47 protein-coding genes and 4 pseudogenes (1 of these 51 only partly in view) are annotated in these 57,671 nt (G+C 67.4%); 32 read left to right on the top strand and 19 right to left on the bottom strand.

The features are described 5' to 3' along the window. Positions 1–201: 201 nt before the first annotated feature. The 16 genes from ACIQU6_RS05125 to ACIQU6_RS05050 all read left to right on the top strand — a co-directional run bounded on the left by ACIQU6_RS05125 (position 202) and on the right by ACIQU6_RS05050 (position 19,314). Complete coding sequence (locus tag ACIQU6_RS05125; RefSeq protein ID WP_403480251.1) at positions 202–462, top strand: hypothetical protein; 261 nt, start codon at positions 202–204, stop codon at positions 460–462. A gap of 109 nt (positions 463–571) precedes the next feature. Continuing rightward, the gene (locus ACIQU6_RS05120; RefSeq protein WP_403480250.1) at positions 572–1,972 is read left to right on the top strand and encodes a CoA transferase; all 1,401 of its coding nucleotides are present in this window, start codon (positions 572–574) and stop codon (positions 1,970–1,972) included. 305 nt (positions 1,973–2,277) lie between these two features. Then, positions 2,278–2,574 carry a hypothetical protein gene (locus tag ACIQU6_RS05115; RefSeq protein WP_403480249.1) on the top strand — a complete coding sequence of 99 codons (297 nt, stop codon included), beginning with the start codon at positions 2,278–2,280 and terminating at the stop codon, positions 2,572–2,574. Between the two features lie 628 nt (positions 2,575–3,202). After that, on the top strand, positions 3,203–4,189 hold the full coding sequence (locus ACIQU6_RS05110) for an L-histidine N(alpha)-methyltransferase (protein ID WP_403480248.1): 987 nt from the start codon (positions 3,203–3,205) through the stop codon (positions 4,187–4,189). Positions 4,190–4,295: 106 nt separating this feature from the next. Next, positions 4,296–5,204, top strand: coding sequence for an EamA family transporter (locus ACIQU6_RS05105; protein ID WP_403480247.1), 909 nt, complete (start codon positions 4,296–4,298; stop codon positions 5,202–5,204). 328 nt (positions 5,205–5,532) lie between these two features. Then, entirely contained in the window at positions 5,533–6,687 is a 1,155-nt protein-coding gene (locus ACIQU6_RS05100; RefSeq protein WP_403480246.1) for a sulfotransferase family protein, read from the top strand. Between the two features lie 65 nt (positions 6,688–6,752). Next, entirely contained in the window at positions 6,753–7,937 is a 1,185-nt protein-coding gene (locus ACIQU6_RS05095) for an ABC transporter substrate-binding protein (protein WP_403480245.1), read from the top strand. Next, a complete protein-coding gene (locus tag ACIQU6_RS05090) occupies positions 7,937–9,574 on the top strand; it encodes a thiamine pyrophosphate-dependent enzyme (protein ID WP_403480244.1) in 1,638 nt (545 codons plus the stop codon). Before ACIQU6_RS05095 ends, ACIQU6_RS05090 begins: the two co-directional genes overlap by 1 nt. A 55-nt stretch (positions 9,575–9,629) precedes the next feature. Further along, complete coding sequence (locus ACIQU6_RS05085) at positions 9,630–11,003, top strand: pyridoxal-phosphate dependent enzyme (protein ID WP_403480243.1); 1,374 nt, start codon at positions 9,630–9,632, stop codon at positions 11,001–11,003. Next, positions 11,003–12,157, top strand: a complete 1,155-nt coding sequence (locus tag ACIQU6_RS05080) for a Glu/Leu/Phe/Val dehydrogenase dimerization domain-containing protein (RefSeq protein WP_403480242.1) — start codon at positions 11,003–11,005, stop codon at positions 12,155–12,157. The genes ACIQU6_RS05085 and ACIQU6_RS05080 overlap by 1 nt, the downstream gene beginning before the upstream one ends. Before the next feature lie 16 nt (positions 12,158–12,173). Further along, positions 12,174–13,553 carry an adenylosuccinate lyase family protein gene (locus tag ACIQU6_RS05075; RefSeq protein ID WP_403480241.1) on the top strand — a complete coding sequence of 460 codons (1,380 nt, stop codon included), beginning with the start codon at positions 12,174–12,176 and terminating at the stop codon, positions 13,551–13,553. After that, positions 13,550–14,308, top strand: coding sequence for an SDR family NAD(P)-dependent oxidoreductase (locus ACIQU6_RS05070; protein ID WP_403480240.1), 759 nt, complete (start codon positions 13,550–13,552; stop codon positions 14,306–14,308). The genes ACIQU6_RS05075 and ACIQU6_RS05070 overlap by 4 nt, the downstream gene beginning before the upstream one ends. A 32-nt stretch (positions 14,309–14,340) precedes the next feature. After that, entirely contained in the window at positions 14,341–15,252 is a 912-nt protein-coding gene (gene cysD, locus ACIQU6_RS05065) for a sulfate adenylyltransferase subunit CysD (RefSeq protein ID WP_403480239.1), read from the top strand. Further along, the gene (gene cysC, locus ACIQU6_RS05060; protein WP_403480238.1) at positions 15,252–17,060 is read left to right on the top strand and encodes an adenylyl-sulfate kinase; all 1,809 of its coding nucleotides are present in this window, start codon (positions 15,252–15,254) and stop codon (positions 17,058–17,060) included. Before cysD ends, cysC begins: the two co-directional genes overlap by 1 nt. 254 nt (positions 17,061–17,314) lie before the next feature. Beyond that, positions 17,315–18,670: a cation:proton antiporter gene (locus ACIQU6_RS05055; RefSeq protein WP_403480237.1), complete on the top strand. Its 1,356-nt coding sequence runs from the start codon at positions 17,315–17,317 to the stop codon at positions 18,668–18,670. A gap of 155 nt (positions 18,671–18,825) precedes the next feature. Continuing rightward, entirely contained in the window at positions 18,826–19,314 is a 489-nt protein-coding gene (locus tag ACIQU6_RS05050; RefSeq protein ID WP_403480236.1) for an LURP-one-related/scramblase family protein, read from the top strand. 401 nt (positions 19,315–19,715) lie between these two features. Here the strand turns inward: ACIQU6_RS05050 and ACIQU6_RS05045 are convergent, their stop codons facing one another. Genes ACIQU6_RS05045 through ACIQU6_RS05035 form a run of 3 tightly spaced genes read right to left on the bottom strand, consistent with a single transcriptional unit; the run spans position 19,716 to position 21,641 of the window. Continuing rightward, the gene (locus ACIQU6_RS05045; protein ID WP_403480235.1) at positions 19,716–20,123 is read right to left on the bottom strand and encodes an arsenate reductase ArsC; all 408 of its coding nucleotides are present in this window, start codon (positions 20,121–20,123) and stop codon (positions 19,716–19,718) included. Further along, on the bottom strand, positions 20,116–21,237 hold the full coding sequence (gene arsB, locus ACIQU6_RS05040) for an ACR3 family arsenite efflux transporter (RefSeq protein WP_403480234.1): 1,122 nt from the start codon (positions 21,235–21,237) through the stop codon (positions 20,116–20,118). Before arsB ends, ACIQU6_RS05045 begins: the two co-directional genes overlap by 8 nt. Beyond that, positions 21,234–21,641 carry an ArsR/SmtB family transcription factor gene (locus ACIQU6_RS05035; RefSeq protein ID WP_403480233.1) on the bottom strand — a complete coding sequence of 136 codons (408 nt, stop codon included), beginning with the start codon at positions 21,639–21,641 and terminating at the stop codon, positions 21,234–21,236. Before ACIQU6_RS05035 ends, arsB begins: the two co-directional genes overlap by 4 nt. 81 nt (positions 21,642–21,722) lie before the next feature. Between ACIQU6_RS05035 and ACIQU6_RS05030 the strand changes: the two are divergent. Continuing rightward, a pseudogene (locus ACIQU6_RS05030) lies at positions 21,723–22,154 on the top strand (ArsI/CadI family heavy metal resistance metalloenzyme); the annotation flags it as partial. A gap of 110 nt (positions 22,155–22,264) precedes the next feature. On the opposite strand, the gene ACIQU6_RS05025 reads toward ACIQU6_RS05030, so the two are convergent. The 5 genes from ACIQU6_RS05025 to ACIQU6_RS05005 all read right to left on the bottom strand — a co-directional run bounded on the left by ACIQU6_RS05025 (position 22,265) and on the right by ACIQU6_RS05005 (position 28,209). Next, on the bottom strand, positions 22,265–23,488 hold the full coding sequence (locus tag ACIQU6_RS05025; protein WP_403480232.1) for a beta-ketoacyl-[acyl-carrier-protein] synthase family protein: 1,224 nt from the start codon (positions 23,486–23,488) through the stop codon (positions 22,265–22,267). Further along, complete coding sequence (locus ACIQU6_RS05020) at positions 23,485–23,763, bottom strand: acyl carrier protein (protein ID WP_403480231.1); 279 nt, start codon at positions 23,761–23,763, stop codon at positions 23,485–23,487. The genes ACIQU6_RS05025 and ACIQU6_RS05020 overlap by 4 nt, the downstream gene beginning before the upstream one ends. A gap of 107 nt (positions 23,764–23,870) precedes the next feature. After that, positions 23,871–26,063, bottom strand: coding sequence for an MMPL family transporter (locus tag ACIQU6_RS05015; RefSeq protein WP_403480230.1), 2,193 nt, complete (start codon positions 26,061–26,063; stop codon positions 23,871–23,873). Between the two features lie 68 nt (positions 26,064–26,131). Then, on the bottom strand, positions 26,132–27,262 hold the full coding sequence (locus tag ACIQU6_RS05010; RefSeq protein WP_403480316.1) for a WS/DGAT domain-containing protein: 1,131 nt from the start codon (positions 27,260–27,262) through the stop codon (positions 26,132–26,134). A 344-nt stretch (positions 27,263–27,606) separates the two neighbouring features. Continuing rightward, complete coding sequence (locus tag ACIQU6_RS05005; protein WP_403480229.1) at positions 27,607–28,209, bottom strand: hypothetical protein; 603 nt, start codon at positions 28,207–28,209, stop codon at positions 27,607–27,609. A gap of 277 nt (positions 28,210–28,486) precedes the next feature. On the opposite strand from ACIQU6_RS05005, the gene ACIQU6_RS05000 reads away from it, so the two are divergent. Together ACIQU6_RS05000 and ACIQU6_RS04995 are read left to right on the top strand one after the other, a co-directional pair. Beyond that, entirely contained in the window at positions 28,487–29,917 is a 1,431-nt protein-coding gene (locus ACIQU6_RS05000; RefSeq protein ID WP_403480228.1) for a pyridoxal phosphate-dependent decarboxylase family protein, read from the top strand. Between the two features lie 209 nt (positions 29,918–30,126). Next, positions 30,127–30,345 (top strand): annotated as a pseudogene (locus ACIQU6_RS04995) (IS630 family transposase); the annotation flags it as partial. A 30-nt stretch (positions 30,346–30,375) separates the two neighbouring features. Here ACIQU6_RS04995 and ACIQU6_RS04990 read toward each other — a convergent pair. After that, positions 30,376–31,122 (bottom strand): SDR family oxidoreductase, encoded by a 747-nt coding sequence (locus ACIQU6_RS04990; RefSeq protein WP_403480227.1) that lies wholly within the window; start codon positions 31,120–31,122, stop codon positions 30,376–30,378. Positions 31,123–31,220: 98 nt separating this feature from the next. Here ACIQU6_RS04990 and ACIQU6_RS04985 point away from each other — a divergent pair, with 98 nt between their 5' ends. Beyond that, positions 31,221–32,123 carry a LysR family transcriptional regulator gene (locus ACIQU6_RS04985; protein WP_403480226.1) on the top strand — a complete coding sequence of 301 codons (903 nt, stop codon included), beginning with the start codon at positions 31,221–31,223 and terminating at the stop codon, positions 32,121–32,123. Between the two features lie 26 nt (positions 32,124–32,149). Continuing rightward, a complete protein-coding gene (locus tag ACIQU6_RS04980) occupies positions 32,150–32,395 on the top strand; it encodes a hypothetical protein (RefSeq protein WP_403480225.1) in 246 nt (81 codons plus the stop codon). Positions 32,396–32,740: 345 nt separating this feature from the next. Here ACIQU6_RS04980 and ACIQU6_RS04975 read toward each other — a convergent pair whose 3' ends face one another. Beyond that, positions 32,741–33,154: a PaaI family thioesterase gene (locus ACIQU6_RS04975; protein ID WP_403480224.1), complete on the bottom strand. Its 414-nt coding sequence runs from the start codon at positions 33,152–33,154 to the stop codon at positions 32,741–32,743. A gap of 437 nt (positions 33,155–33,591) precedes the next feature. Next, positions 33,592–33,996, bottom strand: coding sequence for a hypothetical protein (locus tag ACIQU6_RS04970; RefSeq protein WP_403480223.1), 405 nt, complete (start codon positions 33,994–33,996; stop codon positions 33,592–33,594). Between the two features lie 1,246 nt (positions 33,997–35,242). On the opposite strand from ACIQU6_RS04970, the gene ACIQU6_RS04965 reads away from it, so the two are divergent. Together ACIQU6_RS04965 and ACIQU6_RS04960 are read left to right on the top strand one after the other, a co-directional pair. Continuing rightward, entirely contained in the window at positions 35,243–36,358 is a 1,116-nt protein-coding gene (locus ACIQU6_RS04965) for a cytochrome P450 (protein ID WP_403480222.1), read from the top strand. Between the two features lie 20 nt (positions 36,359–36,378). Further along, entirely contained in the window at positions 36,379–37,602 is a 1,224-nt protein-coding gene (locus tag ACIQU6_RS04960; protein WP_403480221.1) for a cytochrome P450, read from the top strand. A gap of 182 nt (positions 37,603–37,784) precedes the next feature. Here ACIQU6_RS04960 and ACIQU6_RS04955 read toward each other — a convergent pair whose 3' ends face one another. Together ACIQU6_RS04955 and ACIQU6_RS04950 are read right to left on the bottom strand one after the other, a co-directional pair. Continuing rightward, positions 37,785–38,498, bottom strand: coding sequence for a GntR family transcriptional regulator (locus ACIQU6_RS04955; protein ID WP_403480220.1), 714 nt, complete (start codon positions 38,496–38,498; stop codon positions 37,785–37,787). A gap of 257 nt (positions 38,499–38,755) precedes the next feature. After that, positions 38,756–39,586 (bottom strand): alpha/beta fold hydrolase, encoded by an 831-nt coding sequence (locus ACIQU6_RS04950; RefSeq protein WP_403480219.1) that lies wholly within the window; start codon positions 39,584–39,586, stop codon positions 38,756–38,758. A gap of 340 nt (positions 39,587–39,926) precedes the next feature. On the opposite strand from ACIQU6_RS04950, the gene ACIQU6_RS04945 reads away from it, so the two are divergent. The 3 genes from ACIQU6_RS04945 (at position 39,927) to ACIQU6_RS04935 (ending at position 44,946) form a co-directional block, all read left to right on the top strand. Further along, positions 39,927–40,955 carry a hypothetical protein gene (locus tag ACIQU6_RS04945; RefSeq protein WP_403480218.1) on the top strand — a complete coding sequence of 343 codons (1,029 nt, stop codon included), beginning with the start codon at positions 39,927–39,929 and terminating at the stop codon, positions 40,953–40,955. Positions 40,956–41,539: 584 nt separating this feature from the next. Then, entirely contained in the window at positions 41,540–43,444 is a 1,905-nt protein-coding gene (locus tag ACIQU6_RS04940; protein WP_403480217.1) for a serine/threonine-protein kinase, read from the top strand. Positions 43,445–43,770: 326 nt separating this feature from the next. Next, positions 43,771–44,946, top strand: a complete 1,176-nt coding sequence (locus ACIQU6_RS04935; RefSeq protein WP_403480216.1) for a methyltransferase domain-containing protein — start codon at positions 43,771–43,773, stop codon at positions 44,944–44,946. Positions 44,947–45,310: 364 nt separating this feature from the next. Here ACIQU6_RS04935 and ACIQU6_RS04930 read toward each other — a convergent pair whose 3' ends face one another. Further along, positions 45,311–46,249, bottom strand: coding sequence for a squalene/phytoene synthase family protein (locus ACIQU6_RS04930; RefSeq protein WP_403480215.1), 939 nt, complete (start codon positions 46,247–46,249; stop codon positions 45,311–45,313). 108 nt (positions 46,250–46,357) lie between these two features. Between ACIQU6_RS04930 and uppS the strand changes: the two genes are divergently transcribed. Further along, a complete protein-coding gene (gene uppS, locus ACIQU6_RS04925; protein WP_403480214.1) occupies positions 46,358–47,254 on the top strand; it encodes a polyprenyl diphosphate synthase in 897 nt (298 codons plus the stop codon). A gap of 764 nt (positions 47,255–48,018) precedes the next feature. On the opposite strand, the gene ACIQU6_RS04920 is transcribed toward uppS, so the two are convergent. Both ACIQU6_RS04920 and ACIQU6_RS04915 read right to left on the bottom strand, forming a co-directional pair. After that, complete coding sequence (locus tag ACIQU6_RS04920; RefSeq protein ID WP_403480213.1) at positions 48,019–48,426, bottom strand: hypothetical protein; 408 nt, start codon at positions 48,424–48,426, stop codon at positions 48,019–48,021. Then, positions 48,395–48,607, bottom strand: coding sequence for a helix-turn-helix transcriptional regulator (locus ACIQU6_RS04915; protein WP_403480212.1), 213 nt, complete (start codon positions 48,605–48,607; stop codon positions 48,395–48,397). The genes ACIQU6_RS04920 and ACIQU6_RS04915 overlap by 32 nt, the downstream gene beginning before the upstream one ends. A gap of 186 nt (positions 48,608–48,793) precedes the next feature. Here ACIQU6_RS04915 and ACIQU6_RS04910 point away from each other — a divergent pair. Continuing rightward, positions 48,794–49,899 (top strand): annotated as a pseudogene (locus ACIQU6_RS04910) (IS701 family transposase); the annotation flags it as partial. Between the two features lie 75 nt (positions 49,900–49,974). On the opposite strand, the gene ACIQU6_RS04905 reads toward ACIQU6_RS04910, so the two are convergent. Continuing rightward, positions 49,975–50,382 carry a RidA family protein gene (locus tag ACIQU6_RS04905; RefSeq protein WP_403480211.1) on the bottom strand — a complete coding sequence of 136 codons (408 nt, stop codon included), beginning with the start codon at positions 50,380–50,382 and terminating at the stop codon, positions 49,975–49,977. Between the two features lie 140 nt (positions 50,383–50,522). On the opposite strand from ACIQU6_RS04905, the pseudogene ACIQU6_RS04900 reads away from it, so the two are divergent. Beyond that, positions 50,523–50,904 (top strand): annotated as a pseudogene (locus ACIQU6_RS04900) (winged helix-turn-helix transcriptional regulator). 164 nt (positions 50,905–51,068) lie between these two features. After that, complete coding sequence (locus ACIQU6_RS04895) at positions 51,069–52,067, top strand: helix-turn-helix domain-containing protein (protein WP_403480210.1); 999 nt, start codon at positions 51,069–51,071, stop codon at positions 52,065–52,067. 392 nt (positions 52,068–52,459) lie between these two features. Here the strand turns inward: ACIQU6_RS04895 and ACIQU6_RS04890 are convergent, their stop codons facing one another. Then, positions 52,460–53,935, bottom strand: a complete 1,476-nt coding sequence (locus ACIQU6_RS04890; RefSeq protein ID WP_403480209.1) for a hypothetical protein — start codon at positions 53,933–53,935, stop codon at positions 52,460–52,462. A gap of 845 nt (positions 53,936–54,780) precedes the next feature. Between ACIQU6_RS04890 and ACIQU6_RS04885 the strand changes: the two genes are divergently transcribed. After that, positions 54,781–55,746, top strand: coding sequence for a hypothetical protein (locus ACIQU6_RS04885; RefSeq protein ID WP_403480208.1), 966 nt, complete (start codon positions 54,781–54,783; stop codon positions 55,744–55,746). A 234-nt stretch (positions 55,747–55,980) separates the two neighbouring features. Here ACIQU6_RS04885 and ACIQU6_RS04880 read toward each other — a convergent pair whose 3' ends face one another. Further along, positions 55,981–57,024 (bottom strand): saccharopine dehydrogenase family protein, encoded by a 1,044-nt coding sequence (locus ACIQU6_RS04880; protein WP_403480207.1) that lies wholly within the window; start codon positions 57,022–57,024, stop codon positions 55,981–55,983. A 101-nt stretch (positions 57,025–57,125) separates the two neighbouring features. Between ACIQU6_RS04880 and ACIQU6_RS04875 the strand changes: the two genes are divergently transcribed. Beyond that, a protein-coding gene (locus tag ACIQU6_RS04875; RefSeq protein ID WP_403480206.1) for a helix-turn-helix domain-containing protein crosses the window boundary here: on the top strand, positions 57,126–57,671 show its 5' portion. Its footprint extends 402 nt past the window's final position; 546 of the gene's 948 nt are visible here — the first part of the coding sequence; the start codon lies at positions 57,126–57,128; its stop codon lies beyond the right edge, outside the window.

Below are 57,671 nucleotides of genomic sequence, written 5' to 3'. Positions count from 1 at the left end.
CCGCTCGCGACGCACCAGCTACGCCGCGCGATCATGAGAGAGCCCTCCCCGCCGTATGACCAAGGAGATCCGTGCCTCCGACATCCGAAACGACTACGACGACCGGAGGACTCCGGCTGCACTACCCGCGGGCTGGGAGCGGCGGGCAAGCCGTGGTGCTGCTGCACGGCAGGCCCGAAACGCCATACTGCTGATCGTCAGATGTCCCTGACGCTCTACGCGGAGAAGCTGCTCGGATACCACCTCCTCGCGGAGGGCGTGGTCCAAGAGGTACTGATCCGCTCCTGGCAACACGCGGCCTTCGCCTCCCTGGAGTCCACGCGGCTGCTGGTTAGCCTGCGTTGCGAGCACCGTGAGGAGTTTGCGCACGCCTACCTCTACGACCGTTCCGACCAGGAGACCGCACAGATCCTCGGCGCACCTTCGGCACTGCCAGGTCCCGGGAGCGCTCTGCGCGGGTGAAACCGCGCACGCAGTGAGCAGCAAAGCGATGGGTCGGGCAGGCCGGGGTACCCGGCCTCGCCGGGATTGAGGGTGGTCTGTGATCGAACTACGGCTCAACAAAAACGAATTGAGTCCCCTGGCCGCGTTGCTGGCCCAGATGGGACTCGGCGACGCCTTCCACGGTGATGCGGCACTGCGCGGAACTGACCCCGTCATCCGCTCCCCGCATCGCCTCGGTGAGGCGTCCGCCACGGCCCAGCTCGCAATCGGTGCTGCCGTGTCCGCAATCTGGGAGCGGCGCACCGGTCAGGTCGGCGACGTGGAGATCGACATCGAGCACGCCCTGCACTACCTGCACCCCACGCACTTCGTCCGCCAGTCGGGCCACGCCATCGACGTGGGCGCCGAACGCGTCGCAGCCAACGGCCTGTTCGCGTGCGCCGACGATCGCTACGTCATGCTGGAGGCAGGGCCTCCCTACGCCAAGCTGCTGGACGGCTACCTGAACTTCTTCGACTGCGGCAACAATCGAGAGGCCCTTGCCCGCGAGGTGGCGCGCTGGCACTCCGAAGAACTGGAGGAGGCTCTCGCGGCGGCGGGCCTGCCGTGCTGCCGAGCCTTCACCAGGGAGCAGTGGCTGGTGCATCCGCAGGGCCGGCTTCTGGAGCGCACCCCTGTCGTGGAGATCGTGAAGATCGCCGACACCGCCCCCGTGCCGTGGCCCCCCAAGGCCGCCTTCCCCCTCGACGGGCTGCGTGTTTTGGACTTCACTCATGTCCTCGCCGGTCCGCGCAGCGCACGGACCCTCGCCGAATACGGCGCCGAGGTGCTCCACATCAGCGCCCCGAAGTACGCGGACACCATGGCCCAGCACCTTGGCGTCGACGTCGGAAAGCACTGCGCGTACCTCGACCTGCGCGAGCCCGGCCAGCTCGTCCGCATGCGGGAACTGGCCGCTGAAGCTGACGTGTTCACCACCACCTGGCGCCCGGGCGTCAACGATCGTTTCGGCCTCACCCCCACCGAGCTCGCGGCCGGGAGTGCGCACGGCATCGTGTACATGAGCGCCAACGCCTACGGCCACCAGGGCCCTTGGGCCCGTCGGCCAGGATTCGACCAGAACGGGCAGGTCGCTTCCGGCTTCGCCGCGCGCGAGGGGGCGCCGGGGCGGCCCCGCTTCTCCCCGGTCTTCTACCTGGCCGACCTGATCACCGGCTACCTGGCCGCCGCGGGCATGATGGCCGCCCTGCTGCGCCGGTCCGTGGAGGGCGGTTCCTACCACGTGCGGCTCTCCCTCACCCGCAGCGCGATGTGGGTACAGGAGCTTGGCCTGATCGACGAACAACTCCTGGCGGGTGCGCCGGAGAGGGACACTCACCCAGCACGGACGGTCACGTTCGACACGGCTTACGGCGCCGTCACCAACCTCGCCCCGCCGTTGGCCTTCTCTAACCTGCCGCTGCCGCGCGCGGAGCGACTCGTCCCCTACGGCGCCGACCCGGCGCTCTGGAAACCCCGAACCAGCTGACGGCACCAACGACGGGGCACCGTCGCCGACTTGCCGATCCTCCCGTCAGCCCTGGGCCGCGGGGCGTACGACAAGCTCGTCGACGTCAGTGGGCCGCTGATCGTGCAGCCGAGGGCCTGGGCGATGGCCGCGGCCTCACCATCGCCCCGCTGGCCACGCGCAGGGAGTTTCAACAGCCTGGTGCCCGCGGGAACACTCCGCGCACCAGGCTCCTCAACCACAAGATTCGACAACTGCTCGCGTCCGCCTCCAGGGATCGCCCTGCGCCAGGAAGAGCGGGGTCGAGATGTGCGAGAATGGACCATATGGCCGAATATCCCGTTCGAATCCCCTTCGACCAACTGCGCACAGCCCTCGACGTGGCCCTGCAACACGCGGAAGCCAGACACGGCAAGACCGCCACGCTGGAACTGGACTACTACTGGGACATCTCGCGCGAGGATCTCTACGACCCAATGAAGGATCCCGAGCCGGGCCTCGGCCAGCTGGTGGACACGTGGGAGTGGACCTCACGCCTCCCCGATGAACCCGACGATGTCATTGGTCACCATCTGGTGTGGCTGGGAGACATCCTGCGAGCTATCGGGCACACCACTCCGTAGGTCCGACGTCGATCGACAAGCACGTTCGGCGTCGCCATCGCAGAGCACTGACGATCCGTCGTGTCGGCAGAGTCCTCCCGAACGCCTCCGCCGACACAGGATAGGAGATTCCAGGGGAACTTCATCGACGTGGAGCCCCGGAGCTGGTTGGCGGTTCGGTCGCCATGGGCGAGCTCAGCGGGCCGAACGGTACCCACCGTGGCTACCTCCACGGCACCGTCAAGACACGCACATCCCGCACGTCCTGACTACGATCGCTTTCAATGTCGAGTGCCCCGGCAAAGCAGAACCTGAGGCTCACTCAGCCACCCACGCCCGCCCCGGCCTTCCAGCAGTGCCTCGACAGCCGCGGGCTACCCGGACTCCGGCAGCGGCGCCGAGCAAATGACCTTCGAATCTCAAGATCCTCGGCAGATTCCTTCGCTGAAGGCACCAAAATCCAAGATCAGCCGTCGTATCGGCACACCGATGCCCTGTTGCCACACGCGTCACCTTGGTGGCACGCTAGCGGCCGAACGACGTGGGGGGAGGCCGGCGGATCAACGACGTCCACGTGTGACGTTCTCACTTGCGCGATCAGCGATGCCATGCCCATTCCTGCAATAAATTGCGTATTGGATGGTATTTGATGAGTACGGTCAATGACCTGATCGATGTGCGGGTAGATGATGCCACGAACGAGGTCCGAGACCTCATATCGGGCCTTTCGGGAGCTCCACGCCTCATCCCGACCGTGTACGGATACGACGAACGCGGCTCCGAGCTTTATGCGCAAATCTGCGACATGAAAACGTACTACCCGTACCACGCCGAATGGGACCTCCTGACGCGCAATGTCAACTCGATTTGCGATCTTGCGAACGTGAGCGAGATCATCGAATTGGGTTGCGGCACGGCCACGAAGTCCGAACTCCTACTGAATCGAATGTCGGCAGAATCTCGGGCATCGCTGAAATATGTGCCGATCGACGTGTCAGAGGAGATGCTGAGAAAGACGTCCGCTCGGCTTGCCGATTCTATTGACGGTCTTGAAATCGACCCGATCGCCGGCGACTACCACAGCGGCCTGAGCGTCGTCGAGCAGCGACCGAAAGCGTCGCGATTATTCCTGTTCATGGGTAGCTCACTGGGAAACATGAGCGAAGAGAAGCGTCACGAGCTGCTGAAAAACATCAGGGCAGCCGGCCGGCGCGGCGATCTCATGCTGGTCGGTGTCGACTTCGACAAGCCTCGCCCGGTACTGGAAACGGCATACAACGATCCGCCCGGGTACGACCTGTGGCATCATTTCTTGACCAATAGGCTAGCGTGCTTGAATAGCATGTTTCACGGCGATTTCGATCCATCCGCATTCGACAGCAGATTGACGTACAATACGGACGCCTTCCGCATGGAAGCGCAGATCTGGCCAAGGTCTTCTGACATCGAATTCCACCTTGCCGACTTGAACCTTCGAGGGGTCATCAAGGCGGGCGAGCGGGTAACTGTCGACACGTCTCATAAGTTCAAACCGGACGAGCTCAACGAGCTGCTGGATTCGACAGGCATGCGCATCATGGAAGCCTACGAAGAATCAGCCGTGAAATACTCGCTTCTGCTCCTGGAAATGACGTGATTTTTCTGGAGTATGCAGGCAAGCGATCAACCGGCCGGTCACCGCGGTGCTTTGCAGGGCACATGGACGAGCGCGTGTTGACTGCAAGGATCGTGGGAGCTTCGCGGTGATCATTGAGACCTCGGTGAGCGGACGGGCGGCAGGAGCGCCTCCTGACCGCACTGTGCTCCTGCTGCTCGCGCTCTACGGCTGTTGGGGATCGGCGATTCCGGCGATGAAGCTGATGGTCGCCAGCGTGCCGCCGCTCGGCGGAGCGGCGCTGATCTTCTTGGTCGCTGGGGTCGTGCTGGCTGTTGTCGCGCGTGGGCGTCCTCGACCACCGCGTGTGCGACAACTGTGGCCCCTGTCGGTCGCCGGCGTGCTGCTGCTGGTGGGCGGGCAAGGGCTCGCGACGGTGGCGCTCACTGCGGTAACTGCCAGCCTTGGAGCGCTCCTTGCTGCGGCGATCCCGCTGTGGGTGGTGCTGCTGAGCGGGTTGATCGGAACCCGTGTTTCGGTCGCGTCGCTGGTCCGCCTGGTGGCGGGGTTCGGCGGCATCGTGATCGTTGTGCTGACGGCACCGGACGCTGCGATCGGCGGGACCCCGTGGGCGGTCGCCGCGTTCTGCGTCGCGCCGATCTTGTGGGCCTCGGGAAGCCTGGTCACGGCGAACATCGGTCAGCCAGTCGATCGAGTGGTCGCCAGCGCGGTTCAGTTGATTTCCGGTGGGAGCGTGTTGCTGCTGGTCGCTCTCTCACTCGGCGAATTCGCCCCGGCACGGTGGTCGAATGTGAGCTGGACGTCGGCCGGGGCGGCGGTGTTTCTGCTCGTCTTCGACTCGCTCGTCGGCTTCATGCTCTATACGCGCCTATTGGAGAACACGCCGGCGCCACTGGTCAGCACCTACGCCTACGTCACCCCGCTCGTCGGCGCCGTGATCGGCGCGACAGTGCTTGACGAATCGCTCTGGGTCGGTGCGCTTGTCGGAGGAGTCCTGGTGCTCGGCGCGGTCGCACTTGAGCTGCGCGGACGATGAGGCCGAGGCCGCCGCGGTGGTATTGCTCCAGATTCACTGATGGGATCTGAACGAACCGCCTCCACCCGGGTTTACCTCGTGCTGGTCGACCCGCCTCGTTCCTGGACTTTCTCCACCCGGGCGTCCTTCGACTCCGTGCCGTATTGCAGATGTTGCCTCACCGTACCGAACCACAAGTTGAGGAGGGTTCACCGGACGCAGACTTGGTGGCCTACGATTCCTTGTATCCAAGCGGCACGTTTTCCAGGTTTTCGTTATACACTTATCTCGACACCGATACGTACGACCGTCATCATTGCCGCGTCTTATCGCGATCGGGAGATTTCGCATGGGTTTAGCGGGGGAAACTCCAGCCGAACAGCCTGCTTTAAGTACGGACACGATAGTACGGACCGCGCGTCGTGTCGCCGGCGACTACGAGACAGAGTTATGCCATCTTGAGTCCTTGGAGCAGCTTGTTCGCTCTCTTGATGGAGAAGCTCGGCTGACATCGAGGGGGCGGGTCAGGGCGCAGCGGTCGCTGGTCCGAGCGCTTGTCGAGCAACTGGAGACGAGTCATCGGATAGCCGAGCGCCCCGAGATAACGCATCGGCCGTTACGGCCGATAATCATCACTGGAATGCTGCGTACCGGAACGACGTTCCTGCAGAACTTACTCGCTCAGCATCCCGATATCCGGGCCCCGGCACTGTGGGAGTTGATGGCTCCCGCCCGCCGCGATCCTCCCGAGGATCTGATCGCCCAGTGTGCGGGCTACGTCGCCGAGTACGATCGGATCGCCCCGAAGTTCAAGTACATTCACCCGCTGCACGTGGAATCGCCCGAAGAATGTCACCGGTTGACCGGGAATACGTTCTGCGATCCGATTTTCGCGCTGCGATATCGCGTGCCGAGCTATGTGACATGGCTGGATCGGCAATCTATGGTGCCGATTTACCGGTACCACCGAACGCAGTTGCAGGTTCTGCTGGACCGGATCCCCGGTGAGCACGTACTGCTGAAGGGTCCGTCGCACCTGTGGCACCTGGACGATCTGGCCGCGGTGTACCCGGACGCGGCGGTCGTGCGTATGCATCGCTCCCCCGCGGTGGCAGTGCCGAGCGTCTGCAGTCTGACCTCCGTTGTGCGCGGCGCCAGCACGGACTCCGTGGACGACCACGAGATCGGCCGTTACTGGCTGGACCGGGTCACGCCGGTGCTGGAGGGCCTGCGCCGAGGATCAGGCCCCTTCAAGCGACCTCCCCTGGACATCCGGTACGCCGACCTGGTCGCCGATCCGATGGCGGTGGCGGCGGAAATATGCGCCACCGTAGGACTTTCGCTCACCGACGCGGCGCGGCGGCGCATGAAGGACTACCTGTCCGCCGGCCCAGTAAAAAGCCAACATGCCTATGGTGCAGAGCAGTTCGGGCTCCGCACCGGCCAACTGGCCGACCGCTTCTCCGAGTACCTCGACGAGTTCGCCATTCCGCGCGAATCCTGAGATCAAGGGAGTAGAAGATGTCGCAGAGTTCTCACCTGGAGCGCGCACGTGCGTTGGTGCGCGATGTGAACGAGGACGCGGGCTCCGACCCGGTCCGGATAGGCATCGTCACCCCGTTGAGTGAGCCGGGTGACGCAACGGCGGGGGAACTGGTGGTGCGGGGTGCCTGTTTAGGTGTGGAGTATGTGCGCGAGCACGGCGGCGCTCGCGACAACCGGGGCATCGAGCTGGTGCTCTACGACGACCAGGCCACGGCGGCGACGGAGGGCATGTTCCGCTCCGCGGCAGGGCAGATGGCCAAGCTCGCACTCGTCGACGATGTGGTGGCGGTGATGGGGCAGTGGCATCTGCGGACGACCCCGTGGGTGGTCGACGTGGCGACGAAGTACAACGTCCCCATCTTCGTCGAGAACGGCTACAGCGAGATCACCGCGCAGAAGCGGCGTAACGTTTTCCGCTCGTACTTCAGCGTGGCGGACCGCGTGCCGTTGATGCTGGACTTCGCTGCCGAACTGGGCATCCGCACGGTCGGGATGGTGTGCGCCGACACCGCCTTCGGCCTCCACACCGGGGACGTTCTGGAACAGTACGGCCGTACGCGGCATGGGATGGAGTTCCTGCGCCTGGACTTCGAGCAGGACGGCACACCGGACTTCGGAGATCTGCTGGGGCAGATCCGGGACTACCAGCCGGATCTGTTCATCAACGGCGGCGTGGTGCGGACCAACTACCAGATCATGCACGCTGCGGCGGAGGCCGGCCTGCTTCCGGACACGCCGTTGATGGTCCCCTTCAGTTATCCGTTGCGGTCCAACGACTTCTGGCGGCTTGCCGGAGACGCGGGTGTCGGCGCGATGTGGCCGGCCATGCAGTACCGCCCGTCGTGGCCGGAGATGTCGGAGATCGGGCGCTGGTTCACCGAGCGCTATCGCCAGCGGTACGGGGACTTCCCGCCGGACACGGCGTTGACCCATTTCACCGACGTCACCATCGTCGCAGCCGCCAGCCGAGCGGCGCGGTCCACCGACCGCGATGACATGATCGACGCGATGGAGGCCATGGAGTTCCCGACCTGGCGTGGCCCCATCCGGTACGAGCGTGGGCCGGCCCATTGGCACCACGCGGCGCCCGATCTGGTGCTGCTGCAGTATCAGAAGCAGGGTCAGGGCTTCGACGAGTCGGCGATCGTCTATCCGTCCGACAAGGCCACGGCGCAGTACGTTCCTGCGCGCTCAGCGAACGCACGCTGATGCCCACGCCCGACCGGACGGTCGCCGGCACCATGGTGCAGAGCCTGAGGGCGCATCAGGTGGACCGGGTCTTCTGCGTGGCCGGGGAGAGCTATCTGCCGTTGCTCGACGCGCTGTACGACTGCGAGGTCGACGTGCTGGCGTGCCGGCACGAGGGGTCCGCCGGGTTCGCCGCTCTCGCCGACGCCAAGCTGACCGGCCGGGCGGGCGTGTGCCTGGTCAGCCGAGCCCCCGGCGCGGCCAACGCGGCGATCGCGGTGCACGCCGCGGCCGAAGACGCCACCCCGCTGGTGGTGTTGGTGGGCGATGTTCCCACCAAGGATCTGGGGCGCGAGTCGTTCCAGTCCGGCAGGCCGTTGAGCGATGTGGCCAAGGAGGTGTTGACGCTCTACGATCCCGCGGCCACTGGTGAGACCGTCCGGCGGGCGTTCCGGGTGGCCGAGTCGGCGACGCCGGGGCCGGTGGTGGTGCACGTACCGGAGGACGTGTTCGACCGCGGAGGGGCCGATCCCCCGGCCGGCCGGGTCGCCTTGGGGCACACGGTCCCCCACGATCGAGACTTCGAAGCGGTCCACGGTCTGCTCGCCTCGGCCCAACGGCCGCTGTTGCTGGCCGGTTCGATGCTCGACACGGCAAACGGCCGGACCCTGCTGCGGCAGGTCGCGCAGCGGCATAGTCTCCCGGTCGTCACCAGCAACAAGAACCAGCATCTGCTGGACAATCGCCACCCGTGTTATGCGGGCCATCTGCACAACTCCACGCAGCCGAAGCAGCTCGCCGAGTTCGATCGCGCCGACCTCGTCCTCGCGGTGGGCACGCGGTTGGGACAGACCACGACGAGGCGGTTGCGCTTCCCACGCGGTCCGGAGCCGGACCAGGCGCTGGTGCACGTGTACCCGGACCCGGCGCGGATCGGTCGGTATCACCGGGTCACCGCCGGGTTCGCGATGGACCCGGCGGACTTTCTCGGTCGGTTGGCCGAGGCCGGCCCACCAGGCCAGCTGCCGAACGGCCGCGGGCGATGGCGCGATGGGTTGCACGCTGTCGAGGAAGACAACGCCAGGTGGATCCCACCGGACTCGGAATCGGTGACGGTCGGTGAAATCGCGTCAGCACTGGACGAGTTGACCGCGGGCGCGGTGACGGTGGTCGTGGACTCCGGCACGTTCACCAGCTGGATCTACCGCTTCCTCCGGTTTGCCGAGAACGGCAGGCTGGTGGGGATCGATTCCAGCGCGATGGGGTTCGCCCCCGGTGCGGCGCTGGCCGTTGCGGCGCGTTCCCGCGCGGTGCCCACCGTGGTCATCGTCGGCGACGGCGGTTTCGTGATGAACGGTGGTGAGCTCGCCACCGTGTGCGAGCGCGGACTCCCCGTGGTGTTCGTGGTGTCGGACAATGCCTCGCTCGGCACCATCCGGCTGCATCAGCAGCAGCGTTACCCGGACCGTGGTATCGCCACTGATCTGGCGAACCCCGACTTCCCTCAACTGGCGGCGGCGTACGGCGCACTCGGGCTCTCCGCGACCACGGCCACCGAGGTGCGCACCGGCCTGGCCAAGGCACTCGCCCACCCGGGCCCGTCGCTCCTCGCCGTGCGCACCAGCCGCAGCATCCTGACCCCGTACCGACACCTGTGACCGTTCGCCGGTGCTGGGGATCCGATCGTCCCGACCGGCGAAGAAGGGGGGAGCAATGCGTTTCCACGACTCGATGCTTGACCTGGTCGGCCAGACACCGCTGGTGCGGCTGGGCTCCGTCGTCGACGGCTCAGGTCCCCTGGTCCTGGCCAAGCTGGAGCAGTTCAATCCCGGTGGTTCGGCCAAGGATCGGATCGCGGTCGGGATGGTCACGGCGGCTGAGCGCGACGGCAGCCTGCGTCCTGGTGGCACCATCGTCGAGCCGACGTCGGGCAACACCGGGATCGGACTGGCCCTGGTCGCCGCCCAACGCGGCTACCGGTGCGTGTTCACCTGCCCCGACAAGGTCTCGCCGAACAAGATCGCCGCGTTACGGGCCTACGGTGCCGAGGTGGTTGTCTGCCCGGCCGCCGTTCCCATGACCCACCCCCGCTTCTACCGCAACGTCGCCGCCCGGATGGCCGCCGAGATCCCCGGAGCCCATTGCATCGACCAGTACAACAACCCGGCCAATCCGGCGGCGCACTACGCCGTCACCGGGCCGGAGGTATGGGAACAGACTCAAGGGCAACTGACGCACTTCGTCGCGGGGTTGGGGACCGGTGGCACGGTTTCCGGTGTCGGCAGGTACCTGCACGAGGTGTCGGCCGGTGCGGTGCGGGTGATCGGGGTCGATCCGCTGGGGTCGGCGTACAGCGGTGACGAGGTGCGGCCGTACTACGTGGAGGGCGTCGGGCAACCGAGCATTCCCGCCGCGTTCGATCCGGCTGTTCCGGACGAGATCCTGACCATCGGCGACGCCGAGGCCATCCGGGTAACCCGCCGTCTTGCCCGGGCGGAGGGGATCCTCACCGGTGGCTCCGGGGGAATGGCTGTCGCCGCGGCGCTGCGGGTGGCCGAGCACGCCGGGCCGGACGCGGTCATCGTGGTGTTGATCCCGGATTCCGGCCGGGGGTACCTCACCACGATCTTCGACGACGGCTGGCTGGCCGGACGCGGTTTCACCGAGCCGGCCGACGGCGTGCCGGTAGCGGCCGCCGCCGGCCACGACTTTCCCGTGGTGGCACCGCAGGAACAGCTCGCGACCGCGCTGCGGCGCATGCGCGAGGCGGGGATCGACCACGTGGCGGTCAGCGCGGCCAGGCCGCCGATCCGGTTGCCGGAGATCGTGGGATTCGTCGCCCAACACGACATCGCCGTACGGGTCGCGACCGGCCAGGCGCGGTTGGACGCGCCGGTATCGGAGCACCTTGTCGCCCCGCTGCCCACGGTCGGTTGGGGCCAGCAACTCGACATCGCTGCGACGCACATCGCTGAGCACGGCGCATGTCTGGTGCTGCGCGACGGGCTCCCGGTGGCGGTGGTGACCGCCGCGGACATTGCCGCCGCGCTCGAATCCGAGCACGAGACCACAGGGAGTTCGCTGTGATGACAGACCTGATCGAGTACGGCGACCCGGTCGACGGTACCCGGGGCTGGCTGGTCTATCGCGGCACCCGGCCGCGGCTTGCCGCGGGGGGATGCCGGGTGCAACCCGGCCTGGACTCAGCCACTTTGGGCACGCTCGCCGACCGGATGGCGCTCAAGCAGCGGGTGCTCGGCATCAACGTGGCCGGAGCCAAGTGCGGACTGGACCTCGATCCCGGTGCGCCGGCCAAGAGCGCGGTGTTGGGCCGCTTCTTCGCGTTCCTCCGCGAGGAGCTGGCCACCCGCTACAGCATGGGGCCGGACATGGGGACCGGCTGGCTGGAGCTCAACCGGCATGCCGCGGCGGTCGGGCTGCCGTCGATCAAGTACGCGATCAAGACCGCCCAGCGGCTCAGCGATGACGAGTTCGGGCGGCGGATGGCCGTGCTGGAGGCGCCGGTCCGCGGGTTACCGGTGTCGGCCCGTCGCGCGGGGCACGCGCTGGCGCACGCCGCGATGGCCGCTGCCCGATGTACCGGCACGCTCACCGTTGCGCTGCAGGGGTTCGGCAATCTCGGCCGCGGGGCTGCGTGCGCGCTGCTTGAGGACGGGGCCCGGGTGGTGGCGGTCGGCGACGAGCACGGCGCTGTGGCCAACCCGGCCGGTGTGGACGTCTCGGCCATGCTCGGTTCTCCTCCCGGGACCCCGGTGCCGGCGACGGCCTCGGGCGGACAGGCAGCCCGGTTGTTCACTGTGCCCGCCGATGTACTCATCCTCGCCGGCCCCGCCGACGCACTGAACCTCGCGCAGGCGGCACAACTCCAGGTCTCGACGGTCGTGGTGGGGGCGAACTGCGGCCTCTCCGAGAGCGCCGAACAGGCTTTGGCGGCCCGGGACATCGTGGTCGTCCCCGATTTCGTCGGCGGGATCGGGGGGTCCGCCTCGATGGAGGTGCTGTTCGGTCCGCGCGAGTGTCCCGCCCCCCAACGGATGCTCGACGCGCTTGCCACCCTGATGAACGATCTCGTTGCGGACATCGTCGCGCAAGCGCGCCGCAGTGGTACCAGTCCTCGCGCCACCGCGATGCGCATGGCGGCGGACAGCACCGTCGACCCGGAATCCCCGCCGTACGGCAGTTGCCCCTATCTCCAGTCGTTCCTGTCCACCGTCCGCTGACCCGGAGGTCTCCCCCATGCCGGACCCATGTCGCCACGAACGCGGCCATATCACCGACTCGCGGTTCTTCGGCAACCGCTACTCCACCGCCACCAGCAGAGAGATCTTCTGCGACACCTGTCGAAAACAGCGTTGGCTGGACATCGAGGCGGCGCTGGCACTGGCTCAGGGCGAACTGGGCGTGATCCCGGCCGAGATCGCCGAACAGATCGCCGCCGTGGCCGACCTCGACCACGTCGACCTCGACCAGGTGCAAGCGGAGACCGAGCGCTCGGGGCACTCGCTGATCGGGCTGCTGCGCGCGCTGGAAACGGCGTGTGGACCGACCGCCGGACAGTTCATCCACTTCGGTGCGACCACCCAGGACATCCAGGACACCGGTCAGTCCCTGGAGATCAGGGACGTGCTCGACGCGCTCTCCCCGATGCTGGACGGCATCATCCGCAGCCTGACCGACACGGCGAGCCGGCACGCCAGGACGATCGGGCTGGGACGCACCCATGCACAGCCGGCGCTGCCGATGTCGTTCGGGCTCAAGGTGGCCGGCTGGCTCGACGAACTGCTCAGGCACCGGGAGCGGTTGAGCGTTCTGCGGGAGCGGACTCCGGCTGCTCAACTGTTCGGCGGGGCCGGGACGATGGCCAGCTTCGATGGTCGGGGCATGGCCACCTTGGAACGGTTCGCCGAGCGGTTGGGCCTGGTCGTCCCCGATCTGGGATGGCACGTCACCCGGGACCGGGTCACCGAGTTCGTCAGTACGTTGGCGATGGTCACGGGCACGCTGGCCCGGATAGCCGACGAGGTCCGTACGTTGTCCCGGCCTGAGTTCGGTGAGGTCGAGGAGGCGTGGTACTCCGGCAAGGTCGGCAGCAGCACGATGCCGCACAAGCGCAATCCCGAGCGCTGTGAGCAGGTCGTGGTGCTGTCCCGACTGGCCGCCGCGCAGGCGGGGTTGGCGCTGACCGCCATGGTGGGTGACCACGAACGCGATGCGCGGTCGCTGCGTCTGGAGTGGGCGTGCGTGCCCGACGTGTCACATTACTGTCTGGCCGCGGCCGAGATCGCCACGGGGATCGTCACGGGGTTGATCGTGCACCCCGACCGGCTGGCCGCCAATGTGGAGACGGTCACCGGCCAAGTCATGTCCGAGCGGCTCATGTTCGCCCTCGGTGAGCACATCGGAAAGCAGAAGGCCCACGAGTACGTCTACGAGTTGATGCAGGAGGCCCGCAGTCGTGGTCTGCCGATCCGCAAGCTGGCCGCCTCGGATCCGGTGATCACTGCGCGGCTCACCGACGCCGAACAGGAGCGCGTTTTCGAGCCGGCCAGTTACCTCGGCGAATCGCCAGAGCTGACGATGCGGGTCGTGGAACGCGCCCGTGCCACCGTCTCGTGAAGGGCGCCGAATCGGCGGACCGGGCGCCGGGGGTGGCCGTGGTGTCCGGTGCGGCGACGGGGATCGGCCGTGCCGTCACCGCCCGCCTCATCGCGAGCCGGCCGGGCGAGGTGGTCGTCGTGGGACGCAGGCCCGACAGGCTCGCCGCCCTCGCCGACCAACTCGGTTCGCGCATCGTTGCCGTCGCGGCGGACCTGAGCGAGCCGGACGGGGCACGGCGCGTGCTGACGGCAGTGGACGGACGGACGGTGGACGTTCTGGTGAACAACGCCGGAGGCAACGTCGATCCCCACCGGGTGCAGGAGTTGGACGCACTGGCTGATGCCTGGCAGGCCAACCTGCGGGCCAACGTGCTTCCCGTCGTCCTGCTGACCCATGCCCTGCTTCCGTTGCTGGCCCGACCCGGTGGCCGGATCGTCACGGTCGGGTCGGTGGCGGCGGTGCGTGGTCCGGCCACCTACGGCGGGGCCAAGGCCGCGCTGCACCCGTGGTCGGCGGAGCTCGCCGCCCAACTGGCTCGCGACCAGATCACCGTCAACCTCGTGGCCCCGGGATATGTCACGGACACCGAGTTCTACGGCGACCGGATGTCCGCGGAGTTGCACGCGGACAGGTCGAGTCGGTCGCCGATGAACCGAGGGGCCACCCCGGACGAGGTCGCCGCCACGGTCTGCCATCTCGCCGGGCCGGAGGCCGGATTCATCACCGGTCAGGTCGTTCACATCAACGGAGGAGCACTGCTGGCGCGAGCCTGACGGCGGACCGCACACACCGGAGGAACCGTTCGATGACCGAAACGTACGAGCTGTCCTACCTACAGCACCTGGAATCCGAGTCGGTGCACATCCTGCGCGAGGTCGTGGCCTCCTTGGAGCGGCCCGTGCTGTTGTTCTCCGGCGGGAAGGATTCGATGGTGCTCCTGCACCTCGCCGCCCGGGCGTTCTGGCCCGCGCCGATTCCCTTTGCCCTGCTGCACGTTGACACCGGGCACAATTTCGATGAAGTCATCGCCTTCCGCGACCGGGTGGTCGAGCGGTACGGGGTGCGACTGCTGGTGGCGCGGGTGCAGGACGATATCGACGCCGGTCGGGTGGTGGAGGAAACCGGCCCGCGTGCGAGCCGCAACCGCCTGCAGACCGTCACGTTGCTGCGCGCGATCTCCGAGCACCGATTCGACGCTGCCTTCGGTGGCGCCCGCCGGGACGAGGAGAAGTCCCGAGCGAAAGAGCGGGTGTTCAGTATTCGCGACGAATACGGTCAGTGGAATCCGAAGGCGCAACGGCCGGAACTGTGGCGCCAGTACAACGGGCAGCATCGCCCGGGCGAGCACATCCGGGTGTTTCCCCTGTCCAACTGGACCGAACACGACATCTGGCATTACATCGCGGAGCAGGAGATCGAACTGCCCTCGCTGTACTACGCGCACCGACGCCGTGTGCTGGCCCGGGACGGGATGCTGCTGGCCGAGAACGCGTTCGTGCCGTCGCTGCCGGGAGAGGAACCGTTCACCGCGTCGGTGCGGTTTCGCACCATCGGCGACGCGACATGCACCGGATGCGTCGAGTCTTCGGCGAAAACCCCACAGGAAGTGCTTGCCGAGGTAGCTGTCAGCCGCATCACCGAACGCGGTGCCACTCGCGCGGACGACAGGATTTCGACTGCTGGAATGGAAGACCGTAAACGCGAGGGGTACTTCTGATGGCGCCATTACTCAGGCTGGCCACCGCGGGCAGTGTCGACGACGGGAAATCAACTCTCATCGGGCGGTTGCTGCTGGATTCGAAAGCGATCCTTGAGGACCAACTGGCCGCGATCGAGCAGCCCGTTGGACCGGACCTCGCCGCGCTGACCGACGGGCTGCGGGCAGAGCGCGAACAGGGCATCACCATCGATGTGGCGTACCGGTATTTCGTCACGCCGAAGCGGAAGTTCATCATCGCCGACACCCCCGGGCACGTGCAGTACACCCGCAATATGGTGACCGGCGCCTCGACGGCGGACCTTGTGCTCACACTGGTCGACGCCCGGAACGGCGTGCTCACCCAGTCTCGCCGACACGCGCTGATCGCCAGCCTCCTCGGCGTCAGGCACCTGGTGCTGTGCGTGAACAAGATGGATCTCGTCGGCTGGTCACAGGAACGTTTCGAGGAGGTCCGCGACGAGTTTCTCCAGATAGCCGAACGCCTGGAGATCCCCGACGTGACGGTCATTCCCGTTTCGGCGCTGCACGGGGACAACGTCGTCCATCGCAGCACGGAGATGCCGTGGTACGAGGGCCCGCCCCTGCTTCAGCATCTGGAAGAGGTGTCCCTCACCACCGATCACCATCGGACCGACGTGCGCCTTCCGGTCCAGTACGTGATCCGGGAGGCCAACGGATACCGCAGTTACGCCGGAACGATGGCCGGCGGGATACTGCGTCGCGGCGACGAAGTCACCGTCCTGCCCAGCGGTCTCACCACCACCGTCGAAGCGCTGTACGGCCCCGGTGGAACCGACCTCGACGCCGCGTTCCCGTCGCAGGCGGTAGCGGTACGACTGACCGGCGAGCTGGACATCGGCCGCGGCGACCTGCTGTGCCGGCCACACAACCGTCCCACCACGGGGCACGACTTCGACGCGATGGTCTGTTGGCTCACCGACGCGGGCGACCTCACTCCGGGAACGCGCTATCAGCTACGGCACACCACCCGATCCGTGCGGGCCGAGGTCCGTGGGCTGGACCACCGGCTGGACATCGACACGCTGCAGCGGGACACCTCGGTGTCCGCGCTCTCGCTCAACGACATCGGGCGGGTCAGTATCCGGACCCAACAGGTGCTGAACTTCGATGCCTACCGGCACAACCGAAACACCGGCAGCTTCATCCTGGTCGACGAGACCAGCGGCAACACCGTCGCCGCTGGCATGATCGACGAAAAGGTCGCGCCGACCGCGAACATCCGGTGGCATCGTTCCAAAGTGACCCGAGGCGACCGCGCCCATGCCGGGGGTACCGTGTGGCTGACCGGACTGTCCGCGTCCGGGAAGTCCACCATCGCCATTGAGCTGGAACGCCAGTTGGTCGCTCGTGGCCGCGCCGCGTATCTCCTCGACGGCGACAACCTCCGCCACGGCCTGACCGCCGGCCTAGGGTTCAGTGCCGCCGACCGGACCGAGAACGTCCGCAGAGTGGCCGAGGTTGCCCGCCTGTTCGCGGACGCGGGCATCGTCGCCATCGTGTCCCTGATCAGCCCCTACCGCACCGATCGGGACCGGGCCAGGCAACTGCACGAAGCCGACGGCCTTCCCTTCGCCGAGGTGTACCTCGACACCCCGTTGCAAGTGTGCGAGCAACGCGACCCCAAGGGGCTGTACTCCCGGGCCCGGGCCGGGGAGATCGTGGGATTCACCGGCATCGACGCGCCCTACGAGCCGCCCTCCGATCCCGAGCTCACCCTCCACCCGCACCGCGCGACCCCAGCCGAGCTGGCCGAGCAGATCGCCACCGTCATCGGTCACTGGTGAGCCAGCCAACAGCACCGCGGGAGTGCGCCAGGGCGGCCGCCACGGCGTCACAGGATCTTGTCGCCTAACGGACACACCGATCTCAACACCCACACAGCGGGCACGCGCACAACAGCTCGACATTCCGATCACTCGCGACGGCGGCATCCAGGACCCACTCGCCGAGGCCGAACGCCCCGATCGGCAATTCGGCTGCGCCGTCTGCGAGTTGATCAAACACTCCTCTCGTCACCCATCCACTCGGGGGCCCACCTGTGCTCGCGTCCGTTCCAATCCCACCTCTGACATCGCACCAGGTCCTGGTCTTCCTCCTCCAGATCGCGATCCTGCTGTTCCTCGCACTGTGCCTGGGGCGCCTGGCAAACCGGTTCGGCCTGCCGGCCGTGGTCGGCGAGTTGCTCGCGGGAGTGCTGATCGGGCCATCGCTGCTGGCGCAACTCGCCCCTGGCTTCTCGGAATGGCTGCTGCCTCGTGACACTGCGCAAATGCATCTACTCGACGCGGTCAGCCAGTTGGGAGTACTCCTGCTCGTCGGCATCACCGGCGTCCAGGTCGACCTGCGCGTCCTGCGGCGGCGACGAGCAACGGCGATCCGCGTCAGCCTCGCCGGCTTACTGGTCCCCCTGGCACTGGGGGTGGCCACGGGCTACGTCCTGGTCGACGCGCTGATTCCCAGCGGAACCGATCGGACCGTCTTCGCCCTGTTCTTCGGCGTCGCCATGTGCGTCAGCGCTATCCCTGTCATCGCGAAGACGCTCACGGACATGGGCCTGCTCCACCGCGACGTCGGGCAACTCACCTTGGCCGCGGGAACCATCGACGATGCGGTCGGCTGGTTCCTGCTGTCGATCGTGTCGGCGATAGCCACCACGGGGTTGCACGCAGGCAGCATCTCCCTGTCGGTTGTGTACCTCGTGGGTTTCGTCGCGGCGGCCTGGTTCCTCGGCCGCCCCGTCGTCCGGTTCGTCCTGCGCCTTGCCGCTCGCTCGTCCGAACCAGGCACGACCATCGCTGCCGCGATCGTCATCATTCTGCTGGGTGGCGCGAGCACCCAGGCGCTCGGCATGGAAGCCGTCTTCGGCGCGTTCGTCGCCGGCATCGTGATCGGCGCCTGCGGCGCCGCCGACCCCGCCCGACTCGCGCCACTGCGCACCTTGGTGAAGTGGGTCCTGGCCCCTCTCTTCCTGGCCAGCGCCGCCCTGAGAATGGACCTCACCGCGCTGCGTCACGTGGAGGTACTGGTTGCCGCGATCGTGGCCCTGTTCATCGCTGTCCTCGGAAAGTTCGCAGGCGCGTACATAGGCGCTCGTGCCAGCCGACTCACCAACTGGGAAAGCCTGGCGCTGGGGGCGGGGATGAACGCTCGCGGTGTGGTGCAGATGGTGGTCGCCACGGTCGGCCTGCGCATCGGCGTGCTGGATACCGCGTCGTACACCATCGTCCTGTTCGTGGCCATCGCGACCTCGGTGATGGCCCCTCCCCTGCTGCGCATGACCATGGCGCGGGTTGAACACAGCGCCGACGAGCAACTACGCAAGGACGAGCACGACGAGGCATGGTCGACACCAACAGCCGTCGAACCGACACAGAAGGCCGACCGGAACGCCTGAGCCGGGCGGCGTGGACGACGCTGGCAGAGGGACAACTGCCCAGCGGGGTCGGCCGCGTGGGGTGGCGTCTCCTCGGATACAGATCCTCGCTACGCTCTGGGCCAGCACGGGGCCACCGGCTGGCCTGACACGAACGATCTGGACGGGGATTTTCCATGCGCTACCTGGTACGCGATCGCATGTTGGCCTTCCACGAGGAAGCCTGGATCGAAACCGAGCACCGGGAGAAGCTGTACAAGGTCAACAGGAAGTTCCTGCGCCTGCGGACCACCTTCGACTTCGTGGACACCCAGGGCTACCAGGTCGCCAGCATCGTCAAGAAGGCCCTCACCCTCCACCACACCATCCTGATCAAACAGAACGACGAGGTGGTGGGCTGGATCAGCAAGCGGACGTTCAGCCTCTTCGGCGACCGGTTCAAGGTCAGTCTGCGCGACGGGCGGCGGCTGCGGATAGTCGGGAACTTCTGGGACCGGGAGTTCGACATCCAACACGACGGCACCACCCTGGCGCGCATCTCCCGGCGCTGGTTCAGCATCCGTGACGCGTACGCCGTCGACGTGATGGGCCCGCAGGACGACACGTTGCTGGTCATCCTCGCGGTGTGCGTCGACCACACCCTCCAGGACCTCAAGGACGAATAGCTCGCCAAGCCCTGAGCTCGCCCCTGTCGGGTTCCGTGATCTGGAGGTCAAGTCCCTTTCCTGACCGCGCAGATGGCGCGCGGGCGAGCAACCGGGGCGGGGTACGACGGCGATGCCGCGCCGTCGCGACGGGGTGAGTTCCGCCTCTTCACCGCACATATCGCTTCGCCGGGCGGTCTGCTCAACGCGGCGCCGCCCTTGACCCGGGCCCCGTATCCCCAAGTTCCCGAATACCTTGCGCACTTGGCGATCGAGGATATGAGCCTGTTCTTGGAGGGGTATGTGGGCGACTGGATCACCTTGGGCACAGAGGCAACCCTGCAGTCGTTGCCTCCACCTCCTCGCGGTGGTGCTAACGGCGATCAGCCTGCCCTGGTCGGCCCGCAGTCGGCCTGCGCCGGTCAGCCGGTGAGCTCGGCCAGCAATTGGCCGATGCGGCTTTGGATCGCGTCCCTGATGGGACGGACAGCCTCGACGCCTCGGCCCGCGGGGTCCTCCAGCTTCCAGTCCAGATACTGCTTGCCGGGGAAGACCGGGCAGGCGTCGCCGCAGCCCATGGTGATCACCACGTCGGACACCTGAACGGCCTCGACGGTCAGCACCTTGGGCGTCTGGGCGGACAGGTCGATACCGACCTCGGCCATCGCCTCGATCACGGCCGGGTTCACCGCGTCCGCGGGAGCGGAACCGGCCGAGCGGACCTCCACCCGGTCGCCGGCGAGGTGGGTGAGGAACGCGGCGGCCATCTGGGAGCGTCCGGCGTTGTGGACACAGACGAACAGCACCGACGGCTTGCGGGCCTCAGTCACGGGCGGACTCCTTGGGCGCGACCGGCTCACCGGCGAGGTCGGGGGTGTTGGGGAACAAGCGGCGGGCGGCGAGGGCGACGTAGACCAGGCCGATCAGCACGGGCACCTCGATGAGGGGGCCGACGACGCCGGCGAGGGCTTGTCCGGAGGTCGCGCCGAAGGTGGCGATGGCGACGGCGATGGCGAGTTCGAAGTTGTTGCCCGCGGCGGTGAACGCCAGCGTGGTGGCCTTGGGGTAGCTCAGGCCGACTGCCTTGCCCAGGGCCATCGACCCGGCCCACATGACGGCGAAGTACACCAGCAGCGGCAGGGCGATCCGCGCGACATCAAGGGGTTTGGAGGTGATCGCGTCACCTTGGAGGGCGAAGAGCACGATGATCGTGAACAGCAGCCCCCACAGGGCGAACGGCCCGATCCGGGGGATGAGCTTCGTCTCGTACCAGGTGCGGCCCTTGGTCTTCTCGCCCAGGCGCCGGGTGAGGAAGCATGCGGCGAGGGGGATGCCGAGGAAGATCAGCACGCTGCGGGCGATCTCCCACACCGAGACGTTCAGCCCGGTCTGCTCAAGCCCGAGCCAGCCGGGCAGGACCGAGAGGTAGAACCAGCCGAGCAGGCTGAACGCGAGGACCTGGAAGACGGAGTTGAGCGCGACGAGGACGGCGGCGGCTTCGCGGTCGCCGCAGGCCAGGTCGTTCCAGATGATGACCATGGCGATGCACCGGGCCAACCCGACGATGATCAACCCGGTCCGGTATTCCGGCAGATCGGGTAGGAAGAGCCAGGCCAGTGCGAACATCACGGCAGGGCCGACGATCCAGTTGATCACCAGCGAGGGGATCAGCAGGCGGCGGTCGCGGGTGACGGTGTCCAGGCGGTCGTAGCGGACCTTGGCCAGTACTGGATACATCATCACCAGCAGGCCAAGCGCGATCGGCAGCGAGACACCGGTGACGGTGACCTTCGCCAGCGCGTCGCCGAGCCCCGGGGCGAGGCGGCCCAGGCCGAGGCCGGCGGCCATGGCCAGCAGGATCCACGCGGCCAGGAAGCGGTCCAGGAACGACAGCCGGTCGGCTACCGGCCCGGCCGCAGTCTCGGTGATGTTCTTCGTGGTCACGAGGTGGCCCCCGTGGAGGTCTCGGTCTGCGCCTGGTCGTGCAGGGGTTGGCCGGCAGGACGGAGAAGGATCCCGGCGAGACGGTCGGTCATCTCGGGCAGCAGCCAGTAATACACCCACGTCCCGCGCCGTTCGCAGTCGATCAGCCCGGCCTGCCGCAACAGCTTGAGGTGGTGGGAGATCGTCGGCTGCGACAGGTCGAACGCAGGCGTCAGATCACACACGCACACCTCACCGCCGGCCCGTGAGGCGATCATCGACAGCAGTCGCAGCCGCACCGGATCCCCCAGCGCCTTGAAGACCTTCGCCAACTCGGCGGCCTGGTCCTCATCCAGCGGTGCAGTCAACAGCCCCGGGCAGCACTCCTGGGACTGGTCGAGTGCCTCAAACTCTTGATTCGACATACTTCTATATTGACGAACCTGAAATCAGGGCGCGAGATTGTATTGATACATATCAATGCAACGTGATGGGAGGCCCTCAGGTCCCGCGTCCAGCTCGCCCTCAACGTCCCCGACCTCGAAGCGTCGGTGGAGTTCTACTCCAAGCTCTTCGGTACCGAGCCGGCCAAACGCCGCCCTGGCTACGCCAACTTCGCCATCGCCGAGCCGCCGCTGAAGCTCGTCCTGATCGAAGGCGAACCCGGCCAGGAGACCCGCCTGGATCACCTCGGCGTGGAGGTCACCTCCACCAAGCAGGTCACCGCAGCAACCGACCCCCTCAAGGAAGCAGGACTCGCGACCTTCGAGGAGAACGACACCTCCTGCTGCTACGCCCTCCAAGACAAGGTCTGGGTCCACGGCCCCGGCAAGGAACCCTGGGAGGTCTACGTCGTCAAGGCCGACGCCGACCAGATGGGCAACGCCCCCGCCCTGGAAGGCGACGCCTGCTGCCCCGAAGGCCAACCCGCAGCCTGACCCCCGGACTACGACATCCCCGAAGGCGGTGGTCTGCCGCTGGTGGCAGGCCCGGGGCCGGCACGACTCCGGGCGCCTTTCGCCCGGCCCGCTCAAGCACCTCGGAGGTGCTACGGCGTTCGGAAGGCCAGGACCGCGTTCTGACCGCCGAAGCCGATGGAGTTGCTGAGTGCCGCGCGCAGGCGCTGGGAGCGGGGGGCCTTGGTGACGACGTCCAGGTCGATGTCGGGGTCGAGGCAATCGAGGTTGGCAGTCGGCGGGATGGTCTGGTGTTGCAGGCTCAGTACGGTGACGGCGGCCTCGATGCCGCCCGCGCCGCCGATCGAGTGTCCAAGGATGCTTTTGTTTGCCGTGACCGGCGGCGGTGTGCCGAAGACCGAGCACAGAGCGCGCGCTTCGGCCAGATCGTTCTGCTGAGTGGACGTCCCGTGGGTGTTGACGTGGTCGATGTCCGAGGTCGACAGGGCGGCATCGGCGAGTGCGGTGCGGATGGCCCGTACCACTCCTTGGCCCTCCGGAGCGGGCGAGGTGAAGTGGTAGCCGTCGGCGGAGGCTCCGTATCCGGCAACGAGGGCACGGACCAGCGCATTTCTGGCGTGAGCGTCTGCCAGCCGTTCCAGGACGAGGACGCCCGCACCCTCGCCCAGCACGAACCCGTCCCGGTCCGCGTCGAACGGCCGGCACGCACCGGCGGGGTCGTGCACCCTGGTGGACAGGGCTCCCATCTGAGCGAAACCGGCCGCGGCCATGGGGAAGCAGACGCTTTCGCTGCCGCCGGTGATCGCGATGTCGCACGCTCCGGAGACGAGCAGGTCGCGGGCGACGCCGATGGCTGTGCTCCCGGACGCGCAGGCGGTGGAGGTGACCAGGCTGGGACCGAGTGCCTGTACGTCCGCGCTGATTTCCCCGGCGAGCATGTTGGCCACCGTACGTGTGATGCACAAGGGGGAAATCGCCTTGTGCCGACCGTTGTTGAGCAGGTCGTAATCCTTTGAGACTTGGTCGTTGCCGCCGTTCCCGTTGCCGAGGACCACGGCGACGCGGACCCCGTCCCAGGCGGTGGGGTCCCATCCGGCATCGGTGACCGCTTCACGGGTGGCGACCAGCCCCATCTGGATGAACCTGTCGATACGCCAGCTCAACCGGCGCCCGAGAAGGGCCGCGGCGTCGAAGTCGGTCACCCGGCAGGAGATGTCCACCGGAAGGCCGGCCAGTTGCTCGTCCGTGGCGGCCAGTGACCGGCCGGAGAGCAGCCCGTCCCACGTCGCCTGGACACCGATCCCGGCCGGGGTCACCAGCCCCAGCCCGGTGACCGCGACATCCACCGCCGTCATGGGGTCGGTACGTCCTGCCGGGCGGTGTCCGTGCCCACAGCCTCCCCGCCGGTGCGCCGCTGCTCGACGACCTGACAGAACTCCCCGAAGGTCGGCTTGACGTCCTCCTGCGTCAGTTTGACGCCGAGCCGGTCCTCGATGATCACGGTGAGCTCGACGATCGAGAGCGAGTCGAGTTCCAGGTCCTCGAACGTGGCGCTGGGCTTGATGATGTCTTCGGGCACGCCCATGTGGTTGGTGAGTTGGGCGGCGATGAATTCGTACGTGGTGGTCATCAGTGTCCCTCATGAAGTGAGTGCGGATGGTGGGTGGTTGGGCGGTGGGGAGGTTGCAGGGGGAGGTCGTTCGGTGGTGGGGCGAAGAGACGTTGCGGGCCCATGCATCACCTCCTGACTTGACGTGACGTTCGTGGTGGTCGGTGCGGCATACGGACCCTGGCCAGCCGGGACAGGACGAGGGCACGTACCTCCAGGAGCGGAGCGGGGGCCCACCAGTTCCACCGGCCTGCCAGGCCCATGAGGGCCGGCACGATCAGGCACCGTACGAGCGTGGCGTCGATGGCGACCGTGAGAGCCAGGCACACCCCGAGTTCCTGCAGAACGGCCAGCGAGGAGGCAGCCAGCGCGCCGAGGACGATGACGATGGCGAGCGCACCGACGGTCACCAGCCGTCCGGTGCGCTGCAACCCGGTGACGATGGCCCGTTCGTTGTCCCCGGTGCGCAGGTACTCCTCGCGGATGCGCGCCACCAGGAAGACCTCGTAGTCCATGGACAGTCCGAACGCGATGCAGAACACCACCGCCGGAATCAGCGGATCGACATGGCCGGTGGCGGTGCCGCCCAGGAGCCGGGACAGGTGTCCCTCCTGGAAGAGAGACACCATGGCGCCGAACGCCACGGTCAGGCTCAGCAGGTTCATGACCACGGCCTTGATCGGGACGAGCACGCTCCCCGTGAAAAGGAACAGCAGCACCCCGACGGCGGCGATGATCAGCGCGGCGGCCCAACTCAGGTGCCGTGCAAGGGTCTCCTTCATGTCCACCAGCGCGGCCGTCTCCCCTGCCACCAGTACCGGGCCCGCTCCCTTTTGCGCCCGGACGGTGCCGACCAGCCGTTGAGCCGTCGCACTGTACGGTCCGGCCTGTGTGGTGAGGGAGTACCAGGTTCCGCGCCCTACGCTGCCGGCAGGCCGGGCGGGCTGCGCGGTGAGGCGGTGGCCGTCGCGGAACTTCCCCTCGGCGCCCATAACCAGGTCGACGCCCGCCAGGCGGGAGAGGGTCCGGCCCATACGGTCGGCGGCCGGGGAGCCCGCCGGGATTTCGGGGGTCAACGCCGTGAGCGTGGTCCCGTTCAGCAGCGGGAACTCGGCGCGCGCCCGCTCTGCGGCGAGGCGCGGAGCCGCGTCGCGGGGCAGCCAGTCCTCGTCCATGAACCCCATGCGCGCCCCGGTGGCAGGCAGGGCGAGGAGTACGAGGAACGCGGACACGGTGATCAGTACGGCCAGTGGGCGCCGCAGTACCGCGCGGGCCAGTCGTTCCCAGAAGTCCGGAGCACCGGCGTCCCGGGCTCGCCACCACCGCACGCGCACGGAGCGGCGGCTCAGGCGGTGCCCGAAGAGCGCGAGCAGTGCAGGCTGGACGACCAGTGCGGCGACGCCGGCCAGGAATACCACCGCCACGGCACCGGCGCCCAGCGAGCGGTGGAAGGGCGTGGGAAAGAACAGCAGCGCGCAGAGGGACAGCGTCACCACGGCTACCGAAACCGCGACCGTGCGGCCTGCCGAGCGCACGGTGGCGCGCACCGCGTCCGACACCTCCAGACCGCGGTCCAGTTCCTCTCGGAAGCGGCTGACCATGATCAGGCTGTAGTCCACCGCCAGCCCGAATCCCAGGGCGGTGAGGATGTTGAGTGCGAAGACGTTCACCGCATAGTGCCGCGCCAGCAGGTTGAGGACGGCCATCGCGCCGGTGACGCTGATCAGCCCCATGGCGAGTGGCAGCGCGCAGGCCAGCACCGAGCCGAACACCACCAGGAGCACGGCGGAGACCAGCGGAACACCGATCATCTCGGAGCTGACGAGGTCGCGGCGGCTCTGCTGTTCGGCGTACCGGTTGAAGGACAGCCGTCCGGACGCCTCCACGGTCAACGGAGGCCGAGCACCGGCGTACTTGCGGATCAGGCGCTGCGCGGTACGTGTCATCTGCTGGTCGTCCCCTGCGATGGCGAGCGTCAGCAGGGCGGCGTGTCGGTCGGCCGACAGCAGGGACGGGGTGGGTGGGGACCAGGGGGCGCGCACGAAGACGACACCGGGTTCGGCGGCCAGTTCGGCGACGAGCCGCCGACCGGCCGCCGAAGCCTGCCGCCCGTCCACCGCACCCGTCGATCGGGCCACGAACATCAGCTTCGGGGTCCCGGATCCGTAGCGCTGCGTCAGCAGCCGTTCCGCGCGGCTCGACTCGGCCGACTGATCGAAGTATCCGCCGTCCACCAGGCGTCCGTGCACGCCGCTGGCAGCGATACCGGAACCGAGTACGGCCAGGAGAGCCAGGGCCAGGATCAGCCATCGGTACGTCAAGGCCCAGTGTCGAGGGCGCGTGACGGGCCGCTCCCTCCTCTGCTCTTCGACCGCTTCTCTGCTCATCATCACAGCCCGGCGCGCGCCGTCATCTCGTCCAGCTCATGCATCCACAGCTGCACCAGGCCGTCGCAGCCGCCGACTGTCCGGTCCGCGACGAAGCAGATCTGTGCGGTGGTGGCATAGCTGGAAAAGCATGTCGCGAGCGCGTGGCCGGCCGGGAGGAGATTCAGTGGCATGACGTCGGTGATGACCCGGTCACCGAGGCGGAGACGCTGCTCGGGTCCGGGAACGTGGGAGGCCAGTACCGTCGTGCTCCGCGGGTGAAGATCGAGTTCGAGGAGCCAGCGGCCCAACCGGTCGGGAACCATCCGTCCCAGGGCGCCGGCGTGGGGATTGAACAGCGACGAACGGACCTTGCGTGTACGGGCTTTCACGTACTCCAGTCGCTCAACGGGATCGTCCAGGCCGACGGGCAGCCGTACCGCCGCGCCTAGCACCGCGTTTCCCCTCTTGCCTGCATTGTCCCGCCGCCGCAGGGTGACCGGCACCATCATGCGCATCGGTTGCCGGCACAGCGGCCGGCCGCGTTCCTCGGCCCAGCTCTTGAGCGCGCCGGCCAACGCCGACAGGTACAGGTCGTTGGGGGTGGCTCCGTGTGCGGCGGCGACTTTCCGGAAGCGGGCCAGCTCCACGCTGCCCCACGCATAGTGCAGCTTGCCTGTCAGCGGAAAGCCGTCCGGTACGAGTCGAGCGGCCCGGCGCAGCCCGCCCAAGGCGTCGATGCCTTCGCGGACGGCGGTTGCCAGTTCGGCTGCGGGGCCCCGGCGGGCCGTTGGGCCGGACGGCGGGACGACTGCCCTTGAGGAGGCGGCAGGCTCACTGAGGGTGCCGCGGAAGAGTTCGCTGAGCAGCATGCCGTCGAAGTGCGCATGATGTCCTCGCAGCACGACCGCGAATTCGTCGGGGGCGTAGCCGTGCAGAATCCACACTCCCCAGAGGCGTTCCGGCAAGGGGGCCGCGGCCAGATCGCCCAGCGCGACGCGCAGTCCGTCCAACTGTGTCCCCGCGGCGACGGGCATACGAAAGACATGGTCTGCGGCGGCGAACGGGGTCCCTGTCCCTCTGCCGGACCCATCTGGTGGTGCTGCTGCGAGTTCCGGATAGCGGGCTACCGCGAGGTCCACCAGGAGACACATTTCCTCGTGGTCGGGCACGTCCCCCGTGATGCGGCTGACACCCCCCACCGCGACCGATGTGCCCGGGTGCGCCGCTGCGTAGTCGAAGAAGGCTCCCTTCCATTCCCTGACGCCGGCCTGCCGCCCTGCTGTGGGAACCGACTCCTGCCCGGCAGTGGCCCAACGAAGGACATCTCGGAGACCCATCTCGATCCCTTCCTGAAAGAGGACGAGGATGTGAACGCAAATCAATATGCCGGTCCGTCAGATATTGCTGCTCATCGAGGACCGGGCCGGACGTGGTGTGTCAGAGAGTCGGCATCCGCCGCACTCGTCGCTGGCAACACCCGGTACAACTCAAGGACCTAAAGAAGCCGGCTGCGATGCGAGGCGAGTTTACCGAGAGTATCCAGGGAGTTTCCCGATCCCCCCATAAGCGAGGAACCGTCCCCTATGAAGCGTTCGCATACGCCGATGTGTGCGGCGTACACCTCGTCCACGGCTTCCAGCAGTTGCCGGCGTATTTTGCAGGAATCCCTGCATATTTCACTGTGCATTGCACCCCAGGCACGCAATCGGGTGATGAGCACGCGGTGATCGGCCGACCAGAATCCGGAGAAGCCTTGGCCGGAATGTTGGGACGGCTCCATGGAAGGCCGCACGATGCGCTCATACGCGGACCGGGAAAAGGAGGCGGTCAGGCGCATGGCGGAGGCGCTCGCACGCAGGAAGACCCGAGTGGCCTCAACCCCCACCCCACAGGAACGGGCGTGCGGTGCCGCCAACGCGTCCTGCAAACCCACGATGGCCGCTTGGGTGAGCGTGAAAAACAGGCGGTGCCCGTGTATCCAGCGCTGCTGAGCGGACGCATTCGGCGTCAGACCCGGTTTCGCGACGGGAGCCAGACGGGTTACCTCCAGAGCCTGATGGAGCGCCGGTTCGGCGGCGGCCTCGGGCAACGAGGCCATTGCGCTCACCGTGGCGGCCAGCGCCTCAGAGAGCAGCAGGGCGGCCGGTGCACCGGATACCCGGATGACGCCGAAAAAGGCGTCGTAATCGGCTTCCCGCGGGTCGGGCAGCGGACACCGGACCGAGCGAACCGGGGGGCCTTCTCGAACGGGTGAACGCCACAGTGACTCAAGCTTCTCGGGTAGCTGCTCCGGGGCGGGAAGCCGGAGTTCGACACGGCTAGGGCACATAAGCGACACAATAGACAAGGCATAATAAGGTCGCTACTTTCGCGTTATGGATGACGCGTTTGAAGCGGCGGTAAAAACGGCCACCAGACAACTGGTCGCCCATTGGCGGGCATTGGCAGCCCGCCAGGTGCCGGTCACCCCACCGTGCGAACCCGGCTCGCTGCTCACCGCACTGCCGTCGACGCCTCCCGAGCAACCGGAGAGCCTCGGGGAACTGCTGGCCGACACCTGGAAGGTCATCGTCCCGGGCCTGACCCATTGGCAGCATCCGGCATTCCTGGGCTACTTCCCGACCAGCAACTCCCCGGCGTCCGTGCTCGCCGAGTACGTCACCGCCGGGCTCGGCGTACAGGGCATGATGTGGTCGACATCGCCGGCGGCCACGGAGCTGGAGCAAGTGGTCACGGACTGGTTGGCCCAGGCCCTCGGCCTGCCGGAAATCTTCCACCATTCGAGTGGCCGCGGAGGCGGAGTCATTCAGGACTCCGCCTCATCGGCGGTACTCGTGGCCACTGCGGCGGCCCTTCAACGGGCGTCGGAGGGGCGATGGCGTACATCCGGAACCGAGGGCCGCTACCGGATGTACTGCACCGAACGGGCCCACTCCTGCGTCCCCAAGGGCGCCCGGCTCGCCGGCCTGGGCGAACCGCAGCTCATCGCGACACTGCCAGGCACCGGCCGGATGGATCCCGCCGCGCTCAGCGCGCGGATCGACGCCGACCGGGCGGCCGGCTTCATCCCCGCCATCGTCGTCGCTACCGTCGGCACCACCGATACCTGCGCCGTGGACCCCGTACCGGACATCGGACAGCTGTGCCGGCGAGAAGGCGTGTGGTTGCACGTGGATGCCGCCTACGCGGGGTCCGCGACACTGTGCCCGGAATACCGACACCTCATCGACGGCATCGCCCTCGCCGACTCCTACGCCGTCAACGCTCACAAGTGGATGCGTACGGGGACCCCGTGCGATGTCATGTGGACATCCGACCGTGCCGCACTCATCGACGCCATGAGCATCACCCCCTCATACCTGCGGAATCCTGCGACCGACTCCGGCCAGGTCGTGGACTTCCGCGACTGGCAGGTGCCCCTCGGCCGCCCGATGCGGGCCCTCAAGCTCTGGTACGTGATGCGGGCCCACGGCGTAGACGGCCTGCGCAACGCCATCCGTCACGACATCCGCCTGGCGACCCAGCTGGCCCGCCTCATCACGGCCGCGCCCGGGTTTCACCTGGAGGTGCACGAGCTGGGCCTGGTCGTCTTCCGTCGCGACACCGACGACAACACCCGTGAACTGCTCTCCCGTCTGCAAACCGACCCCACGCTCCTGTGCACCCCCACAAGCGTCAACGGCCGCCCCGCCGTCCGGGCCGCCTTCGGATCTCCATATGTCGATGCGGACACGCTGAACTACGTCTGGAAACGGATCCGCACCCACGCCCAGTGCCCGGAGAGCGTCTCGGCCGTCCCTTCGTGACACCGCGGTGTATGACGCCATCTCAGACCTCGCGATCACGTCGCAGAGGCCGGATTCGATATCGGTGTGGCGACCGCCTGGTGGCGAAGTCCCCCGTTTCCAGGTCCGACTACTGTCGACCCAAAACGGTTTGGGGTTCCATGCGAGGGTGTTGCGGATGCGCGGCCGCCGAAGTGGCCGTGGGTGAGGCGCGGTTGGCGTTGACGGCGATCGAAGCCCACCTCGGGCCGCTGCGACAGTTCACCATCGCCAACTCCAACCACCGCGACCACACCGCGCAGACCCGAGCCCTGCACGCCTCTCTACGCTGGCGAAACCAGAACACCCGCCATCCCGGCGTGCTGAACGCTCAACGCCGCAAGCGCGCCCGCATCCGCAGCGAGAAGGACGTCCGCTGGGGCGGTCGCCCCCTCTTCGCCGCGCCCTGACGCCCCGGCGAACCTGTGCGGTCAGAGCACCTAGAGTTGCGAAGCCCCTCCGTCGACAGGGAACTCCGTTCCCGTCGAGAAGGTCGCATCGAACGCCAAGTACGCCACTGCGGCGGCCACTTCCTCGGACGTCCCCAGCCGCTGCATCGGGTTGGTGCTCCGGTAGGTGTCCTTCATCGCCTCGACGACGTCGGCGGGCAGCGAGGAGCGGTCCAGGATGCCCGTGTCGATAGGGCCGGGGCTCACGGCATTGACGCGCACCTTGCGCGGAAGTAGCTCGCGAGCCAGGGTGCGCGTCATCGACCGCAGGGCTGCTTTGCTCGCCGAGTAGACACTGAGCGCGTCGAGGCCCCGGACGTTCACCACCGACGTGGTGAGGACCACGCCGCTTCCCTCGCGCAGCAGCGGCGCCAACGCCTGCACCGTGAAGTACGGGCCCTTGGCGTTGATGCCGAACAACTCGTCGTACATCTCCTCCGTCGTCGAGTCGAACGGCGCGGACGCAGTGACGCCGGCGTTGACGAACAGCGCGTCCACCGCGCCGAACCGCTCCTGGACCGTGCCGGCCAGCGCCTTGATGTCCTTCAGGGACGCGGCGTCGCTACGGACGGCGATCGCCTTGTTCCCCAACTGCTCCAGCGCGGCGTCCAGAGTGGATCCGGTGCGGCCGGTGATCAGTACGTGCGCCCCACCGTCCGCGAACAACTGGGCCGTAGCCAGGCCGATACCGCTGCTTCCGCCCGTGATCACGATCTTCTTGCCGTCATAAGTGGTCATGCCCTCCAGTCAAATATCCACCGCACCCCCTGTCCAAGACCTGTTTCGTATGCCGTCATGTCACAGGCGCATGGCGGCGCGCAACGTACCCTGGGCGAATGGACGTTGATCTCCGGCTCGTGCGCTATTTCACGGTCGTGGCGGAGTACGGCAACTTCGGCCGGGCCGCCACCAAGCTGCACTTGGCGCAGCCTTCGCTGAGCCGCCAGATCCAGCGACTGGAAGCGCAGCTCGGTGTCCGGCTTTTCGACCGCTCGCCGCAGGGCAGCAGCCTCACCGATGCCGGTCAGGCATTCCTTCCCAGGGCCCGGATGCTGCTCCAAGAGGCCGAGCAAGCCGCTCACTTGGCCAGAGCCGCCGTCCAGCCCCGTACCCTCACCGTCGGCTATACCGAAGGGCTGGTGATCACCGCCTGTGTGCAGGAACTGCGCCGCCGGCACCCCGACTGCCAGGTCCGCACCCGGCACCTCGACTGGCGGGACACGCACGCCCTCGCCGAGGGGCGGGTCGACGCTCTCGTCGCATACAGACCCCTGCCCTTGCCCACGGACGGCTTCCGGGTGACCGAGCTCCACGAGGAGTCGCGGGTACTCGTGACGTCGGCGAGTCATCGTCTGGCGAACGAGAAAACCGTCAGCCTGCGGGCTCTGTCGGACGAGCAACTGGTGGACTGCGTCAGCACTCCGGTTGTCTGGAGCACGCCCAAGCCGGTAGGCGACCGCCCGGCACCGCCCCCGCCCTCAATCGACGACAGCTACGAGGACAAGCTGGAACTCATCGCCACCGGCCACTGTGTCGCGATCTTCCCCGCCGGCGATCGACGCGCTGCTGTGCGCGAGGACATCGCCCTGGTGCCCGTCATCGACATCGATCCCTGCGAAGTCGTGCTCGCCACGCGCGCCGACGATCCCAACCCGCTGCTCGGATCACTGGAAGACGTCGCACGTACATTGCTCGGCACAGCCTCCCGACGGGAGAACGACGAACTGCCGGTCAACTGACCCCCTGCCCCTGCGAGGTGTTCCAGGTGGAGATCCTTCGGAAAGTGCTCGACCGCCCGATCGACATCGACGACGTGCCGCTGGACGTGGCGCAGCAGCAACTGATCGCAGGCGGCCGTGCCCCGGAGTTCGCGAAGGTGGCGATGCGCGGCCAACGGCACATCGCCGAGGGAGGAAACGCCCGGCTCACCGACGACGTGCATACCGTCCTCGGCCGTACGGCGCGCACCTACGCGAGCTGGGCCGACGGTCACCGGGCCGCGTTCGACTGAGCCAGGCATGCAGCATGACCAACCGCGGTGCGGGGGCCGACGGTTGCCGGTTCGGCCCAAGGGCGAGCGCGAACCGGCAACCAACAGCCTGGGTGCAACGGCCAGGCCGTGTCCCGCCAGGCCACCACGCTGCCGAAGGTCCGGCCAGCCCAACTGCGCCTCGTGGGAATCCAGTTGGCAACGCATGTCGCACAGATGGTGGCGCGGTTCGTGCAGCGTGTGCACGGCGAGCCAGCGCAGCGAGCGTTCCTCGCGCTCGGGGTAGGTGTACACCAGGAGCCCGCATTCTCCGCGGTGGCCTGTTTCGGCCGGATGTCGGTTGGCTGGTGACGGGCAACGCGTAAGTCAGCTCAACAGCGCGTACACCGTGGAGGCGCGGGCCGCGGGCTCGTGGTCTCCGTCGGCCGTCATGGTGATATCGGCGAACGCCATGCGCTTGCCGAGCTTGGAGATCCTGGCGTCGATCAGGGTGTCCGCGCCGGTCACCGCGCGCTGGAAGGTGGTCGACTGCTGGACCGTCGTCATGGGGACGAACGCGCCGCGGGCGGCCGATACGGCGATGACGGTGGCTGTATCGGCGGCGGCCATCAGGGCCTGGCCGGACAGAGCGCCACCCTCGCGGGCGAGGCGGGGGGACCAGGGTAGGCGTAGGACGGCGTGGAGGTGGCCCGTCTCGACGACGGTCAGGCCGAGGTCGAGGACCCAGGGGGCGAAGTTGTCGGCGAGGATCTTATCGGCGTCGGCCGGCGTCAGCGTCATGTACCGATGGTGAGGGCGTGCAAGCCTGATGTCCACGACGCGTGCGGGCCGAAGCGACGCTCGCTAGACAGTGGTCGCCGTCGACAGGTGCAATTACGCGAAGTTCCCCACACCTTGGAGACCGCCCGGGAACAGCCAAGGAACGTCGTTCGGGGCGCCGACCTCGGCCTTACCGCGGCGAGTCGCGACAAGCTCGCGGACCGGGATGGCCAGCGGCATCGGGAGAACGGCCGGCGAGGTCCCGGGGGTGAGGGCGACGATGGCCCCGTCCGTGTGTGTGGGCGGGCACCGAGATCTGGGTGTCCGCCCACACCCTCGACTGCGCCTTTCATGTCACCGACCAGCGCATGGGCTGGCTCAAGGTCACTGCCCCCAACAAGACACGAGTCCGTCCGCACGAGGAGGCCAGCTTCCGTGGCCATCGTGCCGCCTTCTGCTCACGTGCGCCCGCTCGGCGTGCGGTGTCTGCTGACGGTGACGAAGCCAACCGCCGCGCCCAACGCCGCCACTGCCTCTGCGACGGCGGACGCCGTCTTCTCCGGATACCACACAGGCTCATACATGTTGGGCAGCGGTCCCAGGGAGCCCACGTCCACGTACCGGTACAGGAGCACCGCGCCGAGCGCTGCTGCCGCCACCAGGAAAGCGAACGCCCACACCCAACGGTTCCGCCCGCGCACCAGCACCAGGACGGCCGCGAGCGCCGCCGCCGCTCCCTGGATGCGGAACAGTGTCCCTTGGCTGATGCCGGTACCGATCGCGTCGTAGGCATCCGCGAGGTCGATATGGACGTAGGCGTCAACGGCGAGCCCAGCAGCGGTGAGCACCCGTAGCAACCACATCTCACACCCCCGGTAACGTCGTCACCGGCAGCCAACGCACCCTGTTCGCAGGAGGCCGGCTGCCACGTCTTTCATCACGTCACTTCACTACGGCCGAGCCGTGCATGAACGGGTGGACGTCGCAGCCACAACTGACCGTGCTGGCGGAGTTGAACGTGAAGTTGAAGGAATCACCCCTGAGCACCGGCGAATTCGGGCCGCCCGAGCCAGTCACCGTGTGCGCAGCCCCATCCTGATGGACCCAGGTCACCGTGGTGCCCTTGCGGACCGTCAGGGTTGAAGGCGAGAACGCGACGCCGGCCAGTCGACCGAGGAATCCGCAACTTAACTACGTGTCATGGCGTTGGACCGATCCAACTCTGGGCGAGTCGATACACGTCCCGCGCGGATGCGGGTCGCGCATCCGGACGTATCCGACGATACTCTGCACATCCCCGGTGCGTACAGGGGCTGTTGGGGCCTCGACGCTGCGACCGGACGCGACAACACGCTTCATAAGCGCCGCATCACGACAGCACATCCGCGCAGTGTTCCGGCGGTACCGCAACCAGGCCATCTTGCCTGGCCGCTCGCTTGCACACTTTCCGCAGCGCAGTCACCGGTGCACGGAAGGTAGCGGGAGCGCCGCCCCAGAGGCATCGTCCACGACCGCCCACGGAGCGCGTATAGCATTATTTGAAAGTTGTGGCAACATGGGACGTGTGGCATTTAGTGCTGCCGAGAACTTCCTTGTCGAACCCTTGGCCGGGAAGGCTCAGATAGGCGAGAGGAGTTCATCATGATCGCCAAACTGCTCGGCAAGCTGTCCTTCACCCGCCACTACGGCGCGTACGGGGTCGGGTGGGATGCGTACACCGGCGCCGACCGGGTGTGATCGCACCGCCGCCGGGCGCCCTCGGACACCCGGCGGCTCCCAGCCACACTGCCGACGATATCGACCTGGACAGGTACGAGAGTCGGGGACGATCTCATGGGCCGGACGAATAAGCCGCCGCGGCTGCACGGGGGCAGCTTCGCGGCCTGGAGCCGCGACCGGCTCGCAGTGGCGCGCCGCGGCGCTGACGAGTGCGGGGACGTCTGGCAACTGGAGCCCGGTGTCTATGTAGCCGCTGCGGCCGGGCCATGCGAAGCAGTCCTACGCCGCGCGCAGGACTTCCGCCAGGCATCCCCACCTCTCTTCCCGCCGTTGAAGCGGTCGAGCCGAGCACCGACATCTGAGGAGCGTGCACACGCGCACGCCGCCCGCATGCGCGGTCTACGCGCGCAGGCGGTCGCGGCCCGGACCGGTGAGATTGCACTCGGAGCCGCTCGATTCGCTGACCAGTGGCCCACAGACGAGGACGTCGAGGTCCTGCCCCTGGTCCGAAACGCCCTGGCAGAGATCGGCGTGCACTACGTCTACTCCGAAGACGCTCCCACCCTGCTGCCCTTCGCCACACGGCTCTTCCTGGCCCGGGAGGTACTCGAACGCCCCTCACGCTGGGTATGGCCGCGTCGGATCCCCACCCCGGCACGACGGTTTCGCACACGGCAGCAAGTCGCCTTCACCAACGCGTTGCGCCCGATCGTCCGCAGGCGCCGTTCATCGGGCCAGCTCGGTGACGACATGCTGGGACAGATGCTCCAGCCCTCCCCCCGCTACGGCCTCCTGACAGAAGAGGCCATCCTCGACACTCTCCCCGGGATCACCGTCGCCACCTTCGAAACGCCTTCCCGGGCAGCCGGCTGGATCCTGCTCCACCTGGCCTGGTATCCCCAGGCAGCAGGTCGCGTCGCGGCCGAAGCAGACGTGCTGCCCGCGGACCCGGCCGCGACAACCAGCACCCACCTCGACAGTCTGCGATACACCCAGGCACTCGTACGCGAGGTGCTCCGACTCCACCCCCCGAGCTGGCTACTGGTCCGGCGCGCCACGCGACAGACCCAGCTCGCCGACTACTCCATCGACGCCGGGTCCACCGTTCTCGTCTGCCCCTACACCGCCCACCGCGACGCACGGGAACACTCCGAGCCGGACCGGTTCCGGCCCGAACGCTGGCTCGATGACTCGGGCTCGCCGACGAAACCCGGGGTCTTCCTGTCCTTCGGTACCGGGCCGCATGGCTGCGAGGGAGCCGCACTGGCCATGGCGATGCTGACGCTCCTGACCGCGCAGATCGCCCGCTGTTACCAATTGAGCGAGCCCCCCGGACCACAACCCAGCTACCAGGTCACGACCTTCGGAGGTCTCGCAACGGTCGGCCTGCGCCTGCGTGCCACCCCGCGCGGCTCGGACAGTGCCGCTTTCAGCGGCAGGTCCCGCCGGCCCGGCGGCTGGCCTCGGCGTGGCGGGACTGGCCCCGCCGCAGCCCGTCTCCGATGACCCCACGAGGAGCCCTACGCATGTCCACGGAGACCCTGCTGGAGCGGATCATCGACTACGTGAACCGCGCCAACCCCTATCCGCTCTACGCCGAGCTCCGCGAGAACGGAGTGTCCCGGCAGAACGACGGCAGCTACCTGGTGGGCACGTACCACGAGATCGCCGCGCTGCTGCACAACCCGCGGATCAGCTCGGACCTCCGCAACCGCACCGAACCGAACGAGGCACTGGCCCGCCCGGACGGTCTGTCACCGGCCTTCATCCGCGTGGACGACCCGGAGCACGACCGGCTCCGCCGTCTGACGATGCGCCCGTTCGGCCCGCCGCACTCCCCAGGCCGGGTCGACGCCCTGCACGACGACATCGAGGAAATCGCCCGGGAACTGATCGACGGGTTCCGCGGCAGGGAACGGATCGACCTCGTCGACGACTTCGCCTACCCGCTGCCGGTCACGGTCATCTGCCGGCTGCTGGGCGTCCCCCAGGAGAACATGCCGCAACTGCGTACCTGGACAAACGCCGTCATCGAATCCCCCGACCGCTCCCCGGGCGACGACCCGGCCGGACAACACGCGGGCATGGACGCCCGGTCGGCAATGGCCAACTACATGGGCGAACTGGCCGCCGAGCGGGCCCACCACCCCTCGGACGACATGATCTCCGAGCTGGTCCACGACGAGGGCCCCGAAGGACGGCTCACCAGACCGGAGTTGATGACGACGCTGGTGCTCCTGATGATCGCGGGGCACGAGACCACGATCAATCTGATCACCAACGGGATGCTCACCCTGCTGCGCCACCCGGAGGAACTGGCGCGGCTGCGCCGGGAACCGGAGCTGATGCCGTCGGCGGTGGAGGAACTGCTGCGGTACGAGCCGCCGGTGCAGATGCTGCCGCAGCGCACCCCGCTGACCGATATCGAGATCGGCGGCACCGCCATCCCCAAGGGCGCACCGCTGTTCCTGATCCTCGCCTCCGGCAACCGGGACCCGCTGCGGTTCGAGAACCCCGACCACTTCGACCCGGCCCGCCGCGACAACCAGCACTTCGGCTTCGGCAGCGGCATCCACAACTGCTTCGGCGCACCGCTCGCCCGTATCGAGGCCCAGGTCGCGCTGACCGCGCTGCTCGACCACCTGGACGATCCCCAACTAGCCGAGGACCCTCCCCCCTACCGCCACAGCCCGATCCTGCGCGGGCCGCAGCATCTGCTCCTCGTGCGGACGACGGGCGCCGCTCCGTGAGGCTGAGACCGCTCAGCCGGAGGACCTGGCCGGCCCCGCCCACGGCACCGTCAATCTGCCGCTGCACGTGGCCTGTTAGGGCCGCCTCTCCTACGGCCTGGAGCAGTCGCGCTCCCTTATGGCCCCAGCCATACGTGCACCGCAAGGCAGGGGACTTCCCGGCCCAGGGCTTTCCCTGGGCCTCAGGAGACTTGGATGCTGGCCTCGGTGATCGATGAACTGGACATGAGCGTGTCGGTGATCTGCTCTTGCGAGGACCGTGCCCGAGCCTCCATGGCCGTGCGGGCCGCAGCAGGATCGCGCTTCCGGATGGCATCCAGAATCGCCTGTCGCTCATGTGCGGCCGACGCAGAGAAGGGCAGCGACTTCAAGGTGATCCGCAGGATACGTTCCAGTTCGTCGAAGACCCGAGTGATCGACTGCGCCAGCATGTCATTACCGCACCTGTTGGCGATGATCGTGTCGAACTCCAGGTTGGCACGGAGGAATGCGTCGATACTCTCCGCGTTGCCCAACTCGTAGCTGACTTCGAGGAGTTCTTCCATTCGGACGAGATCGTCGGCCGAGCAGCCGAGCCTGGCTGTGAGGCCGGCGGCTTCGGTTTCCAACAGTTGCCGGAACGCGCAGAGTTCCCGTGCCCCCTTCAAGGTCACAGGCAGGATGCGGTATCCCGAGCGTGGTAGTGCCTGGACCAGTCCGTCGCGCTGCAGCCGAGTCAGGGCTTCCCTCACCGGCATCGCACCGGCACCCGCCAGGTGTGACAGTTCCGACTTGGTGACATGGGCGCCTGGCTCCAGCTCAAGTTCGATGATCCGCCGCTTGATCGCAAGGTACGCACGATCGGTGGCGTTCGAGCCGGCATGGTCTGCGCTGAGAATGGCAGGCAGATACTTCACGTGCCCATCCTAAGGACTTGATATCTCAGTGAGAAGCCCTTGGATCCTAGCGGCCGATGGGCAGGGGGAGGAAATCCCTACTCGCCAACGGCCCCCTCGCCAACGGCCCCCGCGCCCCTTGGCGCAGCGGCCTGTTGCCGCTGCTCTTCTGCCTTGCCTAGCCCCCAGTGTCGATACTTTCTTCAGTCGACGTCGTGGGTACGCGATCGAATCGGTCGGTCTGAGGGTGGCAAGACATCGGAGCCCAGAGCAGACGATCAGGTCGCGGTCGTCGTCTGCGTGACGAAGGTGTCTGCGATCTGCGCAACCCACTCCGGATTCTCCAGCGGTGGGTAATGTCCGATGCCAGGCACCCGCAGCAGTTGTGCCACCGAGCCCATTTCCGCGACCGTGTCATCGACCAACTGATCTTGCACGAAGAAGTCGTCGGTGCCCTGCACAAGCAGGACCGGGCACCGCACATCGCCGAGCCGGCCGCGCAGATCATGGGAAGCCCACGCCTGACCGTCGAGCTGCCCAGCCTGCTGGGAAGTGCTGCGCTGAAGCCATCGAAGCTCGACCTCCTGCCCGGGTGTCAGCTTCTTGCTCGCCGAGGCAACCGCCGCGTACTCAAGGTGGTCCGTCCAGCCGGCATCGGGTGCGCTCGTCCGACCTGCCAGCAACGCAGCAGCCTCGGCCGACAGCGGTGTCCACGACGCTGCCTGCATCGCGACGACCCCTCGATAGCTGTCTCCATGGTGAGCGGCCAGATCCAGTGCCGTCAGGCCTCCGACGGAGGCGCCGAGTACGAACGGAGAGATCCCAGGCAGCACCGTGCGCACGAACGCGTGCACGAACTCGGCGTGGTCGTGAATGGAAGCCCCCGGCTGCCACTGCGCCGGGTAAGAACGGCAGTGTCCGGGAAGATCGGGGGCGATCGCGCGATATCCGCGTTCGGCGAGCAACGGCAGAAGGTACCGGTAGACCCGAGAGTCGGTGGCCCCCGGGTGGATACACACGATCGGGATGCCTTCCCCGGCCTCGTCGAAGTAGGTGCGCGCGCCGTTGACCGCGACGTAGCGGCCCGTGATCGGTTCGAAGATCGTCATTTCTCAAGTCCTTGCTGGCCACGTACAGAGATCTTTAGCCGCGGGGTAGCGGCCTGGCGCCAGTATCCTTGCGAGATCCCAGTAAAGCAATCTGAGATCTCAGCGCGCGCTTCTCCAGGGCGAGGACGGCTTGGAGCAGTGACGTGAGGTGGTTGGGGCTGCAGCCGGGCCACGAACCTGCCTGGAGCACCTTGAACCCTCAGCAACCGCCCACAAGTTGACCGGGCGAGCCGTCACCAAAGATCGAGGTAGCACAGCCCTGCCTGGGCCCCAGGGTCGCCCGCACCCGTTGGCGGACGCTCTTATATTTCGCTAAGAACGTTTCTCTAGCGTCCCGTTCATGATGACGCAACGTGGTGTAGTCGGATCTGTTGTCCTCACGGCGGTCGCCCTGACGTCCGCCGTCGGGGTCGCTGCTGCGGCTCCCGACCCCGCCAAGGCCGCCGCCTCCGTATCCCACGGCAAGGTGACGGACAACCTGTACATGTCGCTCGGCGATTTCGAAGATGCCACGTCCGGCGAGAATCCGAAGGTCAAGGCCATGATTGACCGTAAGGACATCGGGGGCGTGCAGGTGGTGGTGCCATGGAAGGCCCTTGAGGGGAAGAAGGGGGAGTACAAGTGGTCGCGACTGGACAATGCCCTCAAGTACCTCCAGGAACGCCACAAGAAGCTGTTCGTCCAGGTTCAGGACCGGTTCTTCGACGTAGCCATGAAGGACGCCAACGTCCCCCAGTACGTGAAGGACGAGGGCGGACTCGCGCCGACGGTCGATGAGAACCCCGACAACCCCACCACCCACGGGGCCATGGTCGCGCAGTGGAACAAGGGCGTGCGAGCCGACTTCCAGGCCATGCTGAAGGCGATGGCGGAGAAGTTCGACGGCAGGCTCGCCGGCGTGAACCTTCCGGAGACCGCGGTCGAGGTGGACACCAAGACGGATCACACCAAGTACACCTCGAAGTCCTACATCGACGCCGAGATCGACAACATGCGTTTCGGTAAGAAGGTCTTCGCCAAGACGCAGTTCATCCAGTACATCAACTTCCTGCCGGACGACGACGACCACAAGCGCATGAAGGAAATGTTCGACGTCGCCAGGGACAAGAAGATCGGCATCGGAGGCCCGGACACCCTGCCGGACCGGCCGTACCAGATGGAGAACTCCTACAAGTTCCTCCACGAGTACAAGGACTCCCTCCCCCTCGTCGCGATGGCCGTCCAGGAACCCGACATCAACGCCAAGGACCCCAAGACCGGCAAGCCGTACACCCGCGAGCGGTTCACGAGCTTCGCTCACGACTACCTCGGGGCACGCCAGATGTTCTGGACCACCGAGGCGGACTGGCTGCAAAAGCCTGCGGCATAGGGCGGTCGTGAAGGTCTACCTTCGACTGCCGCGGGCGCAGGACTACCGTGCTGAGCAAGTCCCGCCCAATGGCCGGGGCGCCACCCGCGGTTGGGAGCGCCCCGCCCCTGTCGGCGTCGGCTGAACGGTGACCCAGTCTGGGCGCCTGAGTTCCAGTGCTTGTCGCAACACCCTTGATGATGAGAGGCGTGCTGATGGGAAGACGGGGGCGGAAGCGTCGGCTTGAGCTGGAGAAGATCGGAACGGCCGGTCGCAGAGCGGCCGGCCGTTCCTGGACACACGAAGGCGGGCACTGGCGCTACGCCTCCTGCTGACGACCGGCCGACCGCGCCCCACCAAGGGCACGTCCTGGCACGCGACTTGAAGCACCACCGGCTCCACAACCCAACACATCCGCATCCTCCCGACCAGGGAGGCGACCAAGCATGGCAGCCCTACGACACCACCCAACACAGCACAACCAGGCCCTCCAAGGGCAGGGCTGTGACTCTGCCTCCCGCAAGGTGAACTGAGGCCGCTGGACACGCCTGTTGCTTCGGCAGGTTCCGGTGTGCCCACCGGATGACCCGGTCTATCGTGCTCCTGTGGACCACTTGACCATCGAAGACCCGACCCACATAGGCCCATACCGCCTCATCGCCCGCCTCGGCGCCGGCGGTATGGGGCTCGTCTACCTCGCCCGGTCGGACGGGGGACGGACCGTCGCGGTCAAGGTCGTGCAGGCCGAATTCGCCCAGCACCACGAATTCCGCAAGCGGTTCGCGCGCGAGGTCACCGCGGCGAGGCGGGTCGGCGGGGCCTGGACAGCCGGGGTCCTCGACGCCGATACCGACGCGCAGACACCCTGGGTCGCGACGCAGTACGTTCCCGGGCCCGACCTGCACACCGTCGTGGCCGAGCGGCACGGGCCGTTGCCCGAACACTCGGTCAGGGTCCTCGCCAACCGACTCGCGCTCGCGCTGCAGGTCATCCACGAGGCGGGCCTCGTCCACCGCGACCTCAAGCCGTCCAACGTCCTGGTCACCGTCGACGGGCCGCGCGTCATCGACTTCGGCATCGCCCGTGCGCTCGACAGCATCAGCGGAGACAGTCTCCAGACCCGCACCGGCATGGTGATCGGCTCCCCCGGCTTCATGTCGCCGGAGCAGGTCCGCGGACTCCAAGTCACCGCTGCCTCCGATGTGTTCTGCCTCGGCTCGGTCCTCGCCTACGCGGCCACCGGACGCCAGCCCTTCGGCGCGACCGGCAACGGTCTGCACGCCCAGCTGTTCCGGGTCGCGGAGGAGGAACCAGACCTGGACGGGCTGCCCGAACCGCTCCTCGGACTCGTACGGGAATGCCTGCACAAGGACCCGGCGCAACGCCCCACGCCGGAACAGGTCGCCGCCCGCACCACCACGCAAGACACCACCGAGTGGCTGCCGGGCGCACTGCTCGGCCAACTCGGGCGACATGCGGCACAGTTGCTGGACTTCGACCCGCTGCGCCCGCATACGGCCATCGTGCCGGGCCCAGGCGCTGCTCCGCCGCACGCCCAGGCGGCACCCGCGCCCACACCCCAGCCCGAGCAATCAGCCTCCGCACCTCAGCCCGTTCACGCGCCCGCCGCACCCCCGCCGGACGCACTCGCGTACGCGCCCACAGTCGGGCCGGGATACGACGAGGCCGCGCGCGCCCCGGAGCGACGGCGTCCCCGGGCCCGCATGGTGGTCGCGTCGGCCGTCGCCCTCCTCGCCGCCGTGGGAGCGGGACTGCTCGCGCCCTTCTCGTCGCAGGGCGACGAGAAGGGCCCCACGTCCACTCCCGTACCGAGCGCGTTCCGCGGTCGCTGGGTGGGCTTCGGCCAACCGCTGATGGCCTCCGGGGAAACGGGACCGTCGCACGCCCGGCTGGTGATCACGAAGAAGGGCGCCGAGGTGGCCCTCATGGACAACCGGACGCTGTGCGTCTGGGACGCCGTGATCACCAAGGTCGATGAGCAGTCCCTCACGCTCGACACGGGCAAACTCAAGACCACCGCCCCCAGCAACGGCACGGAGGGCTGCCTGCAGCAACCCACGGGCACGCTCACCAGGTTGGGCGGGACACTCAGGTGGGGCGGCGACATCTTCGAGCAGAGCCCGCGCACCAACGCCGAGGGCGGCGTACCGGACGCCTACCGGACCTGGTGGAACGGCCTGGCACCGAACGGCACCACTGTCGAGCTCGGGATCGGTTACGAACGCACCCGACACGCGGTCGAGATCAACCGCCTGAGCAGCACCAAACAGCGATGCCGGTACTCGGCCGAGGCGTTCGCCGAGTACCAGGGAAGGCTTCTCATCGGTCCCGGCAATAAGGAACCCGGCTCATCCGCACCGAGCTGCGCCGTCAGCTCCCCCGAGTTCACTCTCGACACAAAGGGCGAGGAGGCGGGCCACATGCAGATGAACACCGTCGGCATGGCCAGCGCCGCAGAGTGGTTCATCAGCCTGACCCGCAAGAGCTGATGAGTTTCTGAGAAGCGCCATTCAGGAGTCGTAAGACACCGATGTCAGAGGGCGTCTGCGCTGCCGGAGTTGTGCATCTTGCCGAAGATGGGAGCACCCGCGGTCACGGGCCGCCTTTACGCCCTTTCAGACGGTAGACGCCGACCGTTATCGTGTCCGGCGTCATCGTCGACGAAGGGGATGCGTCATGGGGTGGGGTACCGGCAAGGGGTCAACGGGCGAGGGAAGCGGCGGCCACCGCGGGGACAAGGACCCTGGCAAGGACAAGCCCTCGGATGACACCGCCCAACCCAAGTCGGGGCCGAAGCACAAGAAGGCCTGACACGATGACCACCACGGAGGCCGAGGAACTGGCCGCGGTCCGGACCCTGCTCACCGCGATCGCCGACGAGAACGGTGAGCTGCCAGAACCCTGGGCCTCGGCCATCGCCACCGTGCGGCGGCACGAGTTCCTGCCCCGAGTGCTCTGGCAATGGGATGGCGACCGCTACGTTCGCATCGACGCCGAGGAGCAGCCGACGCAGTGGCGTGCTACCGCGTACGCGAACACCTCGGTGGTGACTCAGGTCAATGATGGCAAGCCGGTCGAGGACGGGGAGAAGGTCTTCCCGTCCTCGTCGGCCTCGGCGCCGGCGATCGTCGCCCGCATGCTGGGCATCCTCAACGCCCGCCGCGGGGAACGGGTGTTGGAGGTGGGGGCGGGGACCGGCTGGAACGCCGCCCTGATGGCTCACGTTGTGGGCCCGCAGAACGTCACCACCGTGGAGGTGGACGCAGAGGCCGCCGGGCAGGCCGCGGTCTCCCTGGAGCGCCTGGCCCCCGGCGCCCGGGTGGTGGTGGGCGATGGCCTGCTCGGTGCCCCCGCCGGCGCACCCTACGACCGCATCGTGGTGACGTGTTCCCTCAACCACGTCCCCGAAGCCCTGCTGGAACAGACCCGGCCCGGTGGCACGATCCTCACTCCGTGGTCCAGGCCCTGGTGCAACTACGGCCTGCTCCACCTGACCGTCCGCGACGACGGCAGCGCTCAAGGCCGCTTCCACCCCTACGCCGACTTCATGCCCGCACGCGGGCAACGCCTCGACCTGCGGATCTTCCGCGACGTCGTCGCCGACCACCACCAGCCCACCGAATCCCGGACCAGCGTGGCACCGGACGCGGTCGCCGGCGACGAGGACTTCGCCGCCCAGTTCGCGCTCGCCCTGTGCCTGCCGGACCTGTGGTTCGCGTGGCACGAGAACCCCGCCGTCGAAGGAGTCGTCCGCCGGCTCTGGGTCGCCACCGTCGACACCACGTCCTGGGCCGCCATCGACGAAATGGAGGACGGGGGCGACATGTTCACCGTCTGGCAGCACGGGCCGCGCCGGTTGTGGGGCGAGGTCGAAGCCGCCTGGGCCTGGTACACCGCTCATGGGCGCCCGGGCCCCGGCCGCTTCGGGATGACCATCGACGCTGACGGCACACATCAACCGTGGCTCGATAGCCCAGGTACGCCGCTTTGAACGGCATGGGACACCAAGCCGCCTGGTGCAGGGTCAGGCGGCCAAGCCAGGGGCCCGGGTGGGGTTCTGGGACCAGGGGTCCTTCTTCTTGCGGGATGGCAGGCGTCGAAGGCGGTGCTGCCTGGGGGATGCTGGGAGTGCAGGGCGACCGTTCCGGGGGTCCGGCGTCCAGGGCTGAGCGCCCCGCTCGGCAAGAACACCGCAGCCGCGCTGTGGATGCAGGAAGTCCCACTCGGCCGGTCGGACCGGCAAGCTGCTGAGGCAGTGCACTGCAGAATCGAGTTCACCTACGCCGGGGCTCTGGAACTGGACGATCCCGGCTTTCGCTTCCGTCGCAGAGTCCTGGTGACTTCCTCGAACATCTCTATGGGCGGGGGTGCATGGCGGCAACGCGCACGCGGGCGCGGAGTGTGCGCAGCGTCCCGTCCAGCAGTTCGGCCGGGGAGGGCAGGATGTTGAGCGCGACGGTGCGCCGGGTGATGTCCGCGCCCTGTCGTTCGATGCCGCCGAGCAGATGCTGTTTGGCAATCAACGGCGGGCGAAGGAGGAGTTGTTCCTCCGCGTCGGCGTGGCGCAGCGCGTCCTGGGCGATGTCCATGACCGTGCGGGCCTGTTGGCATGCGTGGGCGACGAAGGCGCGTACGGCCGGGGTTTGGCGTCCGGACTCCAGGTCGGCGCGGGTGATGCCGAAGTCGGTCAGCGTGGTTTGAGGGAAGCGCAGTTGGCCGAGGCGCAGGTCCGCGGCGAAATCGGCCAGGTCGTCGACGCGTTGGCCCACATCAGCCACGAGCCGCAACAAGGGGTGACTGACCCGGTTCGCGGCGCCAGGGTAACGGGAGCTGCAGACGAGGTTGAGGTAGGTCACGGCAACACCGTCGAGGCAGCGGTAGTAGTCCTCGTCGATGGCGTACCCGGCGAAGGAGAGGTTCCCGGCCTGGCCCGCGAGGTAGTCACGGACGTGGGCCTGGGGGACCCCGTTGACGGCGACGGTGTGCAGGAAGGCACGCACCAGCGCGTGTGTGGAGGATCCGGTGGCCAGCCCGTGCGCGGCCGCTTCGGCCCAGGCATGGAAGCGTCCGCTGTAGTGGTGGGCCGAGGGGAGGTCGGCCAGGTCGTCGGTGTGTTTTCCGAAGGCGACAGTGGCGAGGACATGGGGCTGCCAGGCGGGAGGCAGGACCGTACGCATCGCTGGGTAGGAGAGCGGTTCCACGCGGGCTACGTAGTGCGCCGCGGTGGTGTAATCCGCGCGCAGCGGTTCGTCATTGATGCCGCCTGCATGCAGAGTGCGGCTCCAGAGCACCATCGTTGACGGTCTCCTTCCTCGGCTCGATTAGGCGGATGACACCGCCCTCACCCGGGTAACAACTATCCAAAACTGCGCAAACACATGCAACGCACATGAGGAGGACGGATGGGGACACACGCCGCGACACAACACGTCGCGTGCATCATGGACGGCAACGGTCGGTGGGCGCAGCAGCGGGGTCTGCCACGCGCACTCGGCCACAAGGCCGCCGAGAAAGCCATCGACGCGGTGATCAAAACAGCCCTGGAGGAAGAGATCCCCTGGCTGACCCTGTTCGCGTTCTCCACCGAGAACTGGTCACGCCCGGAAGAGGAAATCTCCTCCATCATGGACGTCTGCTACCAGTATCTACGCAACAAGGTCCACGAGTGGCACCGTGCCGGCGTCCGGTTCCGTAGCCTGGGCGAGACGTCCCCCAAGATCCCCGATGGCCTGCGCCAAGAGTTCCAGTACGCCCAGCAACTGACGCAGGACAACGACAAGATGACACTCACGGTGGCCTTCAACCACGGCGGCCGCAGTGAGATCGTGCGCGCGGCGCGCACTCTCATCGAGAAGCAGGTCCCGCCCGAGGAGGTGACGGAGGAGAGATTCGCCGAGCACCTGCCGAGTCCCGACATGCCCAATGTGGACCTTGTCATCCGCACCTCTGGCGAACACCGGTTGTCCAACTTCGCGCTGTGGCGGTGCGCCTATGCCGAGTTCGCCTTCCCCGAGGTGCTCTGGCCCGACTTCCGCGCCGAGCACTTCCGACAGGCGCTTGACCTCTACGCCCAGCGGGAGCGCCGATTCGGGGGTGTCGCCGGCTCGATCCCCCACCCCCGTTCCCTCCAACCACAGCCGCCGGCCGGCCTCGTCGCGTCGCTACCCTCCCTCTCCAACGTCTTGAGCCTCCCCGGCGGCATCGCCACCCGGCTCGGCGGGCATCTGCTGACCGGGTTGTACGACACCGCCCGGTACGCCAAGTCCCAGCTCGACACCCGTCCTACAGCGCGGCTGTGACCTCGCCACTGCCATCGGTGCAAGGCCGGCACCAGCGACGGTGCCAGGCATGGACACCGCCAAGACGAACATGGACGCGACGGCGCCTGGCACCAGGGCGCGCGTATCGAATACCGTTTCGCGTTCGGGAAGTTGCCGTTGAGCTGGACTGGCCATGCCGGGAGGTCTGGGCGGCGATCCAGACGGTGAGGTCGCACGCGATCCAGCGTGGATGCCGCACTCCCCCGAGTGCCGGACCTGTGGTTCACGCAGCCGGAGCGGGGAAGCCACCTGCCGTCCGCTCCCCTGCGCCCGCGGGGCCTGCCTGGCCACCCGTCTCCGAGACTGCCGCCGCGCAACGGGCACTTGGCGTCGGCCGGAGCTGGGCGAGCGCAGCTCAGCGATCGGGAGTCGTCCCGCTCCTGTTCGCAGCGTCACCGCAGGATGGGGTCACGCAGCGGAGGCACGACACACGTCGGCTCCCAGGCAGTCACCAAACGCCAGCGTTTCCCGGGGCTGGGCGGCGGCGAACAGCCGTGCTCGCTCAGGCAGGTGATCATCTGGCCTTCGGTGGCGACGAGTTGTTCGCCATCGTCGGCGATGCGGTAGCACTCAAACGGCTCCGCGGGCAGCAACGCCCTCGCCTCGGGACCTGGCCCGCGAACTGGCGTGCCCACCATCGCCCACACCCGCTCGGCCTCGCCCGGCACCGAGCTCCGGTGACCCTGTAGGTCGCGCTGCCTGGTCGGACGCTGGGGCCGTGATCCGCCCGAGGTGACGGTTCCTCAGATGCGCCGAGACAAGAAGGCGACCAACCCTATGTATGAGATGGCGGCGGTGGCCACGAACCAGAAGTACGGATCGCCGCTTCTTCCAGACGCCAACTCGCCGATAAAGGCGCCGAGATTGCCCACGGTCAGCACGATGCCCGTGCCAGCCCAGGCCAGCCCTCCGATCCTGGCGAAGCGTTCGTCGGGCGCCTTCTCCGTGAAGCCCTGGTAGGTCTCGCTTCGGCGCCCCAGCAGCATTAAGGCAAGACTGCAGGCTGCCAGGATCCCGAACGTGACCAGGCCGCGGACGAGTTGGCCGCCGAAGGTCGCGGCCACGAGACAGGCCCCGCCGACGGCGAGGAAGAAGCCGGGGACGGACCGCCTGGCTGCGTTACTGCTCATCCGCTGGGCTTTCATTGACATGAAACATCTCCTCAACGCCGACCTCGAAGAACTTGGCCATGGACAAAGCGAGCGGCAGGGAAGGCGTGTACCGCTCGGTCTCGATGGCATTGATCGTCTGCCGTGAGACCCCGAGGGCCGTACCCAACTGCCCCTGGGAAAGCCCCCGCAACGACCGCAGTTTCCTGACACTGTTCCGCACATGTAAAGCGTACTTGTCACCCCTCGACGCGTGTCAAGCTCGCTTTACAGGACTGGCAGGGCCGCACGGCGCCTCGGACACCTCACTCACCGCGCCGATGGCCAGTCCGGCACGGAACGGTCGAGTGCACCTCCTCCGCTCCCCGCAAGGCCACAACTCCGCCCGCGAGTACGGCGCCTGCACCGGCCACACGGGATGCAGCATCTGCTGTGCCGGGCCGCCTGGGATGTCGACGCGGTACGCAACGATGTCCGCGACTACGTCGTGGACCATCTCAATGACGAGCAGGCCGTGCTGGTGGTCGACGAGACCGGGGACGTGAAGAAGAGCGTCCACACTGTCGGCGTTCAGCGCCAGTACACCGGCACCGCCGGGAGAATCGAGAACTCCCAGGTCGCGGTCGACCTTGCCTACGCAGGCCGGCGCGGACACGCAGCGGTCGACCGGGAGCTGTACATTCCGCGCTCATGGGCAAACGATCCGGATCGCTGCCAGGCCGCGGGCCTTCCCGAACAGACGGCCTTCGCGACCAAGCCGGACCTCGCCCGGCAGCTGATCGAGCGGTTCCTGGACGCCAGGCATCACGCCGCCTGGGTTACCGGGGACAAGGTCTACGGCGGGAACCTGAAGCTACGTGCGGCTCTGGAAGCACGCGGCACGGGCTACGTGCTGGCCATCGCCTGCTCGACCGAACTCCCCACCGCAGCAGGCAAGTTCCGAGCAGACAGCCTGGTCAAGCGGCCCCCAAACGGGCCTGGCAACGGCTGTCCTCAGGGGCAGGGGCCAAGGGCCACCGCTTCTACGACTGGGCTGTCATCGATCTCACCGATCCTCGCCCCGGCAGCAGCCAACTGCTGATCCGCCGCAACCGCACCACCGGTGAACTTGCCTTCTACCGCTGTTTCTCGCCCCGCCCGGTGCCCCCGACGGCGCTGGTGCGGGTCGCGGGCTCAAGGTGGCGTGTGGAGGAGACCTTCCAGACCGAGAAGGGGCTCGCCGGACTCGACGAGCATCAGGTCCGCCGCTTCGACTCCTGGACCCGCTGAGTCACCCTCGCCATGCTCGCCCACGCCTTCCTCGCTGCCGTCCGCGCCGACGAACACGCCCGGCACCCCGCCTCGGAGGAGCTGATCCCGCTCACCTGCAACGAGATTCAGCGCCTGTTCGTCGCCCTCGTCGTCCGCCCCGTGCACGCCGCCGCCCACCGGCTCGGCTGGTCCGACTGGCGGCGACGTCATCAGGCCCAGTCCCGAGCCAGCCACTACCACCGGCAAGCCGCGAACCAGACATGATGTGCCGAGCACGCTGGTTGGCAACTGCGCACGGCAGTTGGCCACTTGGGCGCTCAGCGGGTGAGGGGCATCTGTTCAGCTGAGGACCGCGGTGGCTTCGATCTCGACCAGATGGTCGGGAACGTCCAGTGCCGCAACGCCCAGCAGCGTAGCCGGCGGGACCGGGGTGCATCCCAGCTTTGCGGCCGCCCGGGAGATCCCCTCCAGGAGCGGGGGCATCTTGTCGGGAGTCCAGTCGACAACGTAGAAGGTCAGTTTTGCCACGTCGTCGAAGGAGCCGCCGGCCTCGGCCAGGGCGGTGCCTATGTTGAGGTAGCACTGCTCGACCTGCGCGGCGAGGTCGCCTTCGCCGACCGTGATCCCCTCGGCGTCCCAGGCGACCTGCCCGGCGATGAAGACCAGCTTCGACCCAGTTGCGATCGAGACCTGCCGGTAGACATCGATCTCGGGCAATCCGCTGGGGTTCACCAGGGTGATGGCCATGCCGTCCGCCTCCTTGTCCGGGCATCGTGGGCCCGTGCTCGTCACTCCAGACCCTCTTTGGTCTCTTGTGGTTACTCAGGAACCGTAAGAGAGCGGTCGCTGACATGGAAGAACGCACTTTTTAGTGACTGGAGAACCTGATGGTGACCAAACAGATCAAGGGCCGATCCGAGGTAGCGGACCTCAGGCGCGCGGACTCATTGGCGCGAGAGATCTTCTCCGACGTCGCCAACAAGTGGGCGTTCCTCATCGTCGAGACTCTCGGTGAACGCACCCTTAAGATTCAGCGAGCTGCGGAACGAGATCGAGGGCATCAGCCACAAGATGCTCACTCAGAACCTGCGCACGCTGGAGCGCAACGGCCTGGTCGAGCGCAGCGTGCACCCCACCGTCCCGCCGCGTGTCGAATACACCCTCACCGATCCGGGCCAGGGCCTGCGCGCAACCGTCGACGGAAAGTATGACCGGACCCACCGGTACTTCGGTCATATCGAGGCCGCCCGCCACCGCTTCGACGGCTGACGGCTGACGGCTGACGGCTGATCACGATATACAGCTGGAGTATTAGGATTCGGCTGTGGTCGGCGGGGGCTGGCAGTTGTACCGTGCCGCGCGTCCTCAAGGGCCCGCGGACCGATGACGGTTCGAATCCGAGGTGGACCGGGTGAGAGACGAGGTGCCAGCCGATGCTGATGGAGACCGTGTTTCGGAGTGGGGAACTGCCTGCGGTCGATCGGTTCGAGGTCTTCCGCGAAATCATTAGCCGTAGCCATGCCCCCACACACGTCACCAGCGATTTCGCGGCGGAATACGATGCGCATCATCGCGTGCTGGAACTCGGGGCGATTCGCGTGTGGCCCGTAACCTGCCATCCGGTGCGGTTCGAGCGGACGACGAAGCTGATCCGCCAGTCCGATCCCGAGCAGTTTCACCTTGCGCTTCCGCTGTCGGGTGTCAATCAGTTGGCCTGGGATGACCAGGAGGCCCAGTTCAGTCCCTACGAATTGCACCTCGTCGACAGTTCACGGGTCTTCGACCTCCGCATGAACGTCGTCGATGGTCACGAGCGCTTCGCGGGGATGGGGATTGATGTCCCCAAGGCGTTGCTGCCGTTGCCGGCAGGCCGGGTGGAGCGATTATTCGGGCAGGGGATTCCAGGGAGCGATGGGATCTGTGCGCTCATGGCCCGGTCTCTGCTCCAAATCGTCGCGGACAGCGCGTCGTACAAGCCTGCCGACGGGGCCCGTCTGGAGACGGTACTGGTCGATCTGATCGCCGCGGTGTTCGCCCGCGTCCTCGATGACGACAGGTCCCTCCCGCCGGAGTCCCATCAACGCACGCTTACCCTACGCATCAGGGCATTCATCCAACAGCACCTGCACAACCCCGAATTGACTCCGCGCAGCATCGCCGCCGCACACCATATTTCCCTCAGCTATCTGCACCGCCTCTTTCAACAGGAAGGCGACACGGTGGCCGGCAGGGTCCGCCGCCAGCGCTTGGAACGCGCACGTCGCGATCTCGCCGACCCCGCCCAATACGCCATCCCGATCCACACCATCGCCGCCCGCTGGGGCTTCCCCCGCGCCGCCGACTTCAGCCGCGCCTTCCGCACCGCCTACGGCGTCCCGCCCAGGGACTACCGGTACCAAGCCACACGAACAGCCAGCCGTGCCATCGAGTAGACGCGTTGCGAAGCGAGAGTTCGTCGCTGCGCTAACGATATGGGCGATCACCTTGCCACAGGTCGGCCCGGTATTCCTTCTCAAGACGGAGATGGTCGGTACCTGCGGCACAGAACCCATGACTGGCGGGTTCTTGGTGTTGGCGTTGGTGCTGGTATCGGTTCTGTCAGTCAGATCGGCGGGTAACTGAACTGGAGCGGTACGAGCCCCGGGAGTCATCGCCGGGGCTCTCGGTCTATCCGCAGCTTGCATTGCCGCTGTCCCAGTCTGTGGGAGCGGTGGGAACAGTTGCTGTTCGTCGAAGGCGGGGCTTGCCCAAAGGCCGGTCACCGTCTGACGGTTACCGCTGGTTGACGGATTTCGAGGAGCGGCCTCGTTGTTCGGTCAGCTGATCAGCCGGTGAGCAGCCTCCACTTCATGACTGCCAGGGTGAATTCGATGGGGACGAAGTACATGCCCCGAAAGCACTGTGGTTGCCTGCCGGGAAGGTGGCCGTCAAGGACGGTGTTCTCGTTCTCTGTTGCGGGGCAACTGACCCTCTGGTCAAACGCGGTGAGGGTTCCGCGGGCCTCGTCTGCCGAGTAGCCGTTCACGCCGGCGAAGACGGGGCTCCCGCTGTCACCGTTGACTCCCGCGATACCGTCAGCCGTCTGCGCGGTGGCGTAGGCGCTGTCGGTCAGTACCAAAAAGCCGTGCAACCACTGGTAGTAGTCGCTCCGGGTGATCTTGATGTTGCAGTGGACTCCTCCGTTCGCGCCGTCCTCGCACACGTAGTCCCCGACGTTGTTGTGGCCCAAGCCGACAACGGGCTTGGCGTACCCGTCGATTTGCTTCGCCGTGCCGTCGTACAGGTAGCCGGCCGCGTGCTCTCCGTGCAGTGAGATGCCGACGGTATCGGTGAACTTGTTGTCCCACGAGTTGCTCGCCCGGGTGCTTTTGCCGACGGGGTGCCCGTTGACCCCGGCTTCGCCTTCGCCCCATGTCCACCATTGGTGATCGGATCCATCGCAATGGTTTGCGGTGGTGAGCAGGTAGTTGCCGTGTCGGTCCAGGACGCCGAACCCGCTGGCGCATATGCCCCCGGCGGGGTTGTGCAAGGCCGATCCGCCGTACCAGGGGGCCAAGTCGTTGTGACGCGTGGGTCCCGGGGCGGTTGTCGCTGACCGGGGTGAGGCATCCTGCGAGTGTGGCGATGGTGGTGTTGCCGGGTCCGTGGGCAGTGGCTTGTATGCTGCGACCGTGTGGATTCCGGTGATGCGGTCAGTTCGGGCCTTGACCTGATCCGACCTGTTCTGGCGAACACTGCGGGGCAGCGGATCCGCGGAATCCGCAGCATTCTGCTTCCGCGCACCACGGACCTCGGCGTAGCCGATCTCCAGACCGCTGCCGTCGACTGCGGCTCCGATGCCGGTGATGCGGATCGGAGTCGCCGTGCCGGACAGCGGTACCGTGACCGGTTTGCCTCCCTGGATCAGCTTGTTGCGTGCGGCGTGCAGCTCGGCCTTGGAGTAGCGGGAGGGAAGGACCTCGGCGGTCACCCCGCTCGGCAGGTGGGCGAGGATACGCAGTACCCGCTGTGGAGGTGTGCCTTTCCAGTGGAGGCGCAGGTGACTGTGGTCCGGGTCGACTTCAATTTCCGTGAATCCGGGGATCTTTGACCGGTCGAATTCGGGGAGCCCTTGGGTGATGTCGTTGGCGATCTTGTCAAGGACTTGCTGTTTCTTCTGAACCGCGATCAGAAGCGGGGCCATGGAGGCCTGTTGGGGGCCGCCGGCGTGTTGACTGTCGTGATTCTTGCGGGGTTTGACGGCGGGATCGGCGCTGGCACTGTTTCCTCCGGTGAGTGCGAGGGCGAGCGTGGCGGCCAATGCCGGGAGGGCGCAGGCCCGTGCTCGTTTGGATAACACCGGGTGGTCTCCTTCCTTCGGTTGGTGAGGTTCGAAGACAAGGGTGGTTGGACGGCACCGCGGTGTCGTTAGCACAGGCTCCACTGCGCTTAGCAACGCGTGCACTGCGCGGTGCACGCGCGAGGTGGCGGAGCCAGGGGTAAGGGCTCGCGGAGAATCAACATGCTGGTTTGATCTCCATGGGCTGCTGTTCGCCTGGAACGCGGTGATGCCAACGGGCGCGTGGAACCTGGCTGTAGAGGGCGCCGACAGCTTTCCGGGTTCGCAGTTCGCGGTTTCCGTGCCGTGCGTCGCCGCGTCGGCTGTAGGTGTTGCCGTGGTTGCCGCATGACGTCACCGACGGTGGTGTCGACGACGTTGTAGCGGGTCTGGGCCACTTGGCCGCTCTGCCCCGCGCTGGTCAGTCGATGGTCCCGGTCGAGGTGGCGGTGACGCGGCAGGCGCCAGGGGCTTGCTGTTGGAGGGCTGCCATGACGGTAATCGCAGCCCGGCGAGGGCCGTTTACCGAACGACGCCTGGTAAGGGTGCCGGCCGTGGAGCAGGTCGCCGAGTTGCCGTCGCCCGTGTCCCGCACGATCCGTGGCGCCTTCGGCGTCACCGCCCCGGCAGTCGTTCTCCGGAGCGGCTGCCATCGCAACTCCCGCAGCGGTGTCCGCGACCGCCGGTCTCACCGCACGGCCGGCCTCAGACGACCAGTGCGGGTTCTCCCCCGCCTCCTGACAGCTACCCCCCTCACGGAGGAAATCCTCACCCCCCTATGCTTTACAGAAGATTTACCGCTTTTTTCTAGGAACGTGAGAGTACGCGTGAAGCTGTCCCGCATTTCGTCCGTCGTCGCGGCTGCCGCGATAGCACCTGCCGTCCTGTTTGCCGCTCCGGCAGTCGCCGCTGAAGCCACCACGTCGCCGGCTAGCTCCACCCCTGACACGACACCGGATGCGAAGCCGGACGGGCAGGGGAACTCGAAGGCTGACGAGAACAACCGCTTCGCCATCCTCAAGATCCTGTCCGACAAGAACTCCGGCCGTGGCGTCCGAGAAGCCGCCGAGGCAGCACTCAACGGCACTCCCGAGGACCGGATTCACTTCCTTGAGGTCGGCCGGCAGAAGGCCCAGGACGACGACGATCGAGTGCGGACCGCGCAGATCCTCCACAACGGCGGGCCCAAGGTAAGGGAAGCCGCCGGCAAGGCGCTGGATGGCACTATGGAAGACATCCGTCACTTCCTGGCCGTCGGCCAGCATCAGGCGCGCCACGCGGACGACTTGGTTCGCACCGCCCAGATCTCCAGCATCGGTGGCCCCGCGGTGAAGGCAGCCGCCCACAAGGCGCTTATGAGCGGCACGCCTGAGGACATCCGTCATTTCCTGGAGGTCGGCCAGTACGAGGCCCGTGCCAAGGACAAGGCCGATGCGGAGCGGCTCGCCAAGGAAATGGCCAAGGATGCGGCCAGGGAAGCGGCTAAGGACGCCGCCAAGAACAAGCCCACGCCTGGCACTGAAGGCACGGACAGCCAGAGGGACAAGTCCGCCGGCGGAGAGCAGCGCCAGCACGACGGTGGCGACCGCGGTGCGAGCGCCAAGCCGGCCGTCGCGTCCGGCCAGGACACCACCAAGCCGGCCCAGAACACCGCCGCAGACACCGGCGCCGAGCTCGCCGCCTCGGGCGCCAGCCCTGCCACCCCGTGGGCGATCGGCGGCACCGCCGTTGCCCTCACCACTGGCGCCGGCCTGGTTCTGGCCTCCCGCCGCCGCACTTCGGCCGAGGGCTGACACCGAACGCCGAACCCACACGCCGGCGAACCAGTTCATCTGAGGCCCCAAGGAACACTGTTGGTTCACCGCCCGGCCCTTCGCGGCGCCGGGCGGTCGGCGTGCCGGTATCGCCTTCGGCCCTGTCGTCTTCGAGCGGGGCGACGGGTGACGCCGTACGCAGTTCGCGCCCTACCGCTGTGTCCCGCTCGTCGTCCGCACTGCCCACGGTCTGCGCCTGGCGCGAGTCGCTGGTCAGCCGCGGGTGTCGAGCGGGACGTGCAGCGAGAGGTGGGCGGACAGGGCGCGGAGGAAGTCCGGGGCGTCGAAGACCGCGCCCGCGGAGGCGACGCCGGTGGTCTTGGTCCGGCCGGTGAGGATGCGGTCGACGGCCTCCACCGCGAGTGGCGCGCTGACGGCGTAGATGTCCTGACCGGCGGCGACCACGCGGCGTTCCGTGCCGCCGGAGCGGACGAGGACGTCGACGACGAAGGTCTGCGCGGAGCGGCCACGCTCGTCGACGGCGGCCGGTGCCGGGGCGTCGGGAGCGGACAGGTCCGCGGCCGCGCTGGCCGTCATGTAGGTGCGTACCTCCGGGACGGCCAGGTGGCTGGGAACGGTGACGACGTCGGCCATGGTGAACTCTGCGATGACGTCCTGCGGGCCGAGCGGAGCTGGGAAGGGCCACTCCAGGATCGTCGATGCGTCGTCGTGGTAATCCAGTTGTCCGCCGGTGTAGCGGACCCGGCGGCCGCCCCGGCGCCGTGCCGAGACCGCGCCCGCGGCGAGCGTTCCGGCAGTGGGGTGCCAACTGCTCAGGCCGTAGGCGATGTGGGCCTCGTCCGCCGCCGGCCAGTCGCCCATCGCGGTGGTGACCAACAGGTCGCCGAGGCCGCCGAAGAAGGCCATCGCCGGGACCACCACGGTGCCCGTGGCACGGGCGCGCTCCGCGTAGTGTGCGAACGCGTCACAGTTCGCCTCGATCTCGGCCGCCACGTCGACATACGGGATGCCGGCGCGCAGCGCCGCCTCGACCAGCGGGGCGGCGGTCGTGGCGAAGGGCCCGGCGCAGTTGATCACGGCGACCGCGCCGTTCAGCGCGTGGTCGAGCGAGACCGGGTCGTCGACCGACGCCTGCCGCGCCTCAAGCCCCGGATGGGTCTTCGCCAGCGCCAGCAGCTTGTCCTGGTCGCGACCGACGAGCAGCGGGACGTACCCGCGTTCGCGCAACTCCGCGACCACGAACCGCCCGGTGTGCCCGTAGGCGCCGAACACCGCCACGTTCCGCCCCGATCCCATGTCTGCTCCCGCGTGCTCGAAGTGATCCACCGCGGAAATCCTGTCCCGTTCGGCGATCGATGCCCAGTGTCCGGAACGACATGCCCCGTACAATTCCCGACATGAGTTCCGCCCCGCACACCGTTGCGGTCGCCGCCACCGACGGGATGCTGCACTTCGAACTGGCCCTGGCCTACGAGGTCTTCGGCTCCGCCCCGGCCGCCCTGCCGGTCCCCTGGTACGCCGTCAGGGTGTGCGGCTCCCAAGCCGTCCGGGTCGGTCGGTTCCTGCTGGAGCCGGACTGCGGGCTCGACTGGCTGGCGCACGCCGACACCGTGATCGTCCCCGCCTTGGCGGACGTTGACGAGGACCCGCCGGCCGACCTGGTCCAAGCGGTGCGCGCGGCCCACGAGTCGGGCGCGCGCGTGGTCTCCTTGTGCACGGGGGCGTTCGTGCTCGCTGCCGCCGGCCTGCTGGACGATCTGCACGCGACCACGCACTGGGCCCACACCGAGGAACTGGCCGCGCGCTATCCCCGGGTGAGGGTCGACCCGGACGTGCTCTACGTCGACAACGGCAGCGTCCTCACCTCTGCGGGCAAGGCCGCGGCGATGGACCTGTGCCTGCATCTGGTCCGCCGCGACCACGGCTCGGCGATCGCCAACACG

The sequence above is a fragment of the Streptomyces sp. NPDC090442 genome (genome assembly GCF_044769405.1).
GTDB lineage: Bacteria > Actinomycetota > Actinomycetes > Streptomycetales > Streptomycetaceae > Streptomyces.
This window is presented reverse-complemented; position numbering and strand designations above follow the sequence as displayed.

Bases quoted from the DNA above. Each gene is read 5' to 3' on its own strand.
- ACIQU6_RS04985 (WP_403480226.1), top strand. From the start codon at position 31,221: ATGGACGTTGATCTCCGGCTCGTGCGCTATTTCACGGTCGTGGCGGAG.
- ACIQU6_RS05080 (WP_403480242.1), top strand. From the start codon at position 11,003: ATGACAGACCTGATCGAGTACGGCGACCCGGTCGACGGTACCCGGGGC.
- ACIQU6_RS04945 (WP_403480218.1), top strand. From the start codon at position 39,927: ATGATGACGCAACGTGGTGTAGTCGGATCTGTTGTCCTCACGGCGGTC.
- ACIQU6_RS04905 (WP_403480211.1), bottom strand. From the start codon at position 50,382: ATGGCCATCACCCTGGTGAACCCCAGCGGATTGCCCGAGATCGATGTC.
- ACIQU6_RS05000 (WP_403480228.1), top strand. From the start codon at position 28,487: ATGGATGACGCGTTTGAAGCGGCGGTAAAAACGGCCACCAGACAACTG.
- ACIQU6_RS04990 (WP_403480227.1), bottom strand. From the start codon at position 31,122: ATGACCACTTATGACGGCAAGAAGATCGTGATCACGGGCGGAAGCAGC.
- ACIQU6_RS04930 (WP_403480215.1), bottom strand. From the start codon at position 46,249: ATGGTGCTCTGGAGCCGCACTCTGCATGCAGGCGGCATCAATGACGAA.
- ACIQU6_RS05005 (WP_403480229.1), bottom strand. From the start codon at position 28,209: ATGGCCTCGTTGCCCGAGGCCGCCGCCGAACCGGCGCTCCATCAGGCT.
- ACIQU6_RS04880 (WP_403480207.1), bottom strand. From the start codon at position 57,024: ATGGGATCGGGGCGGAACGTGGCGGTGTTCGGCGCCTACGGGCACACC.
- ACIQU6_RS05035 (WP_403480233.1), bottom strand. From the start codon at position 21,641: ATGTCGAATCAAGAGTTTGAGGCACTCGACCAGTCCCAGGAGTGCTGC.
- ACIQU6_RS05075 (WP_403480241.1), top strand. From the start codon at position 12,174: ATGCCGGACCCATGTCGCCACGAACGCGGCCATATCACCGACTCGCGG.
- ACIQU6_RS05020 (WP_403480231.1), bottom strand. From the start codon at position 23,763: ATGACCACCACGTACGAATTCATCGCCGCCCAACTCACCAACCACATG.
- cysD (WP_403480239.1), top strand. From the start codon at position 14,341: ATGACCGAAACGTACGAGCTGTCCTACCTACAGCACCTGGAATCCGAG.
- ACIQU6_RS05010 (WP_403480316.1), bottom strand. From the start codon at position 27,262: ATGTGTCTCCTGGTGGACCTCGCGGTAGCCCGCTATCCGGAACTCGCA.
- ACIQU6_RS05090 (WP_403480244.1), top strand. From the start codon at position 7,937: ATGCCCACGCCCGACCGGACGGTCGCCGGCACCATGGTGCAGAGCCTG.
- ACIQU6_RS05110 (WP_403480248.1), top strand. From the start codon at position 3,203: ATGAGTACGGTCAATGACCTGATCGATGTGCGGGTAGATGATGCCACG.
- ACIQU6_RS04960 (WP_403480221.1), top strand. From the start codon at position 36,379: ATGTCCACGGAGACCCTGCTGGAGCGGATCATCGACTACGTGAACCGC.
- cysC (WP_403480238.1), top strand. From the start codon at position 15,252: ATGGCGCCATTACTCAGGCTGGCCACCGCGGGCAGTGTCGACGACGGG.
- ACIQU6_RS05085 (WP_403480243.1), top strand. From the start codon at position 9,630: ATGCGTTTCCACGACTCGATGCTTGACCTGGTCGGCCAGACACCGCTG.
- ACIQU6_RS05025 (WP_403480232.1), bottom strand. From the start codon at position 23,488: ATGACGGCGGTGGATGTCGCGGTCACCGGGCTGGGGCTGGTGACCCCG.
- ACIQU6_RS05050 (WP_403480236.1), top strand. From the start codon at position 18,826: ATGCGCTACCTGGTACGCGATCGCATGTTGGCCTTCCACGAGGAAGCC.
- ACIQU6_RS05115 (WP_403480249.1), top strand. From the start codon at position 2,278: ATGGCCGAATATCCCGTTCGAATCCCCTTCGACCAACTGCGCACAGCC.
- ACIQU6_RS04970 (WP_403480223.1), bottom strand. From the start codon at position 33,996: ATGTGGTTGCTACGGGTGCTCACCGCTGCTGGGCTCGCCGTTGACGCC.
- uppS (WP_403480214.1), top strand. From the start codon at position 46,358: ATGGGGACACACGCCGCGACACAACACGTCGCGTGCATCATGGACGGC.
- ACIQU6_RS04920 (WP_403480213.1), bottom strand. From the start codon at position 48,426: ATGTCAATGAAAGCCCAGCGGATGAGCAGTAACGCAGCCAGGCGGTCC.
- ACIQU6_RS04975 (WP_403480224.1), bottom strand. From the start codon at position 33,154: ATGACGCTGACGCCGGCCGACGCCGATAAGATCCTCGCCGACAACTTC.
- ACIQU6_RS04950 (WP_403480219.1), bottom strand. From the start codon at position 39,586: ATGACGATCTTCGAACCGATCACGGGCCGCTACGTCGCGGTCAACGGC.
- ACIQU6_RS04965 (WP_403480222.1), top strand. From the start codon at position 35,243: ATGCGCGGTCTACGCGCGCAGGCGGTCGCGGCCCGGACCGGTGAGATT.
- ACIQU6_RS05125 (WP_403480251.1), top strand. From the start codon at position 202: ATGTCCCTGACGCTCTACGCGGAGAAGCTGCTCGGATACCACCTCCTC.
- ACIQU6_RS04895 (WP_403480210.1), top strand. From the start codon at position 51,069: ATGCTGATGGAGACCGTGTTTCGGAGTGGGGAACTGCCTGCGGTCGAT.
- ACIQU6_RS05100 (WP_403480246.1), top strand. From the start codon at position 5,533: ATGGGTTTAGCGGGGGAAACTCCAGCCGAACAGCCTGCTTTAAGTACG.
- ACIQU6_RS04935 (WP_403480216.1), top strand. From the start codon at position 43,771: ATGACCACCACGGAGGCCGAGGAACTGGCCGCGGTCCGGACCCTGCTC.